Annotated in this window: 49 protein-coding genes (2 of these 49 only partly in view); 23 read left to right on the top strand and 26 right to left on the bottom strand. The window is 34.0% G+C overall.

Annotation, left to right across the window (positions count from 1 at the left end; genetic code table 11):
• The 10 genes from bshA to ACRHOC_RS07015 form a co-directional block, all read right to left on the bottom strand.
• On the bottom strand, positions 1-142 hold the 5' end (the start) of the coding sequence (bshA, locus tag ACRHOC_RS06970; protein ID WP_431157869.1) for an N-acetyl-alpha-D-glucosaminyl L-malate synthase BshA. The gene continues 1010 nt to the left of window position 1, outside the view; the window shows 142 of its 1152 coding nt (coding positions 1-142); it begins with the start codon at positions 140-142; its stop codon lies off the left edge, out of view.
• Positions 143-235: 93 nt separating this feature from the next.
• Positions 236-3193 carry a glycoside hydrolase family 3 N-terminal domain-containing protein gene (locus tag ACRHOC_RS06975; protein WP_431157870.1) on the bottom strand — a complete coding sequence of 986 codons (2958 nt, stop codon included), beginning with the start codon at positions 3191-3193 and terminating at the stop codon, positions 236-238.
• Between the two features lie 120 nt (positions 3194-3313).
• Entirely contained in the window at positions 3314-4537 is a 1224-nt protein-coding gene (serB, locus tag ACRHOC_RS06980) for a phosphoserine phosphatase SerB (protein WP_431157871.1), read from the bottom strand.
• A gap of 110 nt (positions 4538-4647) precedes the next feature.
• Positions 4648-5133 carry an ABC transporter ATPase gene (locus tag ACRHOC_RS06985; RefSeq protein ID WP_431157872.1) on the bottom strand — a complete coding sequence of 162 codons (486 nt, stop codon included), beginning with the start codon at positions 5131-5133 and terminating at the stop codon, positions 4648-4650.
• Between the two features lie 57 nt (positions 5134-5190).
• Positions 5191-5823 carry a hypothetical protein gene (locus ACRHOC_RS06990; RefSeq protein ID WP_431157873.1) on the bottom strand — a complete coding sequence of 211 codons (633 nt, stop codon included), beginning with the start codon at positions 5821-5823 and terminating at the stop codon, positions 5191-5193.
• A gap of 10 nt (positions 5824-5833) precedes the next feature.
• Positions 5834-6616 carry a (Fe-S)-binding protein gene (locus tag ACRHOC_RS06995; RefSeq protein WP_431157874.1) on the bottom strand — a complete coding sequence of 261 codons (783 nt, stop codon included), beginning with the start codon at positions 6614-6616 and terminating at the stop codon, positions 5834-5836.
• Positions 6613-6792: a hypothetical protein gene (locus tag ACRHOC_RS07000; protein WP_431157875.1), complete on the bottom strand. Its 180-nt coding sequence runs from the start codon at positions 6790-6792 to the stop codon at positions 6613-6615. Before ACRHOC_RS07000 ends, ACRHOC_RS06995 begins: the two co-directional genes overlap by 4 nt.
• Complete coding sequence (locus tag ACRHOC_RS07005) at positions 6785-8098, bottom strand: 4Fe-4S dicluster domain-containing protein (RefSeq protein ID WP_431157876.1); 1314 nt, start codon at positions 8096-8098, stop codon at positions 6785-6787. Before ACRHOC_RS07005 ends, ACRHOC_RS07000 begins: the two co-directional genes overlap by 8 nt.
• Positions 8099-8113: 15 nt before the next feature.
• Positions 8114-9055 carry an MlaD family protein gene (locus tag ACRHOC_RS07010; RefSeq protein ID WP_431157877.1) on the bottom strand — a complete coding sequence of 314 codons (942 nt, stop codon included), beginning with the start codon at positions 9053-9055 and terminating at the stop codon, positions 8114-8116.
• 54 nt (positions 9056-9109) lie between these two features.
• Entirely contained in the window at positions 9110-10219 is a 1110-nt protein-coding gene (locus ACRHOC_RS07015) for an N-acetylmuramoyl-L-alanine amidase family protein (RefSeq protein WP_431157878.1), read from the bottom strand.
• A gap of 109 nt (positions 10220-10328) precedes the next feature.
• Between ACRHOC_RS07015 and ACRHOC_RS07020 the strand changes: the two genes are divergently transcribed.
• From ACRHOC_RS07020 to ACRHOC_RS07030, 3 genes are read left to right on the top strand one after another with little or no spacing between them, the layout of a single operon-like run.
• Positions 10329-13094, top strand: coding sequence for a putative LPS assembly protein LptD (locus ACRHOC_RS07020; RefSeq protein WP_431157879.1), 2766 nt, complete (start codon positions 10329-10331; stop codon positions 13092-13094).
• A gap of 55 nt (positions 13095-13149) precedes the next feature.
• The gene (locus ACRHOC_RS07025) at positions 13150-13530 is read left to right on the top strand and encodes a RidA family protein (RefSeq protein ID WP_431157880.1); all 381 of its coding nucleotides are present in this window, start codon (positions 13150-13152) and stop codon (positions 13528-13530) included.
• Positions 13531-13552: 22 nt separating this feature from the next.
• Entirely contained in the window at positions 13553-14323 is a 771-nt protein-coding gene (locus ACRHOC_RS07030; protein ID WP_431157881.1) for a TIGR02757 family protein, read from the top strand.
• A 50-nt stretch (positions 14324-14373) separates the two neighbouring features.
• Here ACRHOC_RS07030 and ACRHOC_RS07035 read toward each other — a convergent pair whose 3' ends face one another.
• A complete protein-coding gene (locus tag ACRHOC_RS07035) occupies positions 14374-16266 on the bottom strand; it encodes a peptidase M61 (RefSeq protein ID WP_431157882.1) in 1893 nt (630 codons plus the stop codon).
• An 84-nt stretch (positions 16267-16350) separates the two neighbouring features.
• Between ACRHOC_RS07035 and ACRHOC_RS07040 the strand changes: the two genes are divergently transcribed.
• The 5 genes from ACRHOC_RS07040 to ACRHOC_RS07060 all read left to right on the top strand — a co-directional run bounded on the left by ACRHOC_RS07040 (position 16351) and on the right by ACRHOC_RS07060 (position 21586).
• Entirely contained in the window at positions 16351-17358 is a 1008-nt protein-coding gene (locus ACRHOC_RS07040) for a glycosyltransferase family 2 protein (RefSeq protein ID WP_431157883.1), read from the top strand.
• Positions 17359-17431: 73 nt separating this feature from the next.
• Positions 17432-19357: a BatA domain-containing protein gene (locus tag ACRHOC_RS07045; protein WP_431157884.1), complete on the top strand. Its 1926-nt coding sequence runs from the start codon at positions 17432-17434 to the stop codon at positions 19355-19357.
• Positions 19354-20607, top strand: a complete 1254-nt coding sequence (locus ACRHOC_RS07050) for a dihydroorotase (protein ID WP_431157885.1) — start codon at positions 19354-19356, stop codon at positions 20605-20607. Before ACRHOC_RS07045 ends, ACRHOC_RS07050 begins: the two co-directional genes overlap by 4 nt.
• Positions 20607-20939, top strand: a complete 333-nt coding sequence (locus tag ACRHOC_RS07055; RefSeq protein WP_431157886.1) for a hypothetical protein — start codon at positions 20607-20609, stop codon at positions 20937-20939. The genes ACRHOC_RS07050 and ACRHOC_RS07055 overlap by 1 nt, the downstream gene beginning before the upstream one ends.
• A gap of 2 nt (positions 20940-20941) precedes the next feature.
• Positions 20942-21586 carry an alpha/beta hydrolase gene (locus ACRHOC_RS07060; RefSeq protein WP_431157887.1) on the top strand — a complete coding sequence of 215 codons (645 nt, stop codon included), beginning with the start codon at positions 20942-20944 and terminating at the stop codon, positions 21584-21586.
• On the opposite strand, the gene ACRHOC_RS07065 is transcribed toward ACRHOC_RS07060, so the two are convergent.
• Both ACRHOC_RS07065 and ACRHOC_RS07070 read right to left on the bottom strand, forming a co-directional pair.
• Positions 21583-22089, bottom strand: coding sequence for a hydrolase (locus tag ACRHOC_RS07065; protein WP_431157888.1), 507 nt, complete (start codon positions 22087-22089; stop codon positions 21583-21585). The two genes, ACRHOC_RS07060 and ACRHOC_RS07065, sit on opposite strands and share 4 nt — an antisense overlap.
• Positions 22090-22851 (bottom strand): MBL fold metallo-hydrolase, encoded by a 762-nt coding sequence (locus tag ACRHOC_RS07070; RefSeq protein WP_431157889.1) that lies wholly within the window; start codon positions 22849-22851, stop codon positions 22090-22092.
• 72 nt (positions 22852-22923) lie between these two features.
• On the opposite strand from ACRHOC_RS07070, the gene ACRHOC_RS07075 reads away from it, so the two are divergent.
• From ACRHOC_RS07075 to ACRHOC_RS07090, 4 genes are all read left to right on the top strand, one after another.
• On the top strand, positions 22924-24390 hold the full coding sequence (locus tag ACRHOC_RS07075) for a TonB-dependent receptor (RefSeq protein ID WP_431157890.1): 1467 nt from the start codon (positions 22924-22926) through the stop codon (positions 24388-24390).
• 176 nt (positions 24391-24566) lie between these two features.
• Positions 24567-25358 carry a glycoside hydrolase family 16 protein gene (locus ACRHOC_RS07080; RefSeq protein WP_431157891.1) on the top strand — a complete coding sequence of 264 codons (792 nt, stop codon included), beginning with the start codon at positions 24567-24569 and terminating at the stop codon, positions 25356-25358.
• Positions 25359-25361: 3 nt separating this feature from the next.
• Complete coding sequence (locus tag ACRHOC_RS07085; RefSeq protein ID WP_431157892.1) at positions 25362-26246, top strand: hypothetical protein; 885 nt, start codon at positions 25362-25364, stop codon at positions 26244-26246.
• 80 nt (positions 26247-26326) lie between these two features.
• On the top strand, positions 26327-27886 hold the full coding sequence (locus tag ACRHOC_RS07090; RefSeq protein WP_431157893.1) for a sugar porter family MFS transporter: 1560 nt from the start codon (positions 26327-26329) through the stop codon (positions 27884-27886).
• A gap of 38 nt (positions 27887-27924) precedes the next feature.
• On the opposite strand, the gene bcp is transcribed toward ACRHOC_RS07090, so the two are convergent.
• Complete coding sequence (gene bcp / locus ACRHOC_RS07095; RefSeq protein ID WP_431157894.1) at positions 27925-28380, bottom strand: thioredoxin-dependent thiol peroxidase; 456 nt, start codon at positions 28378-28380, stop codon at positions 27925-27927.
• 34 nt (positions 28381-28414) lie between these two features.
• Between bcp and ACRHOC_RS07100 the strand changes: the two genes are divergently transcribed.
• A complete protein-coding gene (locus tag ACRHOC_RS07100) occupies positions 28415-29068 on the top strand; it encodes an endonuclease III domain-containing protein (protein WP_431157895.1) in 654 nt (217 codons plus the stop codon).
• A 43-nt stretch (positions 29069-29111) separates the two neighbouring features.
• Entirely contained in the window at positions 29112-29663 is a 552-nt protein-coding gene (locus tag ACRHOC_RS07105) for a hypothetical protein (protein WP_431157896.1), read from the top strand.
• 227 nt (positions 29664-29890) lie between these two features.
• Here ACRHOC_RS07105 and ACRHOC_RS07110 read toward each other — a convergent pair whose 3' ends face one another.
• Positions 29891-30475, bottom strand: a complete 585-nt coding sequence (locus ACRHOC_RS07110) for an RNA polymerase sigma factor (RefSeq protein ID WP_431157897.1) — start codon at positions 30473-30475, stop codon at positions 29891-29893.
• Between the two features lie 239 nt (positions 30476-30714).
• Between ACRHOC_RS07110 and uvrA the strand changes: the two genes are divergently transcribed.
• Positions 30715-33507 (top strand): excinuclease ABC subunit UvrA, encoded by a 2793-nt coding sequence (uvrA, locus tag ACRHOC_RS07115; protein ID WP_431157898.1) that lies wholly within the window; start codon positions 30715-30717, stop codon positions 33505-33507.
• Here the strand turns inward: uvrA and ACRHOC_RS07120 are convergent.
• The gene (locus ACRHOC_RS07120; protein WP_431157899.1) at positions 33504-34589 is read right to left on the bottom strand and encodes a DUF3667 domain-containing protein; all 1086 of its coding nucleotides are present in this window, start codon (positions 34587-34589) and stop codon (positions 33504-33506) included. The genes uvrA and ACRHOC_RS07120 overlap by 4 nt on opposite strands.
• Before the next feature lie 222 nt (positions 34590-34811).
• Here ACRHOC_RS07120 and ACRHOC_RS07125 point away from each other — a divergent pair, with 222 nt between their 5' ends.
• Complete coding sequence (locus ACRHOC_RS07125; RefSeq protein WP_431157900.1) at positions 34812-35525, top strand: hypothetical protein; 714 nt, start codon at positions 34812-34814, stop codon at positions 35523-35525.
• 168 nt (positions 35526-35693) lie between these two features.
• Positions 35694-36962 (top strand): hypothetical protein, encoded by a 1269-nt coding sequence (locus ACRHOC_RS07130; protein ID WP_431157901.1) that lies wholly within the window; start codon positions 35694-35696, stop codon positions 36960-36962.
• 87 nt (positions 36963-37049) lie between these two features.
• Here the strand turns inward: ACRHOC_RS07130 and ACRHOC_RS07135 are convergent, their stop codons facing one another.
• From ACRHOC_RS07135 to ACRHOC_RS07150, 4 genes are all read right to left on the bottom strand, one after another.
• The gene (locus ACRHOC_RS07135) at positions 37050-38507 is read right to left on the bottom strand and encodes an oligosaccharide flippase family protein (protein WP_431157902.1); all 1458 of its coding nucleotides are present in this window, start codon (positions 38505-38507) and stop codon (positions 37050-37052) included.
• Positions 38508-38553: 46 nt separating this feature from the next.
• Complete coding sequence (locus ACRHOC_RS07140; protein WP_431157903.1) at positions 38554-39843, bottom strand: glycosyltransferase; 1290 nt, start codon at positions 39841-39843, stop codon at positions 38554-38556.
• 9 nt (positions 39844-39852) lie between these two features.
• Entirely contained in the window at positions 39853-42291 is a 2439-nt protein-coding gene (locus ACRHOC_RS07145; RefSeq protein ID WP_431157904.1) for a YfhO family protein, read from the bottom strand.
• A gap of 75 nt (positions 42292-42366) precedes the next feature.
• Positions 42367-42657: a DUF4834 family protein gene (locus tag ACRHOC_RS07150; RefSeq protein WP_431157905.1), complete on the bottom strand. Its 291-nt coding sequence runs from the start codon at positions 42655-42657 to the stop codon at positions 42367-42369.
• 103 nt (positions 42658-42760) lie between these two features.
• Between ACRHOC_RS07150 and ACRHOC_RS07155 the strand changes: the two genes are divergently transcribed.
• Both ACRHOC_RS07155 and ACRHOC_RS07160 read left to right on the top strand, forming a co-directional pair.
• Positions 42761-43654, top strand: a complete 894-nt coding sequence (locus tag ACRHOC_RS07155) for a transporter (RefSeq protein WP_431157906.1) — start codon at positions 42761-42763, stop codon at positions 43652-43654.
• Between the two features lie 17 nt (positions 43655-43671).
• The gene (locus ACRHOC_RS07160) at positions 43672-44790 is read left to right on the top strand and encodes a GTP cyclohydrolase (protein ID WP_431157907.1); all 1119 of its coding nucleotides are present in this window, start codon (positions 43672-43674) and stop codon (positions 44788-44790) included.
• Positions 44791-44841: 51 nt separating this feature from the next.
• On the opposite strand, the gene ACRHOC_RS07165 is transcribed toward ACRHOC_RS07160, so the two are convergent.
• The 3 genes from ACRHOC_RS07165 to ACRHOC_RS07175 all read right to left on the bottom strand — a co-directional run bounded on the left by ACRHOC_RS07165 (position 44842) and on the right by ACRHOC_RS07175 (position 49476).
• On the bottom strand, positions 44842-46101 hold the full coding sequence (locus tag ACRHOC_RS07165) for an aminotransferase class I/II-fold pyridoxal phosphate-dependent enzyme (protein WP_431157908.1): 1260 nt from the start codon (positions 46099-46101) through the stop codon (positions 44842-44844).
• A 215-nt stretch (positions 46102-46316) separates the two neighbouring features.
• A complete protein-coding gene (locus ACRHOC_RS07170) occupies positions 46317-47354 on the bottom strand; it encodes a PLP-dependent cysteine synthase family protein (RefSeq protein ID WP_431157909.1) in 1038 nt (345 codons plus the stop codon).
• Positions 47355-47427: 73 nt separating this feature from the next.
• Positions 47428-49476, bottom strand: coding sequence for a S9 family peptidase (locus ACRHOC_RS07175; protein WP_431157910.1), 2049 nt, complete (start codon positions 49474-49476; stop codon positions 47428-47430).
• Positions 49477-49562: 86 nt separating this feature from the next.
• Between ACRHOC_RS07175 and ACRHOC_RS07180 the strand changes: the two genes are divergently transcribed.
• Positions 49563-49886, top strand: coding sequence for a YbaB/EbfC family nucleoid-associated protein (locus tag ACRHOC_RS07180; protein WP_431157911.1), 324 nt, complete (start codon positions 49563-49565; stop codon positions 49884-49886).
• 23 nt (positions 49887-49909) lie between these two features.
• On the opposite strand, the gene ACRHOC_RS07185 is transcribed toward ACRHOC_RS07180, so the two are convergent.
• The gene (locus ACRHOC_RS07185; RefSeq protein ID WP_431157912.1) at positions 49910-50929 is read right to left on the bottom strand and encodes a threonine aldolase family protein; all 1020 of its coding nucleotides are present in this window, start codon (positions 50927-50929) and stop codon (positions 49910-49912) included.
• Between the two features lie 192 nt (positions 50930-51121).
• On the opposite strand from ACRHOC_RS07185, the gene ACRHOC_RS07190 reads away from it, so the two are divergent.
• On the top strand, positions 51122-52588 hold the full coding sequence (locus ACRHOC_RS07190; RefSeq protein WP_431157913.1) for a hypothetical protein: 1467 nt from the start codon (positions 51122-51124) through the stop codon (positions 52586-52588).
• Between the two features lie 75 nt (positions 52589-52663).
• Here the strand turns inward: ACRHOC_RS07190 and ACRHOC_RS07195 are convergent, their stop codons facing one another.
• Both ACRHOC_RS07195 and ACRHOC_RS07200 read right to left on the bottom strand, forming a co-directional pair.
• The gene (locus ACRHOC_RS07195) at positions 52664-53773 is read right to left on the bottom strand and encodes an ATP-grasp domain-containing protein (RefSeq protein WP_431157914.1); all 1110 of its coding nucleotides are present in this window, start codon (positions 53771-53773) and stop codon (positions 52664-52666) included.
• 60 nt (positions 53774-53833) lie between these two features.
• On the bottom strand, positions 53834-56242 hold the full coding sequence (locus ACRHOC_RS07200; protein WP_431157915.1) for a zinc-dependent metalloprotease: 2409 nt from the start codon (positions 56240-56242) through the stop codon (positions 53834-53836).
• A gap of 101 nt (positions 56243-56343) precedes the next feature.
• Here ACRHOC_RS07200 and prfB point away from each other — a divergent pair.
• Positions 56344-57454, top strand: a protein-coding gene (gene prfB / locus ACRHOC_RS07205) for a peptide chain release factor 2 (protein ID WP_431157916.1) whose coding sequence is annotated in 2 segments (ribosomal slippage) — positions 56344-56406 and positions 56408-57454 — 1110 coding nt in all. Because the reading frame shifts where the segments join, the coding sequence is not laid out codon by codon here.
• Positions 57455-57671, top strand: partial view of an HAD family hydrolase gene (locus tag ACRHOC_RS07210; protein ID WP_431157917.1) — the start only. Its footprint extends 401 nt past the window's final position; the window shows 217 of its 618 coding nt (coding positions 1-217); it begins with the start codon at positions 57455-57457; its stop codon lies off the right edge, out of view.

Consider the following 57671-nt stretch of genomic DNA (forward strand, 5'->3'; position numbering starts at 1 on the left):
TGCTTAACAGCTCTAATCGTACAGGTTGACTATAGGTAATAAAGTGAATTTCATGGCCTCTTCGGGAGAGCTCGAGGCCCAATTCAGTGGCAACTACACCACTACCTCCAAAGGTAGGATAACAAACAATACCTATTTTCATGTAATACGTGTTGAGTTAGGTTAGCATCTTTAAAAGTCGAAGTTATTTAAAATACTTACAACCAATTGAATTTTTAACTTATTCTTAAAACGCCTACTCTACAATGGCCTCATATATAAGGCGTTGAATTTCCGTTCGGATATTTTCTCTTAACAATAAATTTTTACCAGCCTCTGGATAAGTTCTATTAGCTAAAAAGACATAGACAATTTCTTCTTCCGGATCTGCCCAAGCATATGTGCCAGTGAATCCAGAGTGACCAAAACTAGTCATAGATAAACAACCACATGTAGGTCCTTCATCACCAAGTTGAGGCTTATCAAAACCGACACCTCGCCTATTATCTGCATCACAGTAATAACACGTATTAAATTTATCTATAGTTTCGCTTTTTAAATAACGTCTACCACCATAAAAGCCCTTTTGTAAATACATTTGCATAATCTTAGCAACATCATTTGCATTGCTAAAAATACCTGCGTGTCCACCTACACCTCCTTGCATTGCTGCACCCATGTCATGAACATAGCCATGAACTTTCTTATATCTGAAATACGAATCAACCTCAGTAGGAACTATATCCTTTAAACTAAACTTATCTCTTGGATTGTAGGTAGTATAATTAGCACCTAATGACTTATAAAAACGGTCTTCAGTAATTTCATTCATAGGTTTATCATAAAAACCTTCTAGGTATTCTTTAAGGATGTAATAAGGCAAATCACTATACCTATAACGAAGACGTGAGAGTAATTCACTTTCTTGAATGATCTCTTGTATTGAGTCTTTATAATCGTTTCTTAGAAATAAATTATCAGTTACCTCTACATTAAATGTCTTACTGCGCTTTTTTCTGTAGTACTTTGGGTCTGGTTTCTTTGTCACCGAATCTAAAGTTGCAAAATAAAATGGTATCCAAGGTCTAAGTTTTGCATAATGCGAAAGCATTTTTTTAATAGTGATATCCTCCTTATTTGTGCCCTTATAAGGCAACATTAAATCCCCAAGTTTTGAATTTAAACTAACAGATCCTTTTTCTTCCAACTCCATTAAAACGGGTAAAGTTCCAAGGATTTTAGTTAAAGATGCGACATCATATATATCATCTGCATCAACTTTGTTCTTTTTGGCATAGGTATGGTAACCAAAGTTTTTATTATAAATAACTTTTCCGCGTCTTGCTACCAACAACTGAATACCTGGTGTCATTTTGTTGTTTACAGCATAATTAGCAACTGAATCGAGCTTATTCAATAAATTCGAATCCATTCCGACATGCTCAGGTAGCCCATAACTGAGGTTAGATACTGAATTGTATTTTAAACCTGTTCCTACAGGAAAATATGGTCCAGCACTTACTGGCAACTCTCCTTTTGCACCAATAGCACCAAATATTAGTTGTGCTGATTTCTTTTGGGCTATTTCACTATTTTGATAACTTACTACAATGCCTTCGATATTGTCCACTGTAAGCACCTCATTTAAAGCATATGGTCTGGCAAAGACATCTAGAATAACTGTATTATTTCTCGCTATTTCATATAACCATGCCAACTCTTTCTGCGTGAATCTATAACCTTTCCATGGGTTTGCGTTAGATTTATGAAAACCAATAACTACTGTATTATAGTTTTGCAGTTTTGAAATAACATCATCTAATTTATCTGCTGTAATTTTATGAACCTCTGTGTATTTCTTTAATTCATCAAAAAATGCTGATCCGTTATCGTCGCCCAAAGCAATATAAGCGATCTTCTTGGTCTCTAAATCGCGTAAGGGCAAAATAGCTTTAGAACTTTTAACGACCGTTATAGCATCTTCCATTAAAGTTTCGTGCAATACATCATCTTTAAGTCGCACAAGGTCTTCATGCAAATTAGATAACTTAACCGGTTTATAGGTATTAAGCCCTACCTTATACTTAGCCATCAGAATCTTTTTTACTGAATGCTCAAGACGTACATCAGTAATAATATCTTCTTCGTAAGCTTCCATAAATCGATCAATACCATAAACAGGATTCTCTGACATTAACATTACATCATTTCCTGCTAAAAATGCCATTAAGTCTATACCACCTTCAGTATTAGCTGATCGCTTATTAATCCCATCAATGTCTTTTTCAATGTAATCTGCAGCACCTTTCATGGTAAGAGCATCCGTGAAAATTAAACCTTTAAAGCCAAGGTCATTTTTTAAAATATCTGTGACAATATGCCTAGATAATGAAGATGGAAATCCTCGTCTTTTCTCTAAACTAGGGACATTTAAATGCGCTACCATAACGCTAGAAAGTCCTTCTTTAATAAGTTGACGATAAGGATATAGTTCTACAGAATCTATGCGTTCCTCACTAAAGGAAACAGTTGGTAACGTTTTATGGCTATCGGCTTCAGTATCACCATGTCCAGGAAAATGCTTCGCATTTGCTAAAACACCTGCGTCTTGCATTCCTTTCATAAAAGCCAATCCTTTCTCAGTAACATTGTCTCTATCTTCTCCAAAACTTCGATTACCAATGATTGGATTTCTTGGATTTGTATTGATATCTACCACAGGTGCAAAATTAAAATGCACTCCTAATCGTTTACAATGTTCACCTATATGTTTACCGGTTAACTCAATTAGTTTTTTGTCCTTTATAGCTCCTAAGGTCATATTCCACGGGAAAGCATAAGTCGAGTCTAAACGCATACTAAGTCCCCATTCTGCATCCATACCAATGAGCAAAGGAACTTTTGAAATCGCCTGTAATTTATTATTCAATTTGGCTTGTCGCATAGGGCCTCCTTTAGAATAGATGATACCTCCTATTCCATATTCATCAACTAATCGGAAGTTTTTTACGTTGTCTGATGCCTTATCCGAGGACATGATTTGCACCATAAATAATTGGCCAATCTTCTCTTTCGTGGTCAAGGTATTATAAACACTATCAACCCACTTTTCTTGTGTCTTAATATCATCAGCCAATAAGGGATTAATTGTTTGCGATTGAGAATAGGAAACTTGTAGAGCAAGTAAGATTATTATAAGGGCAAATTTACGCATGTATAAAAATTCGATTTGGATTAATTACAACGAATTCTATGCCAAAATAATATAATTAAAAATAAGATTAGAGACTTTAAGATTCTTTTATAAACCGTATAATTAACAAGCTATAAAATTCTAGTCGATAAGATCGATATGCCTATCATGATAGCCTAAAAGATACAAGACACCATCTAATCCAATGCTAGAAATTGAACTTTGAGCATTATCCTTAACTTTTGGTTTTGCATGGAAAGCAATGCCAAGACCAGCAAGATCTAACATTTGTAGATCGTTTGCACCATCACCCACAGCAATTGTTTGGCCAATATCAATTCCCATTTCATCAGCTAATAGCTGAAGGTATTCTGCTTTCTTATTACCATTTACGATATCACCAACATAACCACCTGTAAGTTTACCATTCTTTATTTCGAGCTCATTGGCATAAACGTAATCAATATCTAGTTTTTTCTGCAGATAATGTCCAAAATAGGTAAACCCTCCAGATAAGATGGCCGTTTTAAATCCGTAACTGTGAAGTGTATCAACCAATCGTCTTGCGCCTTTAGTGATTGGTAATCGTTCGGCTACTTCTTGCAATACCGTTTCACTCAATCCTTCTAGAAGTTTCATGCGACGCTTAAAACTTTCATTGAAATCAATCTCACCTTGCATAGCAGACTCTGTTATGGCTTTAACCTGTTCGCCAACTCCTGCAATTTCAGCTAGTTCATCAATAACTTCAGTTTGAATTAAAGTCGAATCCATGTCAAAGCAGACGAGTCTTCGATTTCTTCTGAATATGTTATCCTCTTGAAATGCAATGTCTACATCTAGTTCATGAGAGATATCCATAAACTTCTGTGTGAATTCACTTTTATTCTCAATTTTACCACGAACAGAAAGTTGTATTGAAGCCCTTGGATATTCTTCTTCTCTAACTAAAGAAATACGACCTGTAAGACGCTTTATGGCATCGATATTTAGATTCTTCTCAGAAATAACTTTGGTTACTTCAGAAATTTGCTCAGCTGCTAACTTCTCTCCAAGGATAGTTATTATGTAGCGATCCTTACCCTGAAGATTCACCCATTTTTCATAATCCTCCTGAGAAATCGGTGAGAACTTGGCCTGGATACCTAATTCGTATGCCTTAAAAAGCAAATCTTTTAAAACCGAAGCTGATTTCTTTCCCTTGCTTATCTCGAACATAATACCAAGTGATAAGGTATCATGAATATTGGCCTGACCTATATCTAAAATTTTAGCTCCATATTCAGCTAAAACACCTGTTAAGCCAGAAGTTAGTCCAGGTTTATCTTGACCGGAAATGTTAATTAAAAAAATATCAGTAGCCACCTCAACATATTAATTTGTGAACGCTTGTAAAAATCACCAATCTAATTGAGAAATAAAAATATTATGGTATGCGAAAACCATAATAATTTAAAGCATTTAATGAAAATTCTTTAATTCAAAAAACGACTATGCCAACTTTCGCTTGCAGGAACTTCCCAGTTCTCTTTAAATTCAGCAATATTTGTGACAAGATTATTAAAGACAATCGTTTTTTTACTTACCGCACGATCCTTAGCCATCTTTTTAAAATCAATAAGAGATTTGTATGCTACGTATTCACCTTGTTTGTAAGACACATTCATCTTATCCATTAAATCTACGTTATACTTTTGCTCTAAATCTTGAATAAAGTGCACAGAAGCGTCGATAGAGCAACCTGTTGCATTATTCAAGTTTTGATTTAAGGCAATAACTATAAAACGTTTATATTCAATTTTATAACCAGATTGTAGATCTTTACCATGTGCCGTCCAACTATGAATAAAAGTATCGAGCTCAGTCTTAATTTCTTCTAATTCATCATCAGTAAAACTTCTATTGGCTTGGTAAATCCAAACACGAGATTCATCGGGTAATGTGTCAAACTCTACTAGCATAATCTATCATAAAAACCTCAAGAAAATAATATATACAACAAAAAGAGCGAGTTGGTACTACAACTCCTCAATCTTGGTAATTATCTTTTTAATAATGTATTGACGCTCACTAAGGTCGAAAAACTCAGCTTCTTCAAATGTTACTCGAAAAGACTTCCCAAAATTAGATTTCTTTAGAAGCTCATATCCTTCAAACTCACGAGTTATTAAAAAGATATGACTCTTATCAAAATCATCTTTAGTCTCTACATAAGATAAAGCGTCATTATGCATAGATACAAGAGAGACCTCTATTGATAAATCTGAATTTACTTCAACTGACGAATCCATTTCGTCCTCATCATCGATAAAACCAACTAATTCTTCAGTAGAAAAAATAGCCATAAAATCGTCAACACAGATTTCGGCCATAAACATTCCAACCTCTTCACCTATTTTTTCAAAATTGGTATTCTTTTGTTTGCTGAAATATCTTGATTTTCCTTTATGTTCATTATAACTAGTGATAAGACAAAGTCCTAATGCCATTTGCTTTTCATCCATCGAATCAGAAGGATCTATTTTTTTCTTTTGAATACATTCACATGTATCATTTGCCATTAACTCCAGAGCTTCCTCTTTCGTTTTATTTTGAGCAAATACTAGGTTAAGGCCAACTAAGGCAATTAGGGTGATTGATAATTTCTTCATTTATATTGATCTAAGTGTTAGCAATTAATTCTGCAATATCCATTACAGATATTTTATCTTCTTTTTCATTGAATTTTACACCATCTGTCATCATGGTATTACAATAAGGACAGCCTGTTGCAATAATATCTGGTTTAGTTTCTAAGGCATCCTGAGTTCTAAGAATATTAATGTCCATATTCCCTTTTTCTGGCTCCTTAAACATTTGAGCGCCTCCTGCTCCACAACATAATGCAGTTGATTTATGACGCTTCATCTCTATTAAATTCGCATTAGTTTTTCTTAAAACGTCACGTGGCGCATCATATTCGTTATTGGCACGCCCTAAATAGCAAGGGTCGTGGAAGGTGATACGCTTACCCTTATAAGTATTGCCCTCGAGGTTTAGGCGACCTTCAGATAATAATTCTTTTATATACTGTGTATGGTGTACAACATCAAAATTTCCACCAAGTCCAGGGTACTCATTCTTTATACAATTAAAGGAATGTGGATCGCACGTTACAATTCGTTTTATACCATATCCATTTAACACTTCGATGTTCATCATAGCCTGCATCTGAAACAAAAACTCATTTCCTGCGCGCTTAGCTACATCACCTGTGTTACTCTCTTCACTTCCCAAAACAGCAAAATCGACATTTGCTCTATTTAGAATTCTAACGAAAGCTTTTGTGATTTTTTTTGCCCTATCATCATAACTTCCAGCAGAACCTACCCAGAACAATATCTCTGGTTCTTTACCTTCTGCCATAAATTCTGCCATAGTAGGCACTTTTAATTGATCACTCATTGTTTCTTAATTTCATTTTTTCTGAAAACAGCTCGCAAAAGTCCAATACCACCACCTATTAATCCGCCTCCAATCAAATGCTTATAACTAATATCGTTATCAGATAGTATCATTACTGAAATACCTGAAATAATCAAAAGTACAGCAATACCAATGATTATCTGTTTTCTACTCATCTTTCCAATTTAAACGGTCCATTTGGTTGTATGGCCAAGGCGCACCATTATTTTCAATATTAGTCATCATATTATTTAATTCCATTGGTGCAGCACTTTGCTCCATAACCAAATAACGACGCATTTCTAATATAATGGATAAAGGATTAATACTAACCGGACATTCTTCTACACAAGCATTACATGTTGTACAAGCCCATAACTCTTCATTGGTAATATAATCTCCTAATAATTGCTTCCCATCGTCCTTAAACTCACCACCATTAGCATCAATATTTTTACCCACCTCTTCTAAACGGTCTCGCGTATCCATCATTATCTTACGTGGAGACAATTTCTTTCCAGTAAGATTTGCAGGACAAGCCGAAGTACAGCGCCCACATTCAGTACAGGTATAAGCATTGAGTAATTGAATTTGGTTTAAATCCATAACATCACTCGCTCCAAATTTAGCAGGCTCCTCTTCTTCGCCTCCTTCAGCTGGAGCTGCAAACGGATCCGCATTTGGATCCATCATAAGCTTTACTTCATTCGTAACAGCCTCCAGGTTATTGAATTTACCCTTCACTTCGACGCTACCGTAATAAGTGTTTGGAAAAGCTAATAGGATATGTAGATGCTTAGAGAAATACAAATAATTTAAGAATACCAGTATCCCAACAATATGTAACCACCATGCTCCTCGCTCAATAAAATGTAGCGTAGATGCACTCATTCCTTCGAACCATGGTGCTATAAACTGTGAGACTACATTTCCGGTGCCTAATTCCTGAAAGGACGTGTCTGTAGCATTCATTACTAGAAATAAACACATTAAAACAACCTCGAAATAAAGAATAATATTTCCATCATTCTTTGGCCAGCCCTTCATTTCAGCACTTAGAAAACGTTTGACGTTAATGATATTTCGTCGTAACCAAAACACGACAACAGCAACTAAAACTAATACCGCGAGTATTTCAAATGAGCCGATTAAAAACCCATAAACTGATTCTGGCAATACCTTCAGACCAATACGGTGAGTACCAAATAGACCATCTATAATAATTTCTAAAACTTCTATGTTAATGATTACGAAACCAATGTAAACTATAACATGTAATATCCCAGCAATAGGCCTTTTAACCATCTTACTTTGACCAAGCGCTATCATGGCCATATTTCTCCATCTTTGACCTTTATTATCATTTGCATCTACTTCTCGACCAAGTTTAATGTTTCGGATCAATTTCCTCACATTACGCGTAAAATATCCAATACCTAATACTAAAATGGCAGCAAAAAGCAAATTTGGTAAGTATTCCATAGTTTATTTTAGAGTCTAATTTTTTTCTTCCTCAGTTGGAGCTTGATATGGTATTTCTTTTTTAGATAGAATACGTCTATATCTTGCTGGGTGCAACTTTATATCTAACAATAATAACTCCATTTCTTTTGATGCTGCTTCAAGATTATTGTAAAGCGAATCATCATTTAAAAGCTTTCCAATAGTGCCTTCGTTGTTATCGATTGCAGATAGCATTTCTTGAGCGCTAAGTAACGTCTTATTTAAATTAGCGACCGTTTCTCCTAAACCAGCATCTTTAATTTCTTGAGAAAGTGCACTTAAATCCTTACTTGTTTTATCAAAATTATCTAATACCGAAGCAATCTTATCATCATTAGTTTTTATAACATCTTGTATTGAATTAGAGAGTGCTTTGAAAGACTTTAAGGTCTCATTAAGTTCTGCAATAGTATTTTTAAGACCGCCTTCATTTTCATCAATAACCATAGCATTTAAGCTCGTCATTAAAGTATCTGCAGATCTAATAGCACTATCTAAATCGGTACTGATACCTGAGAAGTTATTTTTTAATGTAGTGATTAATCCTGGTTGAACTTCTGAAGCAATAAAATCTCCAGATTGCGCCATTTCGTTATCGTTAGCTCTTATAATGGCTAAGGCATTTCCTCCCATGAGCCCAGTTTCATAAAGTCGTATAGTACTATTCTTTGAAAACTTTAATTTAGGATTTACGGAAAAGTCTACAATGGTTTTACCGGTATCAAAATCATAGCGTATATCTTCTACCTTTCCAACTTTATTCCCTCTTATTGTTACAGGTGATGACATACTTAAGGCATTATAATCAAACTCAGTGTAATACGTTTGAGTATCGGTAAAAATGTCTTCGCCTTTTAAATATGAAAATAAATATATAAAGAGTGCTATTCCTGAAAGTACAAGGATGGCTACTTTAATTTCTCTTGAGATCTTCAATAGTCTTGAATTTGTTACTAAACAAATTTAGAAATATTTTTATTAATAATGTTTCTAATTAGTGACCGATTTAAGGACTTCTGAAACATCTACTCTTTGACCATTTTTATAGGCTACAACAAAGCTCGAAGTATATCCTTTAGTTTTAGCTTCTTGCAGTAAAGATTTTACTTTATCATAGTCTGAGGTACTACCGTAATAATATTTGTAAAGCTTACCATCTTTATCCTTAGAGATATCTGTCAAACCATTAAAATTATAAGATTTTGTAGCCAGATTTTTTGAACTTGCTGCGATTTGAACTTTAAATATTACATCAACAAAAGAATATTTTGTTTCATCAGGTTCATCATTATTGTTTAAATCAAATCCTGATATATTAGATCCTACATTTTGATCTAATTCTTTTTTATATGAGATAACAGCTTCTTTTAATGAACGCGCCATTGTTAATTGACCCTTCTTAGAATTCAGGTATGCTCCCTCTCTTTTATTACTAATAAATCCTAATTCAACTAAAACACTTGGCATGTAAGTGTTTCTTATTACGAGTAGACTATGTTGCTTAAGGCCACGACTTTTTCTTTTTGCCTTGTTAACAAAATTATTTTCAATTTTACGAGCTAATTCAATGCTTTGTTCTACATAAACTTCTTGCTCTATACCAATTGCTATAGTTGATTCTGGTGAACTAGGGTTAAATCCTTCATAGTTTTCCTCATAGTTTTCTTCCAAGAAAATAACCTCATTTTCACGCTTAGCAATTTCAAAGTTTCGACCAGTATTTTTCTCTCCTAGAACCCAGGTTTCTGTACCATATGGTTTTGAATTTGTTACAGAGTTGCAATGGATCGATATAAATAAGTCCGCGTCAGCTTTATTTGCAATATCTGCTCGTTTCCAAAGCTCAATAAACTTATCAGTTTTACGCGTATAAATAACTTTAATGTCATTATAAGTTTCTAGTTCTAGACCCAGTTGTAAAACCACGTCTAGAGCAATTTCTTTTTCTTTATAGCCATTACTAATTGCTCCTGGATCTCTTCCTCCGTGCCCTGCATCAATAACAACAACAAAATCATCCTTTTGACTATGCCCAAGAGTTAAAGAAGTTATAAATGTGGCTAAAGCTAATACTAATATGTACCGAGGTTTCGTTTGCATTCTTAATTTAACGGTTTAAATCAATTGATATTACGTTATTACAAGCTATTTTAAAGATTTATGAACTTTGTGATATTAAAAAAATAATCACAAAAAAATATCTGTACTTTTGGCGATTCAAAAACCGAGCCATACTTTTACAAAAATACATCTAAAAGGATTGCGTACAAATTGCCTACACATACTTTTTACCTTGAGTTTTACAGTGTTTATCAACACTTTTAACTATGCTCAAGAGTTACTTAAAAAGGCTACTGTAATACCTGCAAAACAGATTGATGATAAAATTACAGTACGTACAGATTCCATTGTCGATCGACAGGTCAAAACAATTGAAATTGATTCTACCAGACAAGATTCCATTACAGAAGATGAATTCTTAAAAGATATTGTGACCTATAAGGCAACTGATTATGTTGCAGTAAACCAAAGAAAACAAAAAATCTATCTCTATAATGAAGCCATAGTGAAGTATGAGGATATGGAAATCAAAGCTGGTGTTATTGAGATAGATTACAGCAAAAACTTGGTTTATGCAGGTCGATTAAAAGATTCTACGGGATATTCACAAAAACCGGTTTTTACTCAAGGTGGTAATGTCATAGAACCAGACTCCATTATTTTCAATACGGATACACGTCGTGCATTAATTTTTAATTCTGTTACAGAGCAAAGTGGCGGAACGGTTATCGCTGAGCGCACCAAACGTGAAAATGACTCTGTATATTTTATTGGGAGAGGTAAGTTTACAACCTCTGAAAACATTGATGACCCTGAGTATTACATCCTAATGAATAGAGCAAAAATTGTCCCTAATAAAAAGATTGTTACTGGGATGAGTCAGATGTATATCTATGATGTACCTACACCAATAGCAATACCATTTGCCTATTTTCCAATGTCTAAAAAACAGACTTCAGGTATTATATTTCCTTCTTTTGGTGAGGACACAGGGAACGATAGAGGTTATTTTCTTCAAAATGGCGGGTATTACTTTGCTATAAGTGACTACTTTGATTTAGCAATACTTGGTGACTATTATACCAATGGTAGTTATGGTTTTAGAATTGACAATAATTATGCAGTAAGATATAAGTTTAGAGGTAACCTGAGTTTTAGATATGAAAACTTATTAAACAGTGAAAGAGGTTTCCCAGATTTTGCTCAAAGCACCATTTATAACTTCAGATGGTCACATAGCCAAGACGCCAAATCTAATCCAAACTCAAGGTTTTCAGCTTCGGTAAATTTGGGAAGTAGTCAGTATTATCAGCGTTCTATAAATCAGCTAAACCAGTCGAATTTCTTAAACAACACACTAGCATCTTCTGTGTCGTATTCCAAAACGTTTCAAGGAGAACCACAAGTGAATGTTAATGTTACAGCCACACACTCTCAAAATACAAATACAGAATCTATAAACCTCACCTTACCAACGGTACAAGCGTCAATGAGTCGTGTATTTCCTTTTGCACCAAAAACAGGAGCTAAAAAAGGCGCAATTCAGAATATAAACTTTCAAGTGAATACAAGAGGTGAATATAGAATTAACACTACTGATTCTTTATTTGGAAAAAGTGAAATGTTTGATGATGCGATTGCAGGTATGCGACATAGCATCCCTTTAACTACAAATTTTAAAGTTTTTAATCATTTTAGTGTAAGCGCAAGTGCTAATTTAGAAGAGACATGGACGTTAAAGACTATTAGACGTTTTTATGATCCTACCTTAGATGAAGTGATAACCCAAGACGTAAATGGGTTTGACAGATTCTTGACCTATAACTTTAGTACAAGTATTGGTACCACCTTATACGGAATGTATAATTTTCAAAAAGAAGGTAAAGATCCCAAGATACAGGCAATACGGCATGTTATAAGGCCTTCTCTCTCCTATAGTATTACTCCTGCTTTCGATCAGTATTACGAAACCTATGAGGTTATCGATGCAGACGGTACCACAACTGAAGAGTACACAAGATTTGAAAATTCGTTATTTGGACGACCTACCAATAATTTTTCAAGTAGTGTCGGTCTTACCTTAGGTAATAACTTTGAAGCTAAAGTACGTGATAGAGATTCTACTAAAACGGAGCCCAAGAAAATTTTCTTATTAAATAACCTTAATCTTTCTACAGCTTATGACTTGGCTGCAGATTCATTAAACCTAAGTCCTGTAAGGGTTACTGGTGGTACGCAGATCTTAGACAAAAAGATGAATATCAACTTTGGTATGACCCTAGATCCTTATGCCTTAGACAGCAATAATAATAAAATCAACACCTTCAATATTGACAATGGCGGAAGCTTATTCAGAATGACTTCCGCGAACTTAAATATTAGTTATGTGCTTTCTAACGAGAGTTTTGGTGGTGGTGATGCCGATGATGAGGAAGATAGTGCTTCAGCACGCGAGGCTGCGAGATCTGGAGGGCGAACCGATGGTCTCTTTGGGAAAACTCAAGATTTTGCAGATAAACGACTCTCAGATGGTGACCGAAGCGGTGATGATGAGGAAGAAAACAATGAATTTTATAATTATAAAATGCCGTGGTCCTTACGTCTAGCCTATGCTGTAAATTACGCTAATACCAGAAGGCAGAATCAAATCTCCTCCCAATCTCTCATGTTCTCTGGAGATATAGAGCTATCACCACGATGGTCTATTGGTGCATCTTCTGGTTATGATTTTTTAAATAAAGGATTCACCTTTACTCAACTACGATTTGAGCGTGATCTTCTTAGTTGGAGAATGAATTTTACATGGGTTCCATTTAGCGACCGTTCGTCTTGGAACTTCTTTATTGGAATTCGTTCAAACTTACTTAAAGACTTGAAATACGATCAAAGACGTCAACCAGATCAGCGTTTATAATGACCTGTTCTATATTTTGTATATTTCATAAGTGATACTAACCGCTACAAATTCAATGAAAAAAATAATCAACACATCGAAGGCACCTGCTCCTATTGGACCTTATAACCAAGCGATTCTAACGGGTAATACATTATACACTTCGGGTCAGATAGCATTACATCCAGAAACAATGGAATTAATCAATGATACCATTGAGGCCGAAACCAAACAAGTCATGGAGAACTTAAAAGCTGTATTAGCAGAGGCTGGTTTAACTTTCGAGAACGTTGTAAAAACCTCTATTTTTATTAGTGATATGAATAATTTTTCTCGAATTAATGAGGTTTACGGTAAGTATTTTGACGAAGCTACTGCACCTGCTCGCGAAACAGTAGAGGTTGCTAATCTTCCAAAATATGTCAACGTAGAAATAAGTATGATTGCTATAGTCTAATCAATCCTTACACCTTCTTTAATTGAAGCTAAAAAAATCTGAACTTAAAGACTTTCTAGATGCAAAGGTTGCACTTTACAACCATCCTAAGTTTATAGAAAGTGATCCGATTCAAATACCTCATAAATTCAATAAAAAGGAAGATATTGAAATCATTGGCTTTTTAACAGCTACGATTGCATGGGGAAATCGCAAAAGCATCATTACGAATGCGAATAAAATGGTAGATCTATTAGAAAATTCGCCTTATGATTTTATTATGAACCATACATCTTCGGACCTCAAAAAGCTTGATGGTTTTGTGCATCGCACCTTTAACGATATTGACTTTAAACAATTTGTAAAAAGTTTAAACCACATTTATCAAAAGTATAACGGTCTCGAGGCAGTTATTTCAAAATATGCACAAGAAGATTCGTTGCAATTCGCAATTCATAAATTAAAAGAAATCTTCTTTGAAATAGAACATCCCAAGCGTTCGGAAAAACACGTTAGCGATCCTTTAAAAAATTCGGCTGCAAAACGCATCAACATGTTTTTAAGATGGATGGTTCGTAAAGACAACAACGGCGTAGATTTTGGACTTTGGAAATCCTTAAGCCCTTCCCAATTAAGTTGTCCTCTAGATGTTCACTCCGGAAATATGGCTCGGAAACTTGGATTATTAAAACGAAAACAGAATGACGCCAAGGCACTTTCTGAATTAGATAAAAACCTAAGAAAATTAGACCCTTTGGATCCAGTTAAATATGACTTTGCCTTATTTGGCCTAGGTGTTTTTGAAGATTTCTAATAAAAAAAGGCTTCCAAACTGGAAGCCTCTGTACTATTTAAAATATCCTTTTATCCTTTTAACCATGCGTTGCGCAACGCAACTTGCGCTTCAGAAGCATTCTCATCTTCTACTAAGGACTCTGAAACTGCAGTAGCTTTAGTAAGCTTGGTTTTAATTGAAATTGTCTCACCACCTCGATCTAATTCTACATCAATGTCTTGACCTTCTTGCCAACTAAACATCCCTGTAACAATTTCTTGAGCTTTCATTAATGACATTTCTTGTCCATTAACCTTTTTAATTACATCACCAGCTTGTACACCTTGAGTAGCCCAGAAAGAATTCTTTAAAGCCATCTCAGAGAAAAATATCTCACCTTTCTGAGGATCAGCATCAAAAATAATATTTTGTCCACCTGCAAAAATATAGTTCGTTGGCACTTCGGCCTCACCTTTTATTAATCCAACCATTTCAAAAAATTCATTGTAATTAATTGGCACATCACCTTCTACATGTGTTTTAAAGAATTCTCCAATACTTGGATAGGTCATTGCTGTAATTTCATCAATAATATCGTCATCTACAAATGGTTTGTTCTTACCATACTTATTAGATAATTCTTTCATAAGTGACAGCATTGAACGTTGACCATCGCTCTCTTTACGCATTAGAATGTCAATACACATTCCAATTAGCGCCCCTTTCATATATACATTGTAATAATTTGATGCATAAGGATCCTCCAACACATTTTCGCTCATAATGGTAAAACTCATCGCATCATCTAAATTTTTAGATGTGTTAATCTTTTCCATTACAGTGTTATAAAACTTATTGTTGTCTATTAACCCTTCATAAATCTGAAAATGCTGTGCAAAGTATTCTGTTACGCCTTCATACATCCATAAATGCTTAGAAAAGGTTGGATTGTTATAATCAAAGTAATGTACATCTTCCGAATGTACAGATAACGGTGTTACAATGTGAAAAAACTCATGTGCTACAACATCTATCATTGATGCCTTTAATCCCTCTAATGAACTGTCTTCTGGAAAAACAACCACAGTAGACGTATGATGCTCTAATGCACCAAATCCTTTAGGAGAAGTTTCGTCACCTTTTGATAAATAAACATAAATATCATAACGTGGAGTACTATTAATGTCACCCAAATAAGCTTTTTGCGCTTCCATCATTTTATACACAGTTTCTTTTAAACTCGAAGCTGTATGTTGTCCTGTAGGTGAATATAAGCTTAACACAATTTTTATATCTCCAACCATAAACTCCTCAACATCGAGTTTACCATACATCATCGGATTATCAGTGATATCGAAGTAACGTGGTGCATAATAACTACTTGTCATCATGGTTCCATCATCAGAAGTTCTGCTTCCTTTACTCTCTAATGCAGAAGTTCTCACAAAATCTGAAGGCGCTGTAACATCTAAGGTATAGGCGTTGTTCTTTAATGAATCGAAATAACCAACAAATCCATGGAGGTTTAAGACGTAGTTTTCTGGTTCAATATTTGTTCCTGCCGGAGAAAACGGTTGCTCACCTTGTATCCCTCCAGAGGTCTCGATATCGTAGGTATCATTTACATAATACTCTATTCTATCTAATTGTGTAGCATTACTAATCGTCCAAGAATTAGTATCAATTTTATTTACACTAAGTGCATTACCATCGTAATCAATAGCTTTAAAATCATCTGCATATTTCCCAAAATCACTAACAGAATAAGTACCTTGTACAACACGTGGTAATCTGTAGGTTACTGTTTCTGTTGAGAAGCGTCCAGGATTAATAATAACAGGAACCTTATCCTCTTTTACTTCAGACAAATTAAGACTAGTAACTATTGGATTATTTAAAGCTGAATCATCAACTTTTGGTTTTGTTGGTCCACATGCGACCAATACCACACTTAATACTGTAAGAGCTATATACTTGTTCATTCTAAAAAAATTAATTTTCTACTTGTCGCACAAAACTACAACCTGTTACTGCCATAAATCTAAAGGTTTTGTTAAATTCGTCTCGTGCCAAATGCATTGATTAGCATATTAATCCCCTTTAAAAATACAGACGCATTCATTGAAGAGTGTATTCAATCCATTGTTAATCAATCTTATACAAATTGGGAGGCCATTTTTATTAGTGATCATTCAACAGATGATTCGGATAAAATTGTAGAATTTTACGCCATTAAAGACAAAAGAATAACTTGTCTAAAAAATGAAGGTTCAGGTATTATTGATGCACTAAAAACAGCTTATAAGCATTCTAAAGGTACATATATTACACGTATGGATAGTGATGACATCATGGTTTTAAATCGTTTAGAACTGATGTTAAATGATTTACAGCAATATGGGAAAAATCATCTTTCTGTTGGTTTGGTGAAATATTTTCGAGATGATGGTGTGAGTGACGGCTACATGAAATACGAAAAATGGATAAATGGATTAACATTAACTGGTAATAATTACTCTGAAATCTATAAAGAATGTGTTGTACCCTCCCCTTGTTGGCTACTTCACAGAGATGATTTTGAAAATTGTGGTGGCTTTGAACCTAATATATATCCTGAGGATTATGATCTTACTTTTAGATTTCATAAAGCCAACTATAAAATTATTCCATGTGACAAACTCTTACATTACTGGCGTGACTATAGCACACGAACCTCTCGAACACATGAGCACTATGCACAGAACTACTTCCTAGATATTAAGGTGCGATATTTCTTAGAATTAGATTATGACAAAAAAAGACCATTAACCATTTGGGGAGCAGGTTCTAAAGGAAAAGTTGTTGCCAAACTGCTTATAAAAAACAATATTCCTTTTCATTGGATTTGTGATAACCCGAAAAAGATTGGCAAGAAAATTTATGATCAGGAGCTTTTGAATTTTAAACATTTATCTACACTAAAAAACCCTCAAAGCATTGTAACTGTTGCGAACGATGAGGCGCAAAAGGAGATCCTATCTTTTTTTAAATCCCATAATATGTTTTCGATGATAGATTATTTCTTTTTCTGTTAAATTTCTCAAAACTGACTCAGTTAAATCTTATGTCATTTTCTATATTTGATTCTAAGAACGATGTTACCAAGGAATGCAGTTTAAACACCCAGAATTACTTTACGCTTTACTATTACTGATTGTTCCTGTTATTATTCACTTATTTCAACTTAGACGTTTTCAAAAGGTTGAATTTACCAATGTAAAATTTCTTAAAGCCGTAAAACTTCAAACACGCAAGAGTTCACAGATTAAGAAATGGTTAACTCTAGTAACCAGACTTTTACTTCTAGCATGCGCAATTTTGGCTTTTGCTCAGCCTTTCATTCCAAAAACGGATAATTTTAATGACCAGCAAGAGACGGTCATATACTTAGACAACTCATTCAGTATGCAAGCTAAAGGACAAAATGGTTCCTTATTGAATGAAGCTGTACAAGATATTATAAGCACTGTATCGGATAAGGATGAAGTTAGTGTTTTTACCAATGATCAAACATTCACAAATACCAGTGTTAAAGCCATTAAAAAGGAGTTGATAAACCTTGGTTTCACGGCAAATCAATTGAGTTATGACGCAGTTTTACTCAAGGGAAAACAACTGTTTACCAGTAAAGGTAACTCTGAAAAAAATTTAATATTGGTTTCTGACTTTCAACAAAAAACTGAAGCCTTTAGTATTGATAGGGACAGCACATATAATATTTCCTTTGTGCAACCAAAATCCAATCTTATTGCAAACGTAAGTATAGATAGTGTGTTTATAAATAGTTCTTCTGCGGAAACTATTGAATTGGTTGTTAGATTAAAGAATTTTGGAGAGGCAACGGACGATTTGAGTGTTTCACTATACAATAATGACGAACTGCTCGCGAAAACTGCTGTAAGTATAGAAAATGAAGCCGGTGCTAATTTTACCCTAGCCAATGACAAGGAAATAAACGGACGCATTCAAATTGAGGATGCAGGTTTACTCTATGACAATACTTTCTATTTTAATATTGGTCAAAATCCTAAAATTAAAGTTCTTTCCATAAACGAAGAATCTGACGATAGCTATTTAAAACGAATTTATACTGACGATGAATTTGACTACATATCTTCAGAAATTGACGCTTTAAACTTTAATCTTATAAAAGATCAGGACTTAGTCATTTTAAATGAGTTAGAGTCCTTATCTAATGCTTTAATCTCCGCTCTCAACGAATATAAAAATGATGGTGGATATATTTTAACTATTCCTTCGGGTAAAACTAATTTAAATACTTATAATGAGTTATTTAATAAATTAAATTTATCTATTTTAAACACCCCAATAGTTTTAAATAAACGGGTAACATCCATTAACTATGATCATCCTATTTTAAAAAATGCTTTTTACACTCGAGTGACAAATTTTCAGTATCCAAGAGTCGATCAGAGTTATAAATTCTCATCTAATAGTAATAGTATTTTAGCTTTCGAAGATGGTAGTGTTTTTTTACAAGGAGATAATGGATCCTACGCATTTGCTTCGCCTATTAACTCTGAAAATTCAAACTTTAAAAATTCACCATTAATTGTACCAGTACTTTATAACATAGGTAAGCAAAGTTTAAAACTTCCCAAGCTTTATTATACAATTGGTAATCCTAATTCTGTTGCCGTAAAGGCAACCGTAAAGCAAGATGATATTTTAAGTTTACATCGTGAAGGTGCCTCTGTTATACCACCACAGATCGCATACAGTAAAAGTGTTGTTATGGACATAGGTGAATATCCAAGTAGCGTAGGGATTTATGAAATTAAAAATAAAGAAGAAATTTTACAGAATATTAGTTTTAACTATAACCATAATGAAAGCAATATCGCGTATTTAAATATTAGCGACCTAAACAACGTAAACGCCTCAACAGACTTAAGTAATACGATAAGCACAATAAAAAGTAATGCAAATGTTAACGCCCTATGGAAATGGTTTGTTATTTTTGCGCTAGCATTTTTGATCTTAGAAATGCTAATTTTAAAATATCTTAAATGAACGCACTACTAAAATCTGCAACTGTCGTTGATTCTAAAAGTGATTTTCACAATAAGACGGTTGATATTTTAATTGAAAAAGGTCGTATCGCTAAGATTTCCAAAAAGATTTCAAATCCTAATAACTACAAAGAGATTGCATTAGAAAACCTTCATGTTTCTAGAGGATGGTTTGATAGTAGCGTTTCTTTTGGCGAACCTGGGTATGAAGAGCGGGAAACCATTGCAAACGGACTAACAACAGCAGCTAAATCTGGCTTCACCTCTGTTGCTCTCAATCCAAATTCAAATCCAGTAATTGATAGTTTTGCGGATATAGCCTTTGTAAAAATGAAAGCCACGGGAGCAGCAACTTCACTCTTACCAATTGGTGCTCTAACTAAAGATAGTAAAGGCGTTGATCTCGCTGAGTTGTATGATATGAATAGTGCTGGTGCAGTCGCTTTCTATGATTATCAAAAACCAATCTCTAACCCAAATCTCATTAAGATCGCCTTACAATATGCAAGTAGTTTTGATGGTCTTGTTTATTCATTTCCTCAAGAATCTAAAATAAGTGGCGCAGGCGTTGTTAATGAGCATATAAATAGCACAAGATTAGGTCTTAAAGGTAATCCCAATTTAGCGGAAGACTTACAAGTTGCTCGCGACTTATTTATTTTAGAATATACCAATGGTAAATTGCACATTCCTACCATCTCTACGGCAAAATCTGTAGAACTTATTAGGCAGGCAAAATCTAAAAAGTTAGATGTGACATGTAGTGTGGCCATTCATAATTTGTACTTTACTGATGATGTTCTAAAAGACTTTGATACAAATTATAAAGTTTCACCACCAATAAGAACGCAGTCAGATTGCGATGCCTTAATTGAAGGGCTTAAAGATGGTACAATTGATATGGTGACATCAGACCACAATCCACTCGATGTTGAAAACAAAAAAGTTGAGTTTGATTATGCTAAGTATGGTACTATTGGTTTAGAATCGGCTTTTGGTGCGCTTCAGACTTTATTTACCACTAAAAAGACCATATCAATTCTCACCCAGGGAAAACAGAGATTTGGCATTAAAGATACTGGTATTTCTGAAGGAGAAGTTGCAAACCTAAGCTTATTTAATCCTGATACGAGTTACAACTTTTCTGAGTCTGAAATTATCTCGAGCTCTAAAAACAGTGCATTTATAGGTGCACAATTAAAAGGTAAAGCCTACGGTATTATTTCGAATAATAAAATGGTGCTTAGATAGTGGACAAAAATCAAGTAAAAGAAGGAAAAGGACTAGCCACTGTGGCTTATTTAACAATTATTGGTGTTTTAATTGCTTTTTTTATGAATCAAGAAAAACGCAACGACTTCACTTATTTTCACATTAGACAAAGTTTGGGTTTATGGTTAACCTATTTTGTCTTAGGTTACGTTGTAAGTGGCTTTGATAGCTGGATGCTTACATACAGTTTCTGGATATTTTTTATTGTACTTTTTCTTTTTGGTATTCTTGGGGCTGTTTCAGGTAGGCTCAATAAAATTCCTTTACTAGGCGATTTCTTTCAAAAAATATTTAAGTCCTTAGGTAACTAATTATGACGGATTTATTTTACCTCAAAAGACCATCGGTTTTAAATGCAAATGCACCCTTACTTATTATGTGTCATGGTTATGGAAGTGATGAAAATGACCTCTTCTCATTTGCCCAAGAATTACCTGAAGAATTATTTATTATTTCACTAAGGGCTCCTTTTAAAATGCAACCTTTTGGCAATGCATGGTACGCTATAAATTTTGATGCCGTACAAGGTAAATGGAGTGATAATGAACAAGCCCTCGCATCCGTAAATATGATTTCTACATTTATAGATTATGCTTGCAAGACCTACCCAATAAATCCTGATAATGTTACACTTTTAGGATTCAGTCAAGGCAGTATTTTAAGTTATTCTATTGCATTAAATTATCCAGAAAAAGTTAAAAATGTTATAGCATTAAGTGGTTACATTAACGAGGATATAATGCCAAGTGATACTAGTAAATTTAACTACAATCATTTGAATTTCTTTTGTTCCCATGGTTCAGTGGATCAGGTTATTCCGGTTGATTGGGCCAGAAAAACACCTAATTATTTAGATGCACTTAATGTAAATCATACTTACAAGGAATATCCTGTGGGCCACGGTGTTGCGCCTCAAAACTTCTATGATTTTAAAACCTGGTTAGAGCGCTACCTCTAATATTGAATAGGGTACATAAAGTATTCAACAAGCTTATACTTTAATTGATTATTTTCATCAATTTCATAAGTAACAAAAATCTCTCCGAAATTCTCAGTATCAGAGAAATCGGCTAATATCCATTTGTGATTTAGGATTCTAATATTATTAATCAACATTTTAGATTCTGTCATGGAAACGTATGGAACAATAGGGTGATCTTCACCTTTATAATCATTCATACTGTATAGACCGTCAATTATTGTTGGTATTAATTTCTCCGTATCGTAACCTCTATCCTCGAAATAAGTTAAAGCCTCTTCATTACCAACGATACTAAACTGTCCTAACTCAAAGTTTTCATTTTGTAAGTTTTCAACAAGTTGCTCGTTTTCTAGAATTTTACCTTTAAATACCTTTATATCATTCTCATATTTATCAATAATATTTTTTGAATTGACATACTGAAAAACAATCAGCAATACCGAAAACAAAAACAAGTACATAAAAATTCTATTCTTCATCTATATATTAAGTTTTAAATTATCATAAGCTAAAAACACATTCTCAGGTAACTTATCCTGTACCACATCATGAAATCCCAAGTGATGACTAATGTGTGTTAAATAGGCCTTTTTCGGATTCACCTTTTCAATAAAGGCTAAAGCTTCTTCAAGATTAAAATGAGACATATGAGGCTCTTCTCGCAAGGCATTAACAACAAGTACGTCCAAACCCTTAAGCTTCTCAACCTCCTCATCTGGTACTGTTTTCATGTCCGTTAGGTAGGCAAAATCCTTAAATCTAAATCCAAAAACAGGTAATTTATAATGCAACCCTTCTATCGGAATCACATCAATACCGCCTGCTCTAAAAGGTGTATTAGTAATCTCATTTTGAATAACGCTTGGAACACCTGGATATTTGGCTTCGGTTGTAAAAATGTAATCAAATCGTTTTTCTAAGGCCTTAAAAACACGTTTGTGCGCATATAATGGAATATCACCTTGTCTAAAAAAAAATGGCCTAATATCATCTAGACCCATTGTATGGTCAGCATGCTCATGCGTGAAAATAACACCGTCTAGTCGAGAAACTTTGGCGTTTAGCATCTGTTGCCTAAAATCTGGACCACAATCTACAACAAAGGTGTAATCGTCCCACTCTACAAGCACCGAAACTCTTAGTCTTTTATCCTTTGGATTATCACTTAAACATACAGGGTGATTACTGCCAATAATTGGTATTCCTTGGGATGTTCCAGTACCTAAAAATGTTACGGTCAAGACTGTTAAGTTTAAGACAAAAATAAGCTTATTTTTTTGTATACCACTCTAAAATAGTACCTTTGCCTCATTATGAAGAACCCAAATTCTATGGAAGATATAAGGTATAAAGGAGACTTCGAAATCGAAAATATTCCTTCCTTAAAAGATAAAGCCTTACGAATAAATCTCAATAAGGACATTTACGGTACTTTTGCGGAAATTGGTGCTGGCCAAGAAACTGTACGTCAGTTTTTTAGAGCTGGTGGTGCCTCAGGTACAATTGCAAAAACTATGTCGGCATACGATAAGGATTTTAGTGACGCTATCTATGGTATCGAGGATGATAAGCGTTATGTTACCGAAGCACGATTGAGAAAAATGCTTAATCATGAGGTAAATCTAATCGAGCAAAGAATTAAGCGCGAAAAACATCCTACCAAAATATTTTTCTCATATGCCAATACTGTAGCTACAATTGACTTTGCTAAAAAGTATAAAGGCCATGGCTGGGTCGGAATTAAGTATCAGGTTGCACCAGACCAAGAATACAATGATATTGTTCTTCATATTCGATTTAAAGAAAATGATGCTAGATTACAGCAAGAAACTCTAGGTAAATTAGGTACAAACCTTATTTATGGTGCTTTCTATAAATATAATCAACCACGTAAACTACTACGTTATCTATACGATCATTTAGACAAAGATCAATTAGAAATAGATACCATTAATTTCTCTGGTCCTGTTTTTAAGGATGTTGATAATAGATTAATGAGTCTTCAACTGGTTAAAAACGGAATGACAGATGCGGTAATGTTTGCACCAGATGGTAATAATGTTTTGCCTGCAAGAGTACTCTACAAAAAGAACATTTTAGCACTTCGCGGAAGTTTTAGACCAGTTACCAAAGTAAACATGGATATGTTTGAGAAATCATATGAAATGTTTATTAAGGAGAATAAGGTTGATAAGGAGAAAACACAGGTAATATTTGAAATTACATTATCTAACTTAAGAGCAGAAGGTGAAATTGATGAACAAGATTTCATGGATAGAGCACGTTTGCTTTGTTCTTTAGGACAAACTGTTCTTATATCTAACTTCCAAGAGTATTACCGATTAGTAGAATATTTTTCACAGTATACAAGAGCTCGAATGGGCTTAGCAATGGGTGTGAACAACTTGGTAGATATTTTTGATGAAAAGTACTATCGCCATCTAAGTGGAGGTATATTAGAAGCCTTTGGAAAATTGTTCTACAAAGATCTGCGCGTCTATCTATATCCAATGGAAAATGAAGATGGAAGCCTAACAACAAGTGAAAACCTTAAGGTACATCCTCGAATGAAGGAACTCTACAAATTCTTCAAGTACAATGGTAAAGTTGTGGATATTAATGATTTCGATCCTTCCATCCTTTCAATTTTTTCAAGAACTGTTCTTAAGAAAATTGCAAATGGAGATACAGGTTGGGAAGAAATGCTTCCAGAAGGTGTAGCTAAACTAATTAAAGAAAAGGCGTTATTCGGTTGTGAAACTGAAGAAGTTCTGAGATAATATCATATTACCTTACTTTCTTATAGAAGTTCCTTTATATTATTTTTCCACCATCTAATTTTTAAATTAATTTAAATTTTAAGGTTAAATTAGTGCAATCTTATTTCAATAAAATGAAAAGGAAATCACTTTTTTACACCCTACTTTTTTCTTTAATCTTAATAACCAATTCTTGCATGGAAAATAATAATGCCAATTCTCAGGAACCACCTAAAGTTAATGACTCGTGGCGTCTTGTATGGTCAGATGAGTTTAAAGGTGATACGATAAATCAAGAAAATTGGAATCATCAAGTATTACCTGCAGGTCAGTTTAATGAAGAATGGCAACGTTATACAGATAGTTCTCAAAATGCCTATATAGAAAATAATTGCTTAGTAATTAAGGCTATCCATGAAAGTGATTCTCATGGTTTAGACCAGTACACATCTGCCCGATTAAACACGGCTAGCAAACAAAGTTGGAAATATGGTAAAATAGAAGCACGTATCAAATTGCCACAAGGTAAAGGTATTTGGCCTGCCTTTTGGATGCTTGGAGCTAATATTGATGAAAATGGAGGTGACACACCATGGCCCTTTTGCGGAGAAATAGATATTTTAGAATTATATGGTACAAATAGTGATGCAGTCATTGAAGCCAATTTGCACTATGCTGACAATTCAGGAGAGCATGCTATGATGGGTGCTGAATCTTATGAACTAGAGGATGGCATATTTGCAGATGATTTTCATGTGTTTGGAATAGAATGGGATGAGGATAAAATAAGTTGGACGGTTAATGATACTGTTTTTGCTTCAACATCAATTACAGATAAAGAACGATCTGAATTTCACAACGAACATTTCATATTATTAAATCTTGCAGTTGGTGGTACCTATGCTGGCAGACCAAACGCCTCTACTCCATTTCCTCAAAAAATGTATGTTGATTGGGTAAGAGTATACGAGAAAGTTAAAGCATTATAAGTCATGAGCTTTATTTTAAAAAATAAGGTAATTGAATTACATGTTGATGATCCATTAAAGCAATACAAGTTCCCAAGATTCGATTGGACTGGTAAAATTACTACCGTAAAATATAAAGGACTCCTTGTATCGGGAAATGAGAAAACCCATCCCGAAGAAATTAAAACCTTCGGAAGAGGATTTTATAACGAATTTGGTATATCTATGCCAATTGGTTTTAAGGAGATCAAGAAGAACCAATGGTTCCCTAAAATTGGTGTTGGCTCACTCAAAAAAGATAGTGACGATTATTACTTCTTAAATAATTATGAGATAAAACCAGCAAACTTCTCGATAGATTATTCAGAAAATAGAATTCAATTAGGTTGTACAAGTAAAAATGAAAATGGATATGCGTACGAATTAGAAAAAGAAATAACGCTTTTGGATGATGGCTTCCAAGTGAGCTATAATCTTTTAAATACAGGCGAAAAACCAATTATTACTACCGAATACAATCATAATTTCATTGCCATTAACAACAACTTAATTGGTAAAGACTATAGACTATCCTTCGATTTTGACCTTGATAAAAAAGTCTTTGATGAAATCGTTAATCCAAATGATGTGGTTACTATAGATTCTGAACAGATATCATTTAATACACAACCAGAAAGTGATTTCTTTTTTAGTAATATTTCAGGAGGTAAAACAGTTAAGGCTAAATGGCTTTTAAAAGACTATAAAAATAAAATTGCGATTTCGGAAGAAGCTAGTTTTACAACTAATTATATCAATATTTGGGGTTGTGGCCATGTTATTAGTCCAGAATTATTCATTGCACTAAATATCCTTCCTGGTGAGCGCAAATCTTGGTTTAGACGATATTCCATATCTGACTTTAGCTAATTTTTAATTTTAGATTAGTACATTAGATTTTGGAGCTAGATTTTATATCTTATGCTTCACTAAAACTAACTAATCAAATAATGGGAAATAAATCGCTCTACACCGTCCGTATAGCACTTATCGTAGCGCTTGGTGGCTTTTTAATGGGATTTGACGCTTCTGTCATTTCTGGCGTTAACAAATTCATACAAATAGATTTTAATCTAACAGATATTGAGCTCGGGTTTTCAGTAAGCTCGCTCACCATCATTGCGGCTCTAGCTATGATGGTTTCGGGTCCATTAAGTGATCGATTCGGGAGACGCATCATGCTAAAAGTATGTGCATTGGTTTTTACAATCTCTGCTGTGGGTTCCGCCTTAGCACCAAATTTTACTCTGTTTCTTATCTTTAGAATGCTGGGAGGTTTTGGTGTTGGTGCTTCCTTAATATTAGCACCTATGTATATCGCTGAAATTGCACCTCCTGAACAACGTGGAAGATTGGTATCCTTTAATCAGCTTAACATTGTATTAGGTATAACCATTGCATTTTTTAGTAATTATTACATTCTTTCTCTTGGTGATTCGAATTCAGAATGGGTACAATCATTAGGAATAGCAGAAAATAATTGGCGTTGGATGCTTGGTGTTGAAGCACTACCAGCTGTCTTATATTTCTTTGGATTACTCTCAGTACCAAGAAGTCCAAGGTGGTTAATTATGAAAAAGCATTTAGAGGAGGCGAAATTAGTTTTAAATAAATTCTACACAGAAGATCAAGCAGAAAAAGATATCGTAGCCATACGCACTTCATTAGAAACAGATAGAAATAAGGAAAAAGTTTCTGTTATGGAGATCTTCAAACCAGCAATGCGTCTGGTGATTACAATTGGCTTGGTTGTAGGTATACTTCAACAAATTACTGGTATCAACTCTGTATTTTTTTATGCACCAATGATCTTTGAGCAATCCGGCATTGGGACAGACGCTTCCTTTATTCAAGCTATTCTTGTAGGTGTTACAAATCTTGTTTTCACAGTATTGGCCATGTTACTTATCGATAAGCTTGGACGTAAACCATTGCTTGCTTTCGGTGTGACAGGAATAGGTATTTTTATGTGTCTTTTAGCCTATGGCTTTAATACTGCAACCTACTCGCTTTCACAAGAAAAAATTGATCAAATTTCCAATGTAGAATTAAGAGAACAGGTGTCGACCTTAGTAGGTCAATCATTTAAGAATGATGTCGCTTATAAAAATGAACTTAAGAAGCTATTAGGATCAGAAAAAGCAAAACAAAACGAATCAGAGTTAATTACAGCTGCTATAAGCATGAACCCTTCATTAATACTTATTGGAATATTAGGTTTTGTAGCTTGCTTTGCAATTTCGTTAGGGCCTGTGATGTGGGTTTTATTCTCAGAATTGTTTCCTTTACGGATTAGAGGTGTCGCCATCTCTTTTGTAGGTTTTGTAAACTCAGCTGTTTCGGCTGGTGTACAATTTATTTTTCCATGGGAATTATCTACCATAGGTAGTGCAATGACCTTTTTAATTTATGGGTTATTCGCCTTTGCTAGTTTAATCTTTATTATTCGTGTTATTCCTGAAACAAAAGGAAAATCCTTAGAAGAACTTGAAGCACAACTTGTGAAATAAGTTCCTTTAAGGATTTTATTAATATGATGCTATACTTCTTAGAAGTCTAAGATTTGTTCGGCGTGAGCCTTGGTTTTTACCTTGGTAATCACATCATCGAGAACACCATCCTCGTTTATTATAAATGTTGTTCTGTGGATACCGTCATATTCTTTGCCCATGAATTTTTTTGGTCCCCAAACACCAAATGCTTCGATTACCGCCTTGTCTTCGTCGGCTAGTAATGGATATTTAAAACCATATTTGTTTTTAAAATTCGCTTGGCGCTTTGCACTATCTGCACTAACACCTAAAATTTCATATCCTTGAGCTTGAAACTTCTCAAAATTATCATTAAGGTTGCAAGCTTCCGCAGTACAACCTGGTGTACTTGCTTTTGGATAAAAGAAAACAACAAGTTTTTTTCCTTTATAGTCAGAAAGTGAAATTGAATTTCCTTGCTCGTCCTTAGCTGTGAAATTAGGCGCTTTATCTCCTACTTTTAAATGCGTCATAATGCTTAATTTTGTTTTTGTAAAAATACGATGAATGACCAAGCAAGAAAAGGTGCAGTTTGTTATAAATACGTTAAATGAACTCTATCCCGAAATACCGATTCCGTTAGACCACAAAGATCCATATACCCTGTTAATTGCGGTTTTGATGTCTGCCCAAAGTACTGATGTTCGAGTAAATCAAATCACACCTTTGCTTTTTGAACGCGCTGATAACCCTTATGACATGATTAAACTTAGCGTGGATGAAATAAGAGAAATTATAAAACCTGTTGGACTTTCGCCTATGAAAAGTAAGGGAATACATGGCTTATCGCATATATTAATAGATAAACACAATGGTAAAGTTCCAAAAACCTATGAAGAATTAGAAGCCTTACCTGCAGTTGGCCACAAAACGGCAGCTGTTGTTTTATCACAGGCATTTGGCATACCAGCCTTCCCAGTAGACACACATATTCATCGATTAATGTATCGATGGAATCTTAGTAATGGAAAAAATGTTGTGCAAACTGAAAGAGATGCAAAAAGATTGTTTCCTAAAGCCCTTTGGAATGATCTGCATCTGCAAATTATTTGGTATGGACGCGAGTACTCACCAGCTAGAGGTTGGGATCTAGAAAAAGATATTATTACTAAAACTGTTGGTCGTAAATCTGTAATAAATCAATATTATAAAGGCAAGTAAGCTAATGGTATAATTGTTGATGCTTCTAACAAAACCATCAATAATGAGAATCTTACTTCCTCTTCTTGCTCTTATTCTACTCTCCTCATGTATCCCTACTAATATTGCACCACGATTTAAGAATAAGGATTATAAGATAATGCAGGCAAAGAAGTTTTCGAGAAAATTGCCTAAAAAGACGTCATTCATTTTCAAGGATCCCAAAGATGCTAATGAGTTTTATCATTACATAAACACAAAGCTTAGGCTAAATCATAGCAACGTAGGCTATAATTCACCTTTTTACATAAATAAAGAAAGGTATTATCTCAGTTATGAAGAAGTTGGAAAGGAAGATAAAGTTTTCAATCTAGGTTTTGCTGCTACTGATCTTGTACTACAAGAGAAAACTGGATTGACTGTTTTTGATGATAATTACACTAGTCGCACTGGCCATTGGTATATTGTAATCACTGTATTTGATGAACAAACTGAAAATTGTTTGTTAGATACACACCCTAAAAAAGACTTAGTCATTGAATATCTTAAAGCAATGAAAAAGGAGTACCTAGAAACTCATAATTATCAAGAATTATTATTCACAAAAAAATCCTGATCTCTCAATCAGGATTCTTTTCCAACTTAATTTAGAAGTGCTTCAAACTTCAATTTATTATAATTTATAACACTTAAAGCCTTTGAATAATCCAAAAGAAAACGTACTGTCTCGTCTTTTGGTTTTAGGTTTGAATTTTTTGGGGTTTTAGTAGAGTAAATTTTTGCCATATTAATAATTTAGGATTTATTATATGACTAAAACGCAACTTATTCCACTTTATTATATCAATTTGTTAAAACAATATTATTCTGCTCTATAACCTTCCTCATATTGATTAAAGCATACCGCATTCTACCTAATGCTGTGTTGATACTTACTCCTGTTCTTTCTGATATTTCTTTAAAACTCATATCTTGATACATACGCATCACAAGTACTTGTTTTTGGTCTTCAGGAAGCTCCTCAATTATTCGTCTTACATCTTCTTCGACTTGTTCTTTTATAATTGATTTCTCAGCATTTAAACTTGAATCACTTAGAACAGAGAAGATGCTAAACTCACCTGCATTATCAAATTTTGGCATTCTGCTATTTCTTCTAAAATGATCTATGACTAAATTGTGAGCAATGCGCATAACCCAAGGTAGAAATTTACCTTCTTCATTATACTTGCCTAATTTTAATGTTTTAATGACCTTAATAAAAGTGTCCTGAAAAATATCTTCGGTTATGTCCTTATCATAAACCTTCGAATATATAAAACTGTAGATACGTTGCTTGTGCCTTTCTATTAACACAGCTAATGCATTTTCGTCGCCTCGTATGTAATTGGATACCAACGTAGCGTCTTGGATAAGTTCTTTCTTCATAATAATTACTTTAATGCCTAACAACTATGTTATTAGACTTGGGGTTTCTAGCTTTTTGATTAAAGTAATATTATGCTATACGCTACTGTTTTTTAAATGATTATGTCTCAAATATAACAACAATCATTCCGAAAAAACAAAAATATAGCTCAAATTTTAACATTTAATCTAATAAAAATGCGTTTTATCAGCTTAATGAGAAGTAGTATCTTTGCAAAATTACAGTCCAAAAAACGCTTATGAATACACCCATCTCCCAAGTTAATCCTAAAGAAAATATCATTATTAAGGGTGCACAACTTCATAATTTAAAGAATATTGATGTTGTTATACCTAGAAATGAATTGGTGGTAATTACTGGGTTATCGGGTTCTGGTAAATCTAGTTTAGCGTTTGATACACTTTATGCAGAAGGCCAAAGGCGTTATGTTGAGAGTCTATCGAGCTACGCGAGACAATTTTTGGGACGACTTAATAAACCAAAAGTTGAGTACATAAAAGGTATTGCACCAGCAATAGCAATAGAGCAAAAAGTAAATTCTACCAACCCACGATCTACAGTAGGAACTACAACTGAGATCTATGACTATCTTAAACTATTATTTGCACGCATTGGTAAAACCTACTCTCCTATTTCTGGTAATCAGGTTAAAAAGCATAGAGTCTCAGATGTTATTGATTACATAACCAGATTTGAGGAAAACACAAAATTGTTACTCTTATCACCTATTCGTTTAGAAGAAGGTAGAACCATAGAAAACAAACTTGATACGCTTCAAAAACAAGGTTATGCAAGAATTAAGGTAAATTCTGAGGTACTAAGGATTGACGATGCTTTAAAAAATAAGATTACATCCACTGAAGATTTATTTTTAGTTGTAGATAGAATTGTATTTAAGAATGATGAAGATTTTTTAAATCGCTTGGCAGATGCAATTGAAACAGCATTTTTCGAAGGCGTTGGTACATGCATTATCGAAACGGTTAGTGACAGTAAACAGGCCAACTTCAATAATAAGTTTGAACTCGATGGTATGACATTCCTTGAGCCAAATGCACATCTATTTAGTTTTAATAATCCTTATGGAGCATGCCCAAAATGCGAAGGCTATGGTGATGTCATTGGTATTGATGAAGATTTGGTAATTCCCAATACAGCACTGTCTGTTTATGAAAATGCTATTTTTCCATGGCGCGGTGAAAGTATGAGTTGGTATAGAGACCAACTGGTGAATAATTCGCATAAGTTCGATTTCCCAATCCATAAACCATATTTTGAATTAAGTGATGAGCACAAAGCTCTTATCTGGACAGGTAATGAGTTTTTTGAAGGACTCGACAGCTTTTTTGCAGAATTAGAATCTAAGGCATACAAAATCCAGAATCGTGTAATGTTATCGCGATATAGAGGAAAGACAAAGTGTAATGTTTGCAAGGGAAAACGCTTAAGAAAAGAGGCAAATTATGTTAAGATAAATGGTTCTACAATTACCGATCTTGTGGATCTTCCTATTACGGAATTGATTGCTTTTTTTGATAATTTAGAATTGAATGACTACGATACCAAGATTGCCAAGCGACTATTAATTGAAATAAACACAAGGCTTCAGTTTCTTTCTAATGTTGGATTAAATTATCTAACATTAAATCGAAAATCTAATACACTCTCAGGAGGAGAAAGCCAACGTATTAATTTGGCCACATCTTTAGGTAGTAGTTTAGTAGGCTCCATGTATATTTTAGATGAACCTAGTATTGGATTACATCCAAAGGATACTGAGCGACTTATCAATGTATTAAAATCTTTAAGGGATTTAGGGAATACAGTAATTGTCGTTGAGCACGATGAGGATATAATGAAGGCCGCTGATACGATTATTGATATCGGTCCTGAAGCAGGAACATTTGGAGGTCAAGTTGTAGCAACTGGCGATTACAACGATATTTTAGCGTCCGATACATTGACTTCGAAATATCTTAATGGTCAATTAGAGATTGAAGTACCGAAAAAACGTAGGACTTCGAAATATCAAATTGAAATTAAAGGTGCTCGAGAAAATAACCTCAAGAATGTTGATGTCACCTTCCCTCTTGGAATGCTCACAGTAGTTACAGGAGTTTCTGGGAGTGGAAAGAGTACCTTGGTTAAGAAAATATTATACCCATCATTACAAAAGAAATTGACTGGCTTTAGTGATAAGGCTGGACAATTCACATCAATTAGTGGTAACCACAGTAATGTACAGCATATTGAGTTTGTAGATCAAAATCCTATTGGTCGTTCATCGCGATCAAATCCGGTGACTTATGTCAAGGCCTACGATGATATTAGAGCATTATTTGCGTCTCAAAAGTTGAGTAAAATAAGAAACTACCAAGCTAAACACTTTAGTTTTAATGTTGATGGTGGTCGATGCGAAACATGTAAAGGAGAAGGTGAAGTTACCATTGAGATGCAATTTATGGCAGATGTACACTTAACCTGTGACACTTGTGGTGGTAAACGCTTTAAAAAAGAAATTCTAGAGGTTCAGTTTGAAGGTAAATCAATACATGATATACTTAGTATGACTATTGATGACGCAATTGCCTTCTTCGATTCGCATAATCAAACCAAAATAAAAGGAAAATTGCAACCACTTCAGGATGTTGGTTTGGGTTATGTTACATTAGGACAATCATCATCTACGCTTTCTGGTGGTGAAGCCCAACGGATAAAATTGGCAACCTTCTTAGGAAAAGGAAGCAAAAGTGAAAATGCACTATTTATTTTCGATGAACCTACGACTGGATTACATTTTCATGACATCCAGAAATTATTGAAATCCTTCCAAGCACTTATAGCCAAAGGACATTCTATTATTGTAATTGAACATAATATCGATCTCATTAAATGTGCCGATCATATTATTGATTTGGGACCCGAAGGAGGTAAAAAAGGTGGAAATATCGTAGCCTTCGGAACACCTGAGGAAATTGCTTCAAATAAAGCATCTGTCACTGGTGTTTATCTAAAGGATAAACTTCACTAATAAAATAAAAAGGAAAAAGCTGCTAATAACGAAAGTGATGTTGGTATTATAAACAACAGGAAAATAAACGTTATTATGCCACTTTTAAACCAAGTGAGCAACCAGTGTTGGCCATAAAATTTAATCAAAGCGATTAAAAAGTAAAAGTAGGTTGAGAGTGCTACTAACCAATCTATCCAATCTGGAATGTCATAAACAAATCGATTTAATGCAAATAAAATTGCAAAAACGGTAAATAGATAGGAGAAGAAATAAAAGCTAAATACCAAATGATGCGAATATTTACCTTTAGTGTAATAGAATAGTTTTAAGATAAACGCAAAAAGTGGTAATAAAATAAACATAGCAATCGGAACACTATCAAAAAACGCCTGAACCATTCCTCCTGCTCCACGGCCTTCCATAAGGTTTAACATATTAGCAAATAGTCTTCGTTCAAAAAAACCAGCATCATCGCTCATGCCCATTTGTTTATAAATAGCTTGCTTATCAGAACCTGCAGCAATCATAGAATCTACCTTCTTCTTATCAAAGTCCCAAGATGTCTTAACATTATCAGGTTTATTATTTACCTGTTTAATAATGGAATCTGTAAATTTTAAATCCTCTGCCTTCATCCCAAACTTTTCAGGATTCTCTTTTAGAGGTTGCATCATCTTTTCAATCTGAACAGAATCTAATACAGCAGCTTTAGGAGTTCCATCTTCCGCATCCTTATCATTAGATGAATTAGAGATTACTTTTTGATTTAAATCATTAGCCTGAGAAACAAGATCTCTAGTACTAAAGGATATGACGAAGAAAAAAATGACGGAAATGAATAAATACATCTGAGCAGGATGCAAATACAATAAGCGTTTACCCTTAATAAATTCCTTGGCTAAATGCCCTGGTTTAAACATTAAAGGAAGGAAGCTCTTTAAAAACCGTGCATCAAATGAAAAGTAATTACTAATGGTATTATAAAATAAAACACCAATAGTTAACTCATCATTAGATTTTTGACCACAATGCGGACAAAAACTAAACCCTTGATCGAAAGGTTCTCCACAATTTTTACAATCGATTTGGTTGGTGCTCATTTCTGGTTAATGCTTGAATTAAAATTAAGGATTTTTAAATAAAATCCAACTAATAGTAAGACGATTAATTTAAGGTTATGCTACATTATTATTAAAAAAGATATATGTAATAAGCTGAATTACAAGTGTGTATAATAATGGCACGTTAATTGAAAACTCATTAAGAAATAGCGTAAGCCGAAAAGCTATATATGAGTAGGCATAAATCTAAATTCTTTAACTATGAAAAAAATGGTTTTACTTTTTACAATGTTGTTAATGGGATTAACAACTGTAACCGCATCAGAAAAATATTCTGTAAAAACTAGTAATGATTTAGATATTACATCACGCTATCGTTATGCACAACCTATTTTGTTTGTAGAGCGTGGTGTAGAGTTCTTAATCTTTGCTGATGGTAGTTTCGATTTTAACACAGACATCTTTTATGCACCAAGACGCGACGTGTACTATAAAAATAGACGCAATAGAAGATCTGGATCTATCGGTGCACCAGGCCATGTTTACACGAGATCTAATCGTGGTACATTAGTAAGACATGACAGGCTTGGTCGAGTACGACGTGTCGGTAATGTTTTTATCAATTATGATAGGTTTGGTCGTATTATAAGAGCTGGCTCTGTTTACATGGACTACAGAAGAGGTCTTCTAAGACAAGTAGGTAATCTTAGAGTTCAATATAATAGACGCGGTTTTATGGTTGGAACTCGTGGCCAAGTCAATTTTAATAATCCAGGACATGGTATTTATGGTTTTAATGACTTTGAATCTGGCCGTTTCTCAAATAATCCGAGAGGACAAAGAAACCAGCGCTGGAATGATGATTGGGATGATGACGATTGGGATGAAGACTGGGATGACGATCATTATTACTACTATAAAAAGAATGGAAAGATTAAAAAACAGAAAAAACTGAATTTTAAAAATTCGGATTAAATTAATAGTCATTAGTATTAGTTAATTAATGACACACTAAACCCTGAATATTACCCCAAATAATTCAGGGTTTTATTTTGACTTAAAATATTCATTATCAATTATTTAAATTTTTTGGCACGCTGTTTGTTTTGTAAGTAATAGTATAATTTTAAAACCCTTATAACTATGAAACGAATACTATATTTATTTGCAGTTTTAGTGACGGCTAGCACTACTACATTTGCAACCAACTCAAGTTCAAACGAAGCGAATACTACAGCTTATAACTATGTGAGAGGTTATGGTAATTCTTTCATATTTATGGAGGCTGGTATTGAATTCTCAGTGTTCCCTGATGGACAGTTTGATTTTTATATGCCGCAATATGGACCAAACGTTAATGTTGGTATCAATAGACCTGGATTTTCACTAAGTTTTAATACTGGGTTTAATTACAACCCTTATGTGCAGTATGATAGCTTTGGTGCCATTGTTCAAATTGAAAACACTCCTATATACTACGATTTCTATGGTAGAGTTAATCAGATTGGAAATATCTTTATTAACTACAATGGGTTTGGTCGTGTAAATCGAATCGGAGGTTTAAATATTCTTTACAGAAATAATGTCTTTTGGAGATACGATGGGTTTATAAATATTTACAACAGAGCTTATGTTTGGAGACCTTGGCATAGATTTTATGCGATTCCACCTGTAAACTACTGTGTGATTAATACATTTCCATACAGACAGTTCTATACGCCAGTAAGACATATCTGGTATAGACCATACAGAAACAATGTACGTTACTTTAATGTAAATAGTAGACGCGGAAATGCTCAGTTTGGAAGACGTGATGCGAGACTTGCTACTAGATATTCGCAAACACCTAGAAATAGAACGGAGCGTAATATTCAGAGAACCGTACAAAGAAGAAATGCGGAAATCACAAGAACGAGATCTACGCGTTTAGCACAAAACTCTATTACAATGCGATCGAGAACTAATAGAACAGCGACTTTGTCTAATAGATCAGCTACTCGCAATGTAGAACGAGGTATGAGCACAAGATCTACAAATAGAGAGGGAACTATTAATAGAAGTAGAACAACTAGAAACAGTAATGCTACAAGCACACGTTCTAATACTAGAATGTCTGCTCCAAATAGAACAAGTAGAATAAATAATAATACACGTTCAAGAAATTTAAAAGAAAATGTGACCCGAAGTAGATCGTCTGTGTCCAATAAGAGAATAGGTACAAAAAATACCTCTGTTAGAAAACCAAAAGCGACTAGTACACGTAGTTATAATAAAGGTACATCGCAAAACAAAAGAAGTAGAAGTACCATACAGAACAAAAGAAAATCGTCGTCTGTATCAACACGATCTAATACAAGTAGAAGAAACAACCAAGGTTCTACGAGATCAAGTTCAAGACGATCTAGAGGATAAAAAATGATTTTTTTGGTTGGTTAGTAGAGGTCCCGTATGCTGTATGCCTCAGAGCACCTTACGGGACTTCTCGTTTTTAAAAAGTATCTAAGTCTTTAGATACTTTTTTATTTGTTTAGAAATGTCTTCTGAAATATTCAATTTAAGTATAAAAGCAAAATAAACAATCATAATCAACAAAGACTTTAAACCAATATTTACAATCGGATTGAAGCTAAAATCCCAGAAATAAAAAACTGAAATTAATATACTTATAAGTACACATACCTTCAACGATGACAACGAGTAAGGTTGAATATCAAACTTAACTTTTACAAATGCAACTTTAATGGTATTATATGTAGCTATTGCTAAGAAAGTGGCTATTGCCGAACCGTTAATACCATATATTGGAATAAAAATAAAATTTAAAATAATGGCCAAGCCTGCTAATACAACTCCAAATACCAATACCATACGATAATAATTGCTATTAAATAAAATAGCGTTATTATTCCCCAAACTATTATCATAAAGTTTAGCAATACTAACTACAAACACAACTATAAGTCCACCTGTAAATTCTTTTGGTAATATTAAATACAACTGATTAATATTTAATACAATTAACAGAAAAATAAATCCACTAATAACTAGTAAGTTTAATGAGCTTCGCTTATAAAGATCTTCTAAGGCTTCATTATTCTTTTCATTTAAAAACTGTGCTGTCAATGGCATCATAATCTGGTGCATAGCACGTTGTGGTACTGCAATTACTGTTGCAATAAAAATGGCTACGCTATAATACGCCACCTGCTCTATTTCATCTATCATTAATCCAATCATAAACTTATCGATGTCTAAAATTAACATAGCAACAGAGCCTGCAATGATCATTAATATGGCATATTTTAAAATAGCATTTATATTTTCTGGCATTATAAATTTAATCCTTGGGAAATGAACTTTAAAGGCATAAAGCTTCATTATTAAAGTTCTAAGTAGATATATAATAACCAGGCCAACGATAAAATCTTCAACATTTAACCACTTTAAATACACTGCTAATAGTAACAACATTATGGCGAATCTGTGAAATACTTCTTTCATCAGATTTCCAAAAACTGTCTGTAATTGTACTTTTGTCCAAGCAAAGAAAATTTCAAAATAAGCCATTGCTATGGCCAGAATTAATATGTGCCAAACATAATTTGAAACAATAGAATTTTCACGAGATAATAAATCACCTATTACGTCATACGAAAAATAACCTATTAATGTCGCTGGGGTAATCAAGATTAACGGTAACAGAAGCATAAAGGTTAAAAACCCATCAACCTTTGCTTTGGACTTAAATGAGGAGTAGAACTTTATTATGGCGTTATGTACACCAAACGCCATAAATGGCATCATAATATTAGCTGTTGAAAGCAAAAAGGCAACTAAACCATAATATTCATCGGTTAGAAAATTGGTATATAAAAAGAGCGTATTAACTGCACCAAGACCAAAGCCTATATATGTAGTTATGGTGTTTTTAAACGACTGATTTAAAATAATACCCATACCTAGGCAATTTACAACTTAAATTCATTTTGCCTCTAGAAATTCTCTATAGCTCCTTAATGATTGTACTTAATGACTTTGTGAGCTCTTTTCTACTATATGGCTGTAAACCAATTGCATTAACATTTAATGAATCATTTTTATAAGCTTCGAAATAAGTAAGTAGTTGAGCCTCTAATTCTTGTTGATTTTGGTAATTGAAATAACGACCAGTGTTCGTAGATTTAATTATCATTTCAACATCAGAACCATCTGGTCCAATAGCTAGAATAGGTGTTTCTGAAATCATATATTCAAAAAGTTTTCCTGGAATAATAGCTTTTGTATCCTCCGAATCTATTTCGATAAGTAGTAGTAATCTAGATTTCATTTGATAGGCAATAGCCTCATCATGATTCACATAACCTACAACTGTGACAAATTCTTCCAGACCATTAGACTTAATACTATCAAGAATATCGTTACTAACTATACCAACCAAATTCAATCTAAAATGCTTTGCGAATTCACTGTGCGTTTCTATTAATTTAGAAAGTACGCGCCATAAAACAATCGGATTTCGTTCTGAAAGCAATGAACCAATATGAGATAATGTAAACTTTGCATCTTTTTTATCTATAGATACATGATGATTATCATAACCATTGGTAATGACCGTTATAGGGACATTCGTTTTTGTCGAAAATTCCTTTTTTGTAAAATGGCTGGTGACTATAATCTCATCTGCATTAGAGAGTACATTTTTTTCTAATTGAATATGCTTTTCCTTGCCCTTCCTTCTAAGTTTTAAGGCCTTATGGTAACCTATTGTAGTCCAAGGATCCCTAAAATCTGCAATCCACTTCACTCCTATTTGCTCCTTAAGACCTAAGCCTATTAAATGAAGACTATGCGGTGGTCCCGTTGTAATAATACTATCGATAGCATTTTGTGAAATGTATTGGGATAAAAAAGTAATTGAAGGTTTTACCCAATTTACACGCGCATCTGGAATAAAGTAATTTCCACGTATAAAGAGCAGGAATTTCTCAATGAAAGTTTGTCTTTTAGCTTTGGGTATAATACCAGAACTTATATCCTTGGTACTTTTTCTAGAAAATAAACTAGCCAGTCGATAAGGTTCTCTAATGGGTTGAGAAAGAACTTCTATACCTTCTGGTATTTCTTCTTTTAAACTCGAATCGACTACAGGATAACTTGGATTACTTGGGCAATAAACAATGGGTTCTACATCATATTGAGGTAAATATTTCACAAACTTTAACCATCGCTGTACACCAGGTCCTCCCGCTGGTGGCCAATAATAAGTTATTATTAATACCTTTTTAGATGACATTAATTAAAGTTAGTCGACCTCCTGTTTGTGTCTAATTTTATAAAATAGGCCAGCACATATTAGAATTGCTAGTAGTGCTGAACTTGCCAAAGAAATTGTACTGCCAGTTTTAACAACCTGAGGCTCGAATTTAAACTCAATGGTATGCTTGCCACTAGGTACTTCCATACCCCTTAAAACATAATTAACAAGATGGTGAGGCACTTCTTTACCATCTAATAAAGAAATCCATCCTGGTTGATAATAAACCTCAGAGAAAACTGCAAAGCCATCAAAAGTATTATCAGTTTCATACTTTAGATAATTAGGTTTAAATTCTCTAAGTGAAATTATAGACGTTGAGTCTAGGCTATAATTCTTCTTTAATCCATTAGTTGAAAATATAGATTTTTGAATCAAGGCATACTCCTTAGTATCCACACTATCTAAAGCTCTAATTTCTTCGTCCGCATTATCTACAATCTCAAAACCTTTTATAAACCATACATTACCATTAGCTTCTCTATTGGTGTAAGGTAATATTTGACCTTCCTCTTCAATAATAATGTATTTGGTATTGAGCATATTTAGAACATTCATGTTATTTCTATACACATAAAAATCCAAGACATCATTATAACGTCCTAATTTTGCGGCATGATAGCCGAACAAAGAATTATGAAAATAAGCCGCGCGGCCTGGTTGGCTCTGTCCTAAAGACGACATATCCAATACTCTAAAATGCTCTGTATCTTTTAAAATTTCTTTGTCTGCCTCTGTTGGCTGATAAGGATTATCGACCAATCTTGCTGGTCTAAAATTATCTTCGTTTACATAGTTTCTATTGATGCTTACAAGGTCAAAAACGATTAATATGGCTACAATTACAACAACTAATTTTTCAGATAATTTTTCCTTAAGATAAAAATATAGAACACCAGCAGTTAGCATAACTAATACAAGTGTTCTTATAGTGTCAGCGTTAAATAATGCTTTTCGATCTTCAATTAAAGCATCGACAAAGGGTTGACCATAAGCTTGTGCGTATCTAGCGTCACGCAATCCCTCAAAATCAAATAAAGTTGATTTGAATAGTAAAAATGTAATACACAGGCCACCTGTAATTAGCACACTATACTTAAGATACTTAAGTTTTTCATCATTGTTTTGGAAATCATTAAAAAGTCGCACCAAGGCAAAAACTCCTAAAACAGGAACACAAAGCTCTAGAATTACCTGAATAGAACTAACAGCTCTGAACTTGTTATAAAGCGGAACAACATTTATGAAAAAGTCGGTTAAGACCTCTAGGTTTTTACCATAGGATAGCAAAAGTGATAGTAGAGTTCCTCCAACAAGCCACCATTTTAGCCTTCCTTTTACTAAAAATAGTCCCAGTACAAACAAGAAAATAATAACAGCACCAACATATGCTGGTGCCTCTACAATAGGCTGATCGCCCCAATACATTGGCGCTTCTCTCGATGCTTCTAAAGCTTCAATCGGTGATGCACCTAAATTTATATATGCCTTGTAGGTTGCAGATTCCTTGCCCACATCTTCTCTATTGCCTCCACCTTTAAATTTTGGAATAAATAGATTAAAAGTTTCCCATAATCCATAGCTATACTCAGTAATGTACTCATTCGTTAATCCATTAGCTGATTCCTTAGGTGATCCATCAGGATTTATAGTTAATTCACTTTGTCCACGAGTACTTGATTTCACATATTCTTGGGTAGCCATGAAATTTGTGGCGTTTAGCCCAACGGCAATTAAAGTGGCAACTGTTAACACTCCAACAGACTTAAAGAAATGAGGTAACACCTTTTTCTTGTATGCGTCTATCAAATAGGTTAATCCTAATACGAGCACCAGTAATAGCAAATAATAAGTCATTTGGAAGTGATTGGCTACGATCTCCAATCCTAGCGCAATAGCAGTTAATAAAAAACCTATTATATACTTTTTTCGAAAGGTGAGTATTATACCAGCGAGTACCAATGGCATATAAGCAATGGCATGCGCCTTTGCATTATGGCCAACGCCTAATATAATTATTAAATAGGTCGAAAAGCCGAAGGCTAACGCACCTAAAGCACTAAGCTTATAATCCACTTTAAGTGCTAATAATAACAAATAGAAGCCCAAAAAATAGAGAAATAGATAATCAGCTGGTCTTGGTAAAAATCGCAGTGACAGATCTAATTTTTTAATATAATTATGTGGATATTTTGCACCTAGTTGATAAGTTGGCATACCTCCAAAGGCACCATTTGTCCAATACGTTTCTTCACCAGTAGTTTTTGCAAATTCCTTTTGCTGTTGTGCCATACCAATGTAATGCATTATATCACTTTGGTATATCTTTTTTCCTTTAAGAACTGGATTAAAATAAGCCAAGGATAGAGCTATGAACCCTACAATTACTAATAAATGAGGCACTAACTTTTTCAAGGAAAATATCATGAAGTCTCTATAATTTGAATGATTCTGAAAAGTAGTTAATTTTTTAAAAAGAAATAGGGTTGAATAAAAGAAGTACTATTCTATCTCTTCATAATCGATATATTCACCTACCTTATCATTAGACTTTTTATTCTTGTTAGGCATTTTATCGATGACTGTTTCTCCTGCTTTTCCTTGTTTAGGTTGTGCTCTATTTTGGTTTTGAAATCCTCCAAATTGATCACCAAATCTCTGTTCTGCTTTTTTTGCTACAAATTTCAATAAAACTGGTGCAAAAAGGCGTGAGAGTATTTTTAATCCAAAATAGACTAATAATATAATAAGTATGGTTCGCAACAAGCCCATAACTGATGCCGTATAAATCATGTATCTTAATTCTAATCAAAAATACAATTATCAGCAGTTATAATACGTTATTATTCCCTAAAAAAAGTATAAAATATCTATATTTGAATCTAAACTAAAAGCAATGATGGCACTCAGATCACTAGTAACCTTTATCACTTTACTTTCATTTATATCAGCTTATGGTCAATATACAGAAGTAATAAACTCCAATAGACCAGGAGTTTCTGAAAGTGCCTTTTCCGTTGGTACAAACGTTGTGCAATTTGAAGTAGGTGCGTTTACTGTAAACGAAGAACACACCCCTTTAAGATACGACGTTAGTGGATTTGGTATTGATTTTTCAGCCCGATATGGCTTTCTTTTTGAAGAATTAGAAATATCTCTTGATGGTGTGTATCAAAATGACAAGATCACATTTAATAATGCTGCAATTCCTGTTGAGAATAAGCGATCAAATTTCAAAAACTTCTCACTCGGTGCAAAGTATCTCGTTTATGACCCATACAAGAATGCAGAAGAGGATAAACCAAATTTATATAGTTATCATGCTAATAGAAGTTTTAAGTGGAAATCCTTAATACCTGCTGTTTCTGTTTATGCTGGCGCTAATTTTGACAGTGATCCAAATCCCTATACAGCGCCTGGTGTCGAAGGATTTAGTCCTAAAGTAATGATCGCAACCCAAAATAACTTTAACGGTGGCTGGGTATTTGTTATGAATTTCATTCAAGATCGAATCGGAACAGACGACCCAATATTTCAATATATTCTAACGCTTACCCATTCTTTTACACCACAGTGGGTTATTTTTGGTGAAGCTCAAGGCATAAATAGTGATTTTTATGCCGATAATATTTTTAGAGTTGGTGGTGCGTATCTATGGAATAAAGACTTTCAACTTGATGCTAATATTGCATTTAATACAAAAGATACACCTTCCGTTTTTAACATAGCCTTTGGCGCATCTTATCGTTTAGATTTTCATAAGGATAAAGAGGTTGATAACGGTTATTAAAAATTCTATTTTAATTAATGATCACAGTTAAAGAGGTAAAATCTAAAAAAGGAATAAAGGCATTTGTCAAATTTCCTTTTCAGCTATATAAAGATTCCCCGTATTGGGTTCCTCCTATTATATCGGAAGAAGTAAAAACCTTTGACAAGGATTTAAATCCCGTTTTTAAAGATGCAGAAGCACAATTCTTTTTAGCTTATAAAGATGGTAAAATTGTTGGTCGTATCGCAGCAATAATAAATTGGTTAGAGGTAAAGGGACAAAACCAAAAAAAGATGAGGTTTGGTTGGTTTGACTTCATAGATGATTTAGAGGTTAGTAAAGCACTACTTGAGGTTGTTGAAAATATTGGGAAGGAAAATAACCTTGATTATACAGAAGGGCCTGTTGGTTTTTCAAATTTGGATAAAGTAGGTGTTATGACTGAAGGATTTGAGAGTATAGCTCCAATGATTACTTGGTATAACCATCCTTATTATGTGGATCATTATATGCAACATGGTTATGTTATCGAAAAGGCATATTCAGAAAGTAAATTTCCTTTTGCAAATGTTAAACCAGAGGCCTTTGTAAAAGCTCAAGAGTTAATTAAGCGTCGATATAAATTAAAAGCTTTAGCCTTCACTAAGACAAGTGAAGTTATGCCATATGCAGATAAAATGTTCGATCTTTTTAATGAAAGTTATGCTGGCCTGTCCTCATTTGTTGAAATAACAGATGTTCAAAAAGAGTATTTTAAAAAGAAATTTATCGGGTTTGTTAATCCTGAATACATCAAGTTTGTTGTTGATGAAAAGGATAATTTAGTAGGTTTTGCCATTGTGATGCCGAGGTTTGCCGAAGCACTTCAAAAAATGAAAGGTAAGCTATTCCCTTTTGGATTTATACATATTCTCAAAGCTAAGAAGAATAGCAAGGATGTTATTTTTTACCTAATTGGTATTCATCCTGATTATCAAAACAAAGGCGTACATGCTGTAATTTTCAACGAATATTACAACACCTTTGTATCTAAAGGTATTGAGACCTGTTATCGCACACCAGAATTAGAAGATAATGAAGCTATTCATAAAATATGGAAGCATTTTGGTCCTGTGGTTTATAAAAGACGAAAAACATTCAAAAAAGATCTATAAAAAAAGGCTTTGTTAAAACAAAGCCTTAATTAATTCTTTTATTATTCTAGTTTACTCACCCATTGCTTCTATTAAAGCAGCAGACATTCTGCGGTAAGTCCCATTAGTAAGTCGTTCTCTAATTGCATCAAAAGCATCTAATGTCTCTCTCACATCTTCGAGTGTATGTGTTGCAGTAGGAATCATTCTCAACAAGATTAATCCTTTAGGAATAACTGGATATACTACTATTGAACAGAAAATACCATGATTTTCTCTTAAATCTCTTACCAAAGCCATTGCTTCTGGAATACTACCTTTTAAATAGACTGGTGTAACACAACTCTGTGTGGTTCCTATATCAAAACCTCTTTCTTTTAAACCACTTTGTAATGCTTCAACTATAGTCCAAAGATTTTTCTTTAACTCTGGCATTGTACGAAGCATTTCAAGTCTTTTTAGTGCTCCTACAACTAACTGCATCTGTAAAGACTTAGCAAACATCTGAGACCTTAAGTTATATTTAAGGTAGTCTATGATTTCTTGGTCACCAGCAATAAAGGCACCTGTGCTCGCCATAGATTTTGCAAAAGTTGCAAAGTAAACGTCAATCTCGTCTTGTACACCTTGTTCTTCCCCTGCTCCTGCTCCTGTAGCACCTAGTGTACCAAATCCGTGCGCATCATCAACAAGGAATCTGAAGTTAAACTTCTTCTTAAGTTCAACAATTTCTTTTAAACGACCCTGTTCACCTCGCATACCAAATACACCCTCTGAAATAACTAGTATTCCTCCACCAGTCTGCTCAGCCATCTTAGTTGCACGTTCAAGATTCTTCTCAAGACTTTCAACATCATTATGCTTGTAGGTGAAACGTTTACCCATATGAAGGCGCACACCATCAATAATACAAGCATGAGCATCAACATCATATACTATAATATCGTCCTTACCGACAAGTGCGTCGATGGTAGACATTATACCTTGATAACCAAAATTTAATAAGTATGCCGCTTCTTTATTTACAAACGATGCTAATTCATTTTGTAATTGCTCATGCAAATCAGTATGACCAGACATCATTCTTGCTCCCATTGGATAAGCCGAACCATATTGTTTTGCAGCGTCTTCATCTACCTTACGGACTTCCGGATGATTAGCTAAACCGAGATAATCGTTAATACTCCAGGTAATAACGTCTTTACCTTGAAACTTCATTCTATTAGAAATTTGACCTTCTAATTTTGGGAAAACAAAATAACCTTCAGCCTGAGACGCCCACTTACCTAAAGGACCTTTATCTCTATAAATCTTATCAAATAAATCTTTCATTCGTTACACTCGCCATTAATTGTTTAGATCGTGTCCTTAACACTAATCAAAAACTCTTAAAATTTAGTTAATTTAATATTGTTAGTTCGTGCAAAATTAGTCAATAATATTATGACCGCATAATTTATTTTTCTTGACTATTTGCATCGTTTTTTAACATAAAAAAACCTACCATAGATTTACCATGATAGGTCTTGATTTATATAAATCTATTATTATTTTATGTACTCAATCGTAGTTTGCACTTCGTGCTGACTATCAAAGAAACCTTGATCTTGCATCCACTTATCACTGTATACCTTACTCATGTATCTTGAACCATGATCTGGAAAAACTACGACTATCTTATCGTTTGGAGAAAACTCTCCTTCTTCGTTTAACTGCTTTACAGCTTGCATTGCTGCTCCACTAGTATACCCTACAAATAAACCTTCTGTATTAGAAACTTCTCTTGCAGTATGAGCACTTTCTTCGTCTGTAACCTTTATAAACTTATCAATACTGTCAAAATCTGTTGCCGTCGGGATTAAGTTTTTACCTAAGCCCTCTATTCGGTATGGATAAATTTCCTTGTCATCAAATTCACGAGTCTCATGATACTTTTTCAATACAGAACCATAAGCATCAACACCGATTATTTTGACGTTCGGATTTTGTTCTTTTAAGTACTTGGCAATTCCAGAAATTGTACCACCAGTACCACTACATGCAACTAAATGGGTTATCTTACCTTCTGTCTGCTCCCAGATTTCAGGACCTGTTGTATTGTAGTGCGCATCAATATTTAATTGATTGAAATACTGATTGATGTAAATAGATCCTTTTATCTCTTCGTGTAATCGTTTCGCTACTTGATAATAAGATCTTGGGTCATCCGCATTAACATGAGCAGGACAAACATAAACTTTAGCACCCATAGACTTAAGCATGTCTATTTTGTCTGCTGAAGATTTTGAGCTTACTGCAAGAATACACTCGTATCCTTTAATGATACTCACCATGGCAATACTAAACCCAGTATTTCCAGAAGTAGTTTCTATGATCGTATCACCAGGAGTTAGAATACCTTGACGCTCTGCTTCTTCAATTATATGTAACGCAATTCTGTCTTTGGAAGAATGACCTGGATTAAATGCTTCAACTTTTGCATAATAATCACCATCAAAGTCGGCGGTCATTTTATTTAATTTGATTAAGGGTGTACTTCCTATTAGTTGAAGCACGTTATCAAATACATTTTTATTGTTGCTCATAAATGCTATTTATCGCTCTACAATTTAAAAAATTGTCGACTTAAACCTCGCAAAAGTAACATTTTTTTTTAAATCAGCTTTGGATTCCCTCTAGATCTAAGAGGAAAGCAAACTCTTCAGCATCTTCTTTTAGACTCTCAAATCTACCAGAAGCACCACCATGACCAGCATCCATATTGGTTCTCAACAATAATTTATTGTTGTCGGTTTTCAATTCTCGTAATTTAGCGACCCATTTTGTTGGTTCCCAATATTGTACCTGTGAATCATGAAATCCTGATGTTACAAAAAGGTGAGGGTAATCTTTGGCTTCCACATTGTCGTAGGGTGAATAGGATTTCATGTAGTCGTAATAAAGCTTATCATTAGGGTTTCCCCATTCATCATACTCACCTGTAGTAAGCGGTATGGAATCATCTAGCATTGTTGTTACAACGTCTACAAATGGTACAGCCGCTATTACGCCATTATATAATTCGGGTGCTAAGTTAATAACGCTACCAACTAAGAGACCTCCAGCACTTCCTCCCATAGCATACAGGTGTTTAGATGAAGTATATCGATCCTTAATTAGCTTTAAAGAACAGGCAATAAAATCTTCAAATGTATTCTTCTTGTGTAATAATTTGCCTGCCTCATACCATGGTCGCCCTAAATATTCCCCACCGCGTACATGGGCAATTGCATATATAAAACCTCGATCCAATAGACTTAATCTGATTGTAGAAAAATAAGGATCTACAGTAGAACCGTAACTCCCATAGGCATATTGCAATAAGGGGTTTTTACCATTTTTATCTATACCTTTTTTGTAAACAATAGATATTGGTATTTTTTCACCATCATTAGCTGTTGCCCAAATACGTTCGGAAACATAGTTTTCTTTTTTAAACTTCCCTCCTAAAACTTCTTGCTCTTTTAAAACAGTTTTAGCCTTAGTCTTCATATTAAACTCAATAATTGAAGCAGGCGTCGTCAGAGCATTATAACCATAACGTAAATTATGGGTATCGAATTCGATATTGGTAGTCGTATAACAGGTATAGGTTTCATTATCAAATGGTAGATAATAGTCCGCACTATTGTCCCATCGTTTAATTCTTATTTGGTTAAGACCATTAGTACGTTCACTAATTACCAAGTATTCTTTAAATATGTCAACATTTTCTATTAAAGTGGTCTCTCTATGTGCAATAAGTTCTTCCCAATAATTAACACCTGTATCTGTAATTGGTGTTTTCATAATTTTAAAATTGGTTGCACCATCCTTATTAGTAAGGATGTAAAAATTACTTTCAAAATGAGAAATGCTATACTCAAGCCCACGAATCCGCTCTTGAAATAATTTAAATTTACCTTTAGGCTCATCTGCACTTAAGTAATGATACTCATTAGTTAAAGTACTATAACATGCTATGATGATATATTTCCTGGATTTAGTCTTATAAACTGTTACACCAAAAGTTTCATCCCCTTCTTCAAAAATTAATTCATCGTTTTCTGTGCCCAATTCATGACGGTAAATTTGATTTGCTCGTAAAGTGGTTTGATCTTTCCGTGTATAATAAATCGTTTGGCTATCATTAGCCCAAGTTGATGAACCTGTAGTATTATTCATTTGATCTTTAAGCACTTCATCTGTAAGTAAGTCTTTAATATGAATGGTATACTGTCTTCTTCCTGTTTCATCAATTCCAAAAGACACAAATCGATTATCTGGACTTACACTTATACCAACTAACTTGAAGTAACTCTTGCCCTTGGCCATTTCATTGCAATCAAACAATAATTCCTCTGGATTATCTAATGACTCTTTTCGTCGTGTATAGATAGGATAATCTTTCCCTTTTTCAAATTTTGTTATGTACCAGTAACCATTATATTTATAAGGCACAGAAGAATCGTCTTCTTTAATTCTTGACTTCATTTCCTCAAAAAGTTCAGCCTGAAACTTTTCTGTGTGCACCATGTTTTGATCACAATAATCATTTTCAGCAATAAGATAATCCCGTACTTCCGGATTATTTCGATCATTCATCCAAAAATAATTATCGATACGAATGTCACCATGTTTTTCGAGTTTATGTGGAATTTTATTTGCTACTGGGAAATTATTACTCATAATCTTTAACATTGCTTTATTAAAAAGTAGGTCAAAAAAGTGGCGCAATTTACTAATTTTGCGTTCAATTATAATAAACTGAAGCTATGTTTGGAGATATGATGGGCATGATGAACAAATTAAAAGAAGCCCAAAAGAAAGTTGAAGAAACCAAAGAGCGTTTAAATAATGTCATTTTAGATGAATCTAGCCATGATAACTTACTGTCTGTAAGTATCACAGCAAATAGAAGTATTAAATCCTTAAGCATTGATGATGCTTTACTCGAAGACAAAGAAATGCTCGAAGATTATTTAATTCTAACCTTAAACAAAGCCATTGATAGGGCTACTAAAGTCAACGAAGCTGAATTGGCAGCTGTTGCAAAAGAGGGAATGCCTAATATTCCAGGATTAGATATGTTTAAGTAGTGTAAGGGTTGTTGAATTATTGTTTACATCGCCTTTAAACTCTTTAATAAAAATTCGTGCATCGAATCATTATAATCTAAATGGGTTACCATTCTTAGTTTATTATTTCCCATCCCAATAATGTGAATATTTTTAGCTTTTAGTCGATCAAAAAAATCTTGTTCATTAATAGAACCGTCCAACTCAAAGATGATTATATTGGTTTCAATGGGCTCTACTTTCTGAATGATGGATAAGCTATTTAGAACTTCACCTATTTCTTTAGCTCTTTTATGATCTTCTTTTAGTCTGTGTACATGGTGATCTAGCGCATAAATCCCTGCTGCAGCCATAAAGCCGACTTGACGCATACCACCACCAAGAATCTTTCGAACCCGAATAGCATTTTGCATGAGTTCTTTTTTTCCAATTAACACTGAACCCATTGGGCATCCAAGACCTTTACTTAAACAAACAGAGATTGTATCAAACAACTCGCCGTATTGCTTTGGTGTTTTATTTGTTTCGGCTAAAGCATTCCATAATCGGGCACCATCTAAATGGTATCCAAGTTTGTGGTTATGTGCAACAGTTCTAAGTTCTTTTAATTGTTCAAAATCCCAGCAAGCACCACCTCCTTTATTGGTAGTATTTTCCACAGCTATCAGAGATGTTAAAGGGCTATGATAAAAATCTGGCGGATTTATAGATGCTTCTGCCTGTGCTGCAGTGAACATGCCACGATGTCCATCTACAAGTTTACAAGATATACCACTATTAAAAGATGCGCCTCCTCCTTCATAATTATATATGTGCGCATACTTATCGCAAATTACCTGTTCCCCTGGGTTCGTATGTAATTTCAATGCTGCTTGATTTGCCATACTACCGGAAGGAAAAAATAATGCCTCATCCATACCAAACATTTCTGCCAATTTGCTCTCTAAAGCGTTAACAGAATTATCTTCCTTATATACGTCATCACCCACATCAGCATTTAACATAGCTTCCAACATATTAACAGTTGGCTTAGTCACTGTATCGCTTCTTAAATCTATTATCATTGCACGTTTTAATTTTTTAGTAAAAATAATGCTAAATTAAATTAAGTGACACATCATTTTATAGTGAATTATAACGGTAAAATTTGATTTTTATCTATTCATCTATTAAAAACGGTGTTTAACAATTTTATTGTTTGTTAAAAGCATTAACAAATGAATTTGAGGTGCTATTAAACAATTTTTAATTAAATCATGAAAAAAATAACTAAGTTAACATTATTAGCATTGCTAATGATATTTGCTTCTTGTCAAAATGAATCTGTGCAAGAAGATGGGCCAGAACAGCCCTTATTGAGATTTAAAGATGGGGACATTGTATCTGATGGATTATTAGATGAAGAACTGGTCTTTGATGAAAACAGTGAAGTATTAAGAACTAAAAAGCAATCCTTTTCTGTTAAAACAACAATTGATTGTACTCCAGATCTTTTAGATACAGGTTATAGTGAGAACGTTAATATCGAAGTTGTAAATAAACCTGGAGATAATGGCTATTTTGATATTTCCATTGATGGAGGAGATGTAATCCAAGCATATTGTTCTGATAGACTTCCAAGTCTCGGAGCTGATGATGATTTTCTTGATTTTGCTGTTATTTCTACTTATGATTCAGCTGTAAGCGATGGAGGAATTTATGCAGATGTCTTCACTAACAATGAAGAATTCGACAAAGTAAATTGGATTATTAATAATATTGACATAAGTGAAGGTTCTGAATACACTTATGGACATGTTCAATATGCTATTTGGAGACTAATTGAAGGGCCATTCTTAAATGATTTTACTGACTTTTTAACACCTAACCCAGGAGATTGGGTACCATCAATTGATAATGCTAAAGGAGATGCCATATTTGCTCTTGCAGAAGCAAATGGTGATGGTTATGAGCCTGCATGTGGTGATAAACTAGGGTTACTATTAATACCTAATGATCCTGATAATGTACAATCCTTATTAATTTGTAAAGAAATACCTGAGGTAGAAGATTGCGAATATACTGAGGTCTCTGATGGAGAATGCAGTGGTTGTGATGCGAGCATGTCAGTTAGTTTTTCTTGTGATTGTCAATGTGTAGAAGTTAGTGCTTGTAAAGATTTATCAAACATTGTATTGTTAACGGCTGATGGATCTGAAGTAAAATATGAAGATTTAGATGGACAAACAGCAAGTTTATGTTCTCCTGATGGTTCTCCAATAGTTTCTGTATGGGTTAAAGCTGGATGTTACCAAAGTGGAGATGGTCCAGGTTATGGTAGAAGATTCGATAATCCAAATCCAGAATGTGCTCCTGAAGAAGAATGTCAAGATTGTACTGGTAAGGTAACAGACTTAACTTTAAATTGGGATTGGCACAACAGTCACCGTGTTAGAGCTTACCAAAGAATTGGTAACACTTGGCATGCAGCTAAGATTTTTGATCAAGTAGTTGAACCAAACGAAAACTTTGACTTAAGTGGTGTTAATCAAAATGGTACTTTTGGCAAATGGGTATACATCTTTGTAGATCACTGTTACTATACAAAAATTAAAACAAATTGCCACATTAACATTGGTCCAGGTTATAGACGTGGTGTCGTTGAAGTGGTAAGTGGAGAAAGTTCTCTTGGTGGAGAATTATGTGAATATGTTCCTCCGCATCACTGGTGCTGGTGGTGGTAGAAAATCGAATATCACTTAATAATAACTAAAAGAGGCGCATTGAATGCGCCTCTTTTAGTTTATCCAATTCGAACACTAAGATTTTCTCCAATAGAATTTATAAATTAAAGGTAAGGGATCTCCCAACGCAAAAAACAACGGTGTCTGTTTTTTAAGAAAATTATAATTGAAAACAATCAATGGATTCTTTAAAATCTTCTTGAATAATCCTTTAAGGTTATAGTATTGAAAGGTATTTGCTTTTGAGGGAACAATTTCAAAATTTAGAGACTTCAAAGCATATAAAAATGGAAAGTTTACATTCGCAATAGCAGAGGCATCTATATTAAACCAACATCTAGGATTTATCTCAAGAACTTTAAAACTATTATCCTTCTCATCAAATCTTACATCAATATTTGCTAATCCCGACCAATTTAACTTTTGCATTAGAGATTTGAGTATTTCATATAATTGCAAATTATCAAAAAACTTGAATGAAATTAATGGTGATAAATTATCATTTTGATTATTAGCTTTTTGTAATGTGTAAGCGAGTATCCTCCCATTATTACATAATACATTGCAACTTATATCATATCCTTTTATATAATTTTGGACAATGATTTGAGTCTTGGTCGACATTCTATCATAATACTGTAATAAGTCATTATGGTTATTTAATACCTTTATTCCCCTACCTCCTGCATAGCCTTCAACAGGTTTAGCAATCAAAGGATAATCTATGCTCAATGTATTTAAATCCGCTCTCGATTTCAAGACTTTACTCAACGGACATGGTATACTGTGTTGAGTCATAAATTCATATAAGAGTCCCTTGTTTCTGGCGTTATTAAAATCTTCAAGTTTGGGTAATACGCACAACTTATTCTTTTGCTCTACTTTATTTAAATTTTTTAGGATGCGATGCCCTCCATACTCATAAATTGGCATTATGAGATCAATGTCATGTGTTCTAACTACCTTATTAATATATTCTATCCATTCCAACTCACTACTAAATGCATTGTAGAAAAAGTAATTAACATGCTTAGAATATTTAAGAATATTCTTTTTCTCTGAAGACATTACATAAACCTTTACTTTTCCTATTGCAGACAAACAATATACCACCTGAAGAGCCAAAGTGGTATCACTTTCACTATCAGGTATGAGAACAGAAAAATTTAACTTTGTTTTATTCATCTCTTGAAAAATACACCTAACAATAATTGACTAGAGCGGTTTATTTATAACAAGGTAAAACTAATCATTATAAGAACAAAGTGTGCTACCAATAGGTGAACCATCAGGTATTTTCGGTGATGGTAATATCTTGAATTTTTCGGAGTCTTTTTTGAAAGAATTTATAATCTTGATATAATGTTTTGAATAAATAGAATTCTCCTTTTGCTTATTTAAAATATCCAATATTTTATCAATAGAATAATTGGCTTTCGCTTTAACCTGAAGGTATGATTTATTATTCACAGCTAAATTCATTATATATTTTAAAACATTACCATTTATTTGGTGTTGCACCTGCTCATGATAATAGTCTTTATTTTTTTTCTGGATTGTTTGCTTAATAATTTCATTAAATACCTCATTCAATGATAGCTGGTCCTTATCTAGACTTTCTTGAATTATCAATCTATTAGCTCGTTCTGGATGTAATAGGAATCGTAGAGCCATATCACTGGCTGTATCAACTGCGCTAAAGGGATCAAACGCAACACCAGAAAGGCTTTTAAATGATTCTCTATTGCGACTATATCCAAAAGCCCTAGGCGGAAAAAGATCTAATTTATCTTTTGGAATAGCCAATACTTCGGGACTGATAGATTTTAAAATAGTGTTTAACGTCATTCGTTGATTCTCGTTACTTATTGGTCTTACTGTAAATTGATTATCATTTTTTAAAGTATAGTTATAATCAAGACCACCGATTACCTTTGTTGCCGCCTCAACTTGGTACCTATGATAGAAGTACAACGGCACAAACACATCTTCAAGAACAGTATAAGGATCATTTGATTTAATATTTTCAACTGAAAAATTCTGAATTGCCTTTTCTCTAACTTTCAAGACCTCTTCAAGTCCACTATTTGGTGTTTCACCATTATCCCATAAATGGGCAAAAGCATGTGCACCTCCTGAGGCTCGTGCATCAGAATCAGAAATGAAACGTAATCCTTTCTCTTGGGCATTTAGGAGAATTTTATTTAACTCATTCTTTTCGTTTTCAGTTGTATTAAACTCTGAGTAACTATAGGCAACCGTCACCTTATCCCAATCACCAATACCAACGGCATAAGCGTCACTAAAATCAATAGCTCCATTTTTAACTTTAATATTTGGATGCGGATAATCCATTACTGAGGCCCTATTATTTACACTTGAAGCAAAATTATGTGTAAAGCCCAAAGTATGTCCAACTTCATGAGCGCTGAGCTGTCTTATTCTAGCTAAGGCCAAATCAAGCATGGGTTGATAGTTCGTGTCACTTTCGGCAAAAGGCTTATTCATTAATGCTTGCGCTATCATAAAATCTTGTCGAATTCTTAAGCTTCCAAGACTTACATGACCCTTGATAATTTCACCTGTCCTTGGATCTACAACACTGCGACCGTAACTCCAACCTCTTGTACTTCGATGCACCCATTGTATCACATTATACCTACAATCCATTTGGTCTGCATTTTCTGGTAACATTTTTACTTGAAAGGCATTTTTAAATCCCGCAGTTTCAAAAGCTTCATTCCACCATCTAGCACCATCAAGTAATGCAGAACGTACAGGTTCTGGCGTACCTGGATCTAAATAATAGATTATGGGTTCTTTTACTGTGCTTGAGGCCAACTCTGGGTTTGTCTTCTCTAACCGATGTCTTATTATATAGCGCTTTTTTATGTCCTCTTGTATAGCTACTCCATAATCCATGTAGCTTATTGAAATTGCTCCACTTCTAGGATCAAATTCTCTTGGTTTATAATTAGCATCTGGCAACTTAATAAATGAGTGATGTTGAATTACGGAGACATTGGTTACTGTTGGCGCAACAGTTCTTAGATTTTTACCTGTGGGTTGTCCTATAAATGTTAATAAGGCCTCAAATTCTACGTTTTCTGGAAATGCCTTTGTTCTTTCTAATGCTAAAGCGCTTTTTGTAAGATCTAATTTATAATCACCTTCCTTTTTAGTTTTTAAAACTGTTGCAACACCATGAGTGTCTTGCATTAGGAAAGGTGTAAAATCTATAGTATAATTATCGTCATCACTTGGTATAATTTTAAATCCGAATAATACTGATTTTGCGAAGGCTTCTTCTACACTTTTCCGTTCTAGTTCATTATCCGAAGTTGCCCGATATTTTAAATTAGGCTGTATGAGTAACAGTTTATTTCCAGCTTTTTTAAAATAGACGACTCTTTCATATCCCATTTGCCCTCGATCTAAGCCAATGTCATTACTTCCAACTCCTGAAGCTAATGAGCTTACATACAAAAACTCCTGTTCTAATTTATCAACTTCTAAATATATTTTATCGGTAGCTTCATCATAGAAAAAACTAAAATATCCTTCATAAGATTTCAAATTTTCCTTTTTAAATTGTTGGGCAAACCCATTAGAAATTAGAATAGAGAGGGCCAATAAAATGATCGTTTTCTTCATGAAATTATATTTGATATAAAGCTAAGGATTTTATCAAAAAACTATGTTTAAATTATGGCGAATTAATATGGCAACTTATATTTGCTAAAACTTACATCCCAATGATTACATCAGATCAAATTAAAGATCTAAATACACGCCTAGTTAAGCTAAGGCAGTACCTTTGACTTAGATGCTAAACTTATAGAAATTTCTAACGAAGAGGAACAAACATTTGATCCCAACTTCTGGAACGATTCAAAAAAAGCAGAACAGGTAATGCGTTCTCTAAGAGAGAAAAAAAGCTGGGTAAAAGATTATGAACTAGCACAGACACTTACCGAAGATTTAGAGGTTATCTACGAATTTTATAAGGAAGAGGAAGCCACTATGGCTGACGTTGAATCTCGATTTGAAAAAGCCTTAAATGCATTAGAAAAATTAGAATTTAAAAACATGTTATCTGAAGAAGGTGACAGTTTAAGTGCTGTTCTACAAATTACTGCTGGTGCAGGAGGCACAGAAAGCTGTGATTGGGCAAGTATGCTAATGCGCATGTATCTCATGTATGCTGAGAAAAGCGGATTCAAAATTAAAGAACTTAATCATCAAGAAGGTGATGTTGCAGGTATTAAAACAGTAACACTAGAGATTGATGGCGATTATGCTTTTGGATGGCTTAAGGGCGAAAATGGTGTACATAGACTAGTGCGCATCTCCCCTTTTGATAGTAATGCCAAACGTCATACGAGCTTTGCATCGGTATATGTATATCCATTGGTAGATGATTCTATAGAAATAGATATTAATCCAGCAGATATTGAGATTACCACAGCCCGTTCTAGTGGTGCAGGTGGGCAAAATGTGAATAAAGTTGAAACTAAAGTTCAGTTATTACATAAACCAACAGGAATTCAAATTCAGTGCTCAGAAACCAGATCACAACATGACAATCGCGCTAGAGCTCTTCAAATGCTAAAATCTCAGTTATATGAAATTGAACTGCAAAAGCAAATGGCACAGCGCGAAGATATTGAAGCAAGTAAGATGAAGATTGAATGGGGAAGCCAAATTAGAAATTATGTAATGCATCCTTATAAATTGGTTAAGGACGTGCGTTCTAGCCACGAAACAGGCAATGTAGATGCCGTAATGGATGGTGATATCGAACCATTTTTAAAGTCCTATTTAATGATGATGGGACAAAAAGAAGAAAATACAAATAGCTTATAAATGAAAACTATTGATACTATAATATTCGATCTTGGAGGTGTACTTATTGACTGGAATCCTGAGTATGTTTACTTGGATGTTTTTAATGGTGACCGTAAAAAGATGCAATGGTTTTTTGATAATATTTGTACCCACGATTGGAATGAAAACCAAGATGCAGGTTATCCCTTACAACAAGCTACAGAAGAACGAGTAGCTCTTTTTCCTGAGCATGAAG

This window comes from Winogradskyella poriferorum (genome assembly GCF_050618035.1).
In the GTDB taxonomy this organism is placed as follows: domain Bacteria; phylum Bacteroidota; class Bacteroidia; order Flavobacteriales; family Flavobacteriaceae; genus Winogradskyella; species Winogradskyella poriferorum_A.

Excerpts from the sequence above, each read along its gene's own strand:
- bcp (WP_431157894.1), bottom strand. The coding sequence starts at position 28,380 with ATGACGCATTTAAAAGTAGGAGATAAAGCGCCTAATTTCACAGCTAAG.
- ACRHOC_RS07155 (WP_431157906.1), top strand. The coding sequence starts at position 42,761 with ATGATGGCACTCAGATCACTAGTAACCTTTATCACTTTACTTTCATTT.
- ACRHOC_RS07060 (WP_431157887.1), top strand. The coding sequence starts at position 20,942 with ATGACGGATTTATTTTACCTCAAAAGACCATCGGTTTTAAATGCAAAT.
- ACRHOC_RS07110 (WP_431157897.1), bottom strand. The coding sequence starts at position 30,475 with ATGAAGAAAGAACTTATCCAAGACGCTACGTTGGTATCCAATTACATA.
- ACRHOC_RS07160 (WP_431157907.1), top strand. The coding sequence starts at position 43,672 with ATGATCACAGTTAAAGAGGTAAAATCTAAAAAAGGAATAAAGGCATTT.
- ACRHOC_RS07190 (WP_431157913.1), top strand. The coding sequence starts at position 51,122 with ATGAAAAAAATAACTAAGTTAACATTATTAGCATTGCTAATGATATTT.
- ACRHOC_RS07105 (WP_431157896.1), top strand. The coding sequence starts at position 29,112 with ATGAGAATCTTACTTCCTCTTCTTGCTCTTATTCTACTCTCCTCATGT.
- ACRHOC_RS07065 (WP_431157888.1), bottom strand. The coding sequence starts at position 22,089 with ATGAAGAATAGAATTTTTATGTACTTGTTTTTGTTTTCGGTATTGCTG.
- ACRHOC_RS07180 (WP_431157911.1), top strand. The coding sequence starts at position 49,563 with ATGTTTGGAGATATGATGGGCATGATGAACAAATTAAAAGAAGCCCAA.
- ACRHOC_RS06995 (WP_431157874.1), bottom strand. The coding sequence starts at position 6,616 with ATGAGTGATCAATTAAAAGTGCCTACTATGGCAGAATTTATGGCAGAA.
- ACRHOC_RS07195 (WP_431157914.1), bottom strand. The coding sequence starts at position 53,773 with ATGAATAAAACAAAGTTAAATTTTTCTGTTCTCATACCTGATAGTGAA.
- ACRHOC_RS07165 (WP_431157908.1), bottom strand. The coding sequence starts at position 46,101 with ATGAAAGATTTATTTGATAAGATTTATAGAGATAAAGGTCCTTTAGGT.
- ACRHOC_RS07125 (WP_431157900.1), top strand. The coding sequence starts at position 34,812 with ATGAAAAAAATGGTTTTACTTTTTACAATGTTGTTAATGGGATTAACA.
- ACRHOC_RS07015 (WP_431157878.1), bottom strand. The coding sequence starts at position 10,219 with ATGCAAACGAAACCTCGGTACATATTAGTATTAGCTTTAGCCACATTT.
- ACRHOC_RS07170 (WP_431157909.1), bottom strand. The coding sequence starts at position 47,354 with ATGAGCAACAATAAAAATGTATTTGATAACGTGCTTCAACTAATAGGA.
- ACRHOC_RS06985 (WP_431157872.1), bottom strand. The coding sequence starts at position 5,133 with ATGCTAGTAGAGTTTGACACATTACCCGATGAATCTCGTGTTTGGATT.
- ACRHOC_RS07000 (WP_431157875.1), bottom strand. The coding sequence starts at position 6,792 with ATGAGTAGAAAACAGATAATCATTGGTATTGCTGTACTTTTGATTATT.
- ACRHOC_RS07025 (WP_431157880.1), top strand. The coding sequence starts at position 13,150 with ATGAAAAAAATAATCAACACATCGAAGGCACCTGCTCCTATTGGACCT.
- ACRHOC_RS07120 (WP_431157899.1), bottom strand. The coding sequence starts at position 34,589 with ATGAGCACCAACCAAATCGATTGTAAAAATTGTGGAGAACCTTTCGAT.
- ACRHOC_RS07130 (WP_431157901.1), top strand. The coding sequence starts at position 35,694 with ATGAAACGAATACTATATTTATTTGCAGTTTTAGTGACGGCTAGCACT.
- ACRHOC_RS07140 (WP_431157903.1), bottom strand. The coding sequence starts at position 39,843 with ATGTCATCTAAAAAGGTATTAATAATAACTTATTATTGGCCACCAGCG.
- ACRHOC_RS07090 (WP_431157893.1), top strand. The coding sequence starts at position 26,327 with ATGGGAAATAAATCGCTCTACACCGTCCGTATAGCACTTATCGTAGCG.
- ACRHOC_RS07080 (WP_431157891.1), top strand. The coding sequence starts at position 24,567 with ATGGAAAATAATAATGCCAATTCTCAGGAACCACCTAAAGTTAATGAC.
- ACRHOC_RS06990 (WP_431157873.1), bottom strand. The coding sequence starts at position 5,823 with ATGAAGAAATTATCAATCACCCTAATTGCCTTAGTTGGCCTTAACCTA.
- ACRHOC_RS07185 (WP_431157912.1), bottom strand. The coding sequence starts at position 50,929 with ATGATAATAGATTTAAGAAGCGATACAGTGACTAAGCCAACTGTTAAT.
- ACRHOC_RS07005 (WP_431157876.1), bottom strand. The coding sequence starts at position 8,098 with ATGGAATACTTACCAAATTTGCTTTTTGCTGCCATTTTAGTATTAGGT.
- ACRHOC_RS07175 (WP_431157910.1), bottom strand. The coding sequence starts at position 49,476 with ATGAGTAATAATTTCCCAGTAGCAAATAAAATTCCACATAAACTCGAA.
- ACRHOC_RS07035 (WP_431157882.1), bottom strand. The coding sequence starts at position 16,266 with ATGAACAAGTATATAGCTCTTACAGTATTAAGTGTGGTATTGGTCGCA.
- ACRHOC_RS07145 (WP_431157904.1), bottom strand. The coding sequence starts at position 42,291 with ATGATATTTTCCTTGAAAAAGTTAGTGCCTCATTTATTAGTAATTGTA.
- ACRHOC_RS07075 (WP_431157890.1), top strand. The coding sequence starts at position 22,924 with ATGAAGAACCCAAATTCTATGGAAGATATAAGGTATAAAGGAGACTTC.
- ACRHOC_RS07150 (WP_431157905.1), bottom strand. The coding sequence starts at position 42,657 with ATGATTTATACGGCATCAGTTATGGGCTTGTTGCGAACCATACTTATT.
- uvrA (WP_431157898.1), top strand. The coding sequence starts at position 30,715 with ATGAATACACCCATCTCCCAAGTTAATCCTAAAGAAAATATCATTATT.
- ACRHOC_RS06975 (WP_431157870.1), bottom strand. The coding sequence starts at position 3,193 with ATGCGTAAATTTGCCCTTATAATAATCTTACTTGCTCTACAAGTTTCC.
- ACRHOC_RS07200 (WP_431157915.1), bottom strand. The coding sequence starts at position 56,242 with ATGAAGAAAACGATCATTTTATTGGCCCTCTCTATTCTAATTTCTAAT.
- ACRHOC_RS07100 (WP_431157895.1), top strand. The coding sequence starts at position 28,415 with ATGACCAAGCAAGAAAAGGTGCAGTTTGTTATAAATACGTTAAATGAA.
- ACRHOC_RS07045 (WP_431157884.1), top strand. The coding sequence starts at position 17,432 with ATGCAGTTTAAACACCCAGAATTACTTTACGCTTTACTATTACTGATT.
- ACRHOC_RS07050 (WP_431157885.1), top strand. The coding sequence starts at position 19,354 with ATGAACGCACTACTAAAATCTGCAACTGTCGTTGATTCTAAAAGTGAT.
- ACRHOC_RS07135 (WP_431157902.1), bottom strand. The coding sequence starts at position 38,507 with ATGGGTATTATTTTAAATCAGTCGTTTAAAAACACCATAACTACATAT.
- ACRHOC_RS07085 (WP_431157892.1), top strand. The coding sequence starts at position 25,362 with ATGAGCTTTATTTTAAAAAATAAGGTAATTGAATTACATGTTGATGAT.